The sequence below is a fragment of the Actinoplanes couchii genome (genome assembly GCF_016862075.1).
Taxonomy (GTDB): Bacteria; Actinomycetota; Actinomycetes; order Mycobacteriales; family Micromonosporaceae; genus Actinoplanes; species Actinoplanes couchii.
Genome location: NZ_BOMG01000097.1, coordinates 55,771 through 107,955, shown reverse-complemented (window position 1 = coordinate 107,955; position 52,185 = coordinate 55,771). Strand labels below are relative to the sequence as shown.

At 70.5% G+C, this 52,185-nt stretch carries 66 protein-coding genes, 2 pseudogenes and 1 riboswitch (2 of these 69 cut by a window edge); of the genes and pseudogenes, 37 read left to right on the top strand and 31 right to left on the bottom strand.

The window, feature by feature from the left end:
* The 5 genes from Aco03nite_RS39320 to Aco03nite_RS39300 all read right to left on the bottom strand — a co-directional run.
* Positions 1-64: the 5' end (the start) of a hypothetical protein gene (locus tag Aco03nite_RS39320; protein WP_203805673.1), read on the bottom strand. Its footprint begins 911 nt before the window's first position; only the first 64 of its 975 coding nucleotides appear in the window; it begins with the start codon at positions 62-64; its stop codon lies off the left edge, out of view.
* 70 nt (positions 65-134) lie between these two features.
* Complete coding sequence (locus tag Aco03nite_RS39315; RefSeq protein ID WP_203805671.1) at positions 135-536, bottom strand: hypothetical protein; 402 nt, start codon at positions 534-536, stop codon at positions 135-137.
* Positions 537-550: 14 nt separating this feature from the next.
* A complete protein-coding gene (locus Aco03nite_RS39310; protein ID WP_203805669.1) occupies positions 551-733 on the bottom strand; it encodes a hypothetical protein in 183 nt (60 codons plus the stop codon).
* Positions 734-801: 68 nt separating this feature from the next.
* Positions 802-1,386, bottom strand: coding sequence for a TetR/AcrR family transcriptional regulator (locus tag Aco03nite_RS39305; protein WP_203805667.1), 585 nt, complete (start codon positions 1,384-1,386; stop codon positions 802-804).
* A gap of 212 nt (positions 1,387-1,598) precedes the next feature.
* Complete coding sequence (locus Aco03nite_RS39300) at positions 1,599-3,083, bottom strand: MFS transporter (protein WP_203805665.1); 1,485 nt, start codon at positions 3,081-3,083, stop codon at positions 1,599-1,601.
* A 235-nt stretch (positions 3,084-3,318) separates the two neighbouring features.
* Between Aco03nite_RS39300 and nhaA the strand changes: the two genes are divergently transcribed.
* Positions 3,319-4,446, top strand: coding sequence for a Na+/H+ antiporter NhaA (nhaA, locus tag Aco03nite_RS39295; protein WP_203805663.1), 1,128 nt, complete (start codon positions 3,319-3,321; stop codon positions 4,444-4,446).
* Here nhaA and Aco03nite_RS39290 read toward each other — a convergent pair.
* On the bottom strand, positions 4,394-5,224 hold the full coding sequence (locus tag Aco03nite_RS39290; RefSeq protein WP_239145807.1) for an RDD family protein: 831 nt from the start codon (positions 5,222-5,224) through the stop codon (positions 4,394-4,396). The two genes, nhaA and Aco03nite_RS39290, sit on opposite strands and share 53 nt — an antisense overlap.
* A gap of 18 nt (positions 5,225-5,242) precedes the next feature.
* Here Aco03nite_RS39290 and Aco03nite_RS39285 point away from each other — a divergent pair, with 18 nt between their 5' ends.
* Positions 5,243-6,193 carry a stage II sporulation protein M gene (locus Aco03nite_RS39285; RefSeq protein WP_203805661.1) on the top strand — a complete coding sequence of 317 codons (951 nt, stop codon included), beginning with the start codon at positions 5,243-5,245 and terminating at the stop codon, positions 6,191-6,193.
* Positions 6,194-6,355: 162 nt separating this feature from the next.
* A complete protein-coding gene (locus Aco03nite_RS39280; protein ID WP_203805659.1) occupies positions 6,356-6,859 on the top strand; it encodes a hypothetical protein in 504 nt (167 codons plus the stop codon).
* On the opposite strand, the gene Aco03nite_RS39275 is transcribed toward Aco03nite_RS39280, so the two are convergent.
* From Aco03nite_RS39275 to Aco03nite_RS39255, 5 genes are read right to left on the bottom strand one after another with little or no spacing between them, the layout of a single operon-like run.
* Positions 6,837-8,153 carry a DUF58 domain-containing protein gene (locus Aco03nite_RS39275; RefSeq protein ID WP_203805657.1) on the bottom strand — a complete coding sequence of 439 codons (1,317 nt, stop codon included), beginning with the start codon at positions 8,151-8,153 and terminating at the stop codon, positions 6,837-6,839. The genes Aco03nite_RS39280 and Aco03nite_RS39275 overlap by 23 nt on opposite strands.
* Positions 8,153-9,106 carry an AAA family ATPase gene (locus Aco03nite_RS39270; protein ID WP_203805656.1) on the bottom strand — a complete coding sequence of 318 codons (954 nt, stop codon included), beginning with the start codon at positions 9,104-9,106 and terminating at the stop codon, positions 8,153-8,155. Before Aco03nite_RS39270 ends, Aco03nite_RS39275 begins: the two co-directional genes overlap by 1 nt.
* Positions 9,103-10,377: a DUF4350 domain-containing protein gene (locus Aco03nite_RS39265; RefSeq protein ID WP_203805654.1), complete on the bottom strand. Its 1,275-nt coding sequence runs from the start codon at positions 10,375-10,377 to the stop codon at positions 9,103-9,105. The genes Aco03nite_RS39270 and Aco03nite_RS39265 overlap by 4 nt, the downstream gene beginning before the upstream one ends.
* Positions 10,374-10,937 carry a DUF4129 domain-containing protein gene (locus Aco03nite_RS39260; protein WP_203805652.1) on the bottom strand — a complete coding sequence of 188 codons (564 nt, stop codon included), beginning with the start codon at positions 10,935-10,937 and terminating at the stop codon, positions 10,374-10,376. The genes Aco03nite_RS39265 and Aco03nite_RS39260 overlap by 4 nt, the downstream gene beginning before the upstream one ends.
* Complete coding sequence (locus Aco03nite_RS39255) at positions 10,934-11,785, bottom strand: hypothetical protein (RefSeq protein ID WP_203805650.1); 852 nt, start codon at positions 11,783-11,785, stop codon at positions 10,934-10,936. The genes Aco03nite_RS39260 and Aco03nite_RS39255 overlap by 4 nt, the downstream gene beginning before the upstream one ends.
* Positions 11,786-11,827: 42 nt before the next feature.
* On the opposite strand from Aco03nite_RS39255, the gene Aco03nite_RS39250 reads away from it, so the two are divergent.
* Both Aco03nite_RS39250 and Aco03nite_RS39245 read left to right on the top strand, forming a co-directional pair.
* Entirely contained in the window at positions 11,828-12,700 is an 873-nt protein-coding gene (locus Aco03nite_RS39250; RefSeq protein ID WP_203805648.1) for a TIGR03560 family F420-dependent LLM class oxidoreductase, read from the top strand.
* Positions 12,701-12,790: 90 nt separating this feature from the next.
* Entirely contained in the window at positions 12,791-13,456 is a 666-nt protein-coding gene (locus tag Aco03nite_RS39245; protein ID WP_203805646.1) for a hypothetical protein, read from the top strand.
* Here the strand turns inward: Aco03nite_RS39245 and Aco03nite_RS39240 are convergent.
* Positions 13,424-13,723 (bottom strand): barstar family protein, encoded by a 300-nt coding sequence (locus Aco03nite_RS39240; protein WP_203805644.1) that lies wholly within the window; start codon positions 13,721-13,723, stop codon positions 13,424-13,426. The two genes, Aco03nite_RS39245 and Aco03nite_RS39240, sit on opposite strands and share 33 nt — an antisense overlap.
* Before the next feature lie 197 nt (positions 13,724-13,920).
* Between Aco03nite_RS39240 and Aco03nite_RS39235 the strand changes: the two genes are divergently transcribed.
* The 3 genes and pseudogenes from Aco03nite_RS39235 to Aco03nite_RS54585 all read left to right on the top strand — a co-directional run.
* A complete protein-coding gene (locus Aco03nite_RS39235) occupies positions 13,921-14,118 on the top strand; it encodes a hypothetical protein (protein ID WP_203805856.1) in 198 nt (65 codons plus the stop codon).
* Between the two features lie 126 nt (positions 14,119-14,244).
* Positions 14,245-15,972 carry a hypothetical protein gene (locus Aco03nite_RS39230; RefSeq protein WP_203805642.1) on the top strand — a complete coding sequence of 576 codons (1,728 nt, stop codon included), beginning with the start codon at positions 14,245-14,247 and terminating at the stop codon, positions 15,970-15,972.
* 6 nt (positions 15,973-15,978) lie between these two features.
* Positions 15,979-16,387: pseudogene (locus Aco03nite_RS54585) on the top strand (hypothetical protein); the annotation flags it as partial.
* 44 nt (positions 16,388-16,431) lie between these two features.
* On the opposite strand, the gene Aco03nite_RS39220 reads toward Aco03nite_RS54585, so the two are convergent.
* The gene (locus tag Aco03nite_RS39220) at positions 16,432-16,575 is read right to left on the bottom strand and encodes a hypothetical protein (protein ID WP_203805640.1); all 144 of its coding nucleotides are present in this window, start codon (positions 16,573-16,575) and stop codon (positions 16,432-16,434) included.
* A 135-nt stretch (positions 16,576-16,710) separates the two neighbouring features.
* Here Aco03nite_RS39220 and Aco03nite_RS39215 point away from each other — a divergent pair, with 135 nt between their 5' ends.
* Complete coding sequence (locus Aco03nite_RS39215) at positions 16,711-18,120, top strand: hypothetical protein (protein ID WP_203805638.1); 1,410 nt, start codon at positions 16,711-16,713, stop codon at positions 18,118-18,120.
* Between the two features lie 48 nt (positions 18,121-18,168).
* Entirely contained in the window at positions 18,169-18,588 is a 420-nt protein-coding gene (locus tag Aco03nite_RS39210) for a DUF3592 domain-containing protein (RefSeq protein ID WP_203805637.1), read from the top strand.
* 87 nt (positions 18,589-18,675) lie between these two features.
* On the opposite strand, the gene Aco03nite_RS39205 is transcribed toward Aco03nite_RS39210, so the two are convergent.
* A complete protein-coding gene (locus Aco03nite_RS39205) occupies positions 18,676-20,817 on the bottom strand; it encodes an ATP-binding protein (RefSeq protein ID WP_203805635.1) in 2,142 nt (713 codons plus the stop codon).
* A gap of 288 nt (positions 20,818-21,105) precedes the next feature.
* On the opposite strand from Aco03nite_RS39205, the gene Aco03nite_RS39200 reads away from it, so the two are divergent.
* The 7 genes from Aco03nite_RS39200 to Aco03nite_RS39170 all read left to right on the top strand — a co-directional run bounded on the left by Aco03nite_RS39200 (position 21,106) and on the right by Aco03nite_RS39170 (position 25,876).
* Positions 21,106-21,474 carry a GntR family transcriptional regulator gene (locus tag Aco03nite_RS39200; protein ID WP_203805632.1) on the top strand — a complete coding sequence of 123 codons (369 nt, stop codon included), beginning with the start codon at positions 21,106-21,108 and terminating at the stop codon, positions 21,472-21,474.
* A complete protein-coding gene (locus Aco03nite_RS39195; protein WP_203805630.1) occupies positions 21,471-22,337 on the top strand; it encodes an ATP-binding cassette domain-containing protein in 867 nt (288 codons plus the stop codon). The genes Aco03nite_RS39200 and Aco03nite_RS39195 overlap by 4 nt, the downstream gene beginning before the upstream one ends.
* Positions 22,334-23,026 carry a hypothetical protein gene (locus Aco03nite_RS39190; RefSeq protein WP_203805628.1) on the top strand — a complete coding sequence of 231 codons (693 nt, stop codon included), beginning with the start codon at positions 22,334-22,336 and terminating at the stop codon, positions 23,024-23,026. The genes Aco03nite_RS39195 and Aco03nite_RS39190 overlap by 4 nt, the downstream gene beginning before the upstream one ends.
* The gene (locus Aco03nite_RS39185) at positions 23,023-23,844 is read left to right on the top strand and encodes a sugar nucleotide-binding protein (RefSeq protein ID WP_203805626.1); all 822 of its coding nucleotides are present in this window, start codon (positions 23,023-23,025) and stop codon (positions 23,842-23,844) included. The genes Aco03nite_RS39190 and Aco03nite_RS39185 overlap by 4 nt, the downstream gene beginning before the upstream one ends.
* 16 nt (positions 23,845-23,860) lie before the next feature.
* Positions 23,861-24,214, top strand: coding sequence for a DUF6204 family protein (locus Aco03nite_RS39180; RefSeq protein WP_203805624.1), 354 nt, complete (start codon positions 23,861-23,863; stop codon positions 24,212-24,214).
* Between the two features lie 52 nt (positions 24,215-24,266).
* Positions 24,267-24,926, top strand: coding sequence for a Clp protease N-terminal domain-containing protein (locus Aco03nite_RS39175; RefSeq protein ID WP_203805622.1), 660 nt, complete (start codon positions 24,267-24,269; stop codon positions 24,924-24,926).
* 119 nt (positions 24,927-25,045) lie between these two features.
* The gene (locus Aco03nite_RS39170) at positions 25,046-25,876 is read left to right on the top strand and encodes a sigma-70 family RNA polymerase sigma factor (protein ID WP_203805620.1); all 831 of its coding nucleotides are present in this window, start codon (positions 25,046-25,048) and stop codon (positions 25,874-25,876) included.
* Here Aco03nite_RS39170 and Aco03nite_RS39165 read toward each other — a convergent pair.
* Positions 25,858-26,379: a GNAT family N-acetyltransferase gene (locus Aco03nite_RS39165; protein ID WP_203805618.1), complete on the bottom strand. Its 522-nt coding sequence runs from the start codon at positions 26,377-26,379 to the stop codon at positions 25,858-25,860. The two genes, Aco03nite_RS39170 and Aco03nite_RS39165, sit on opposite strands and share 19 nt — an antisense overlap.
* A gap of 79 nt (positions 26,380-26,458) precedes the next feature.
* Here Aco03nite_RS39165 and Aco03nite_RS39160 point away from each other — a divergent pair, with 79 nt between their 5' ends.
* Together Aco03nite_RS39160 and Aco03nite_RS39155 are read left to right on the top strand one after the other, a co-directional pair.
* On the top strand, positions 26,459-26,908 hold the full coding sequence (locus Aco03nite_RS39160; protein WP_203805616.1) for a MarR family winged helix-turn-helix transcriptional regulator: 450 nt from the start codon (positions 26,459-26,461) through the stop codon (positions 26,906-26,908).
* A complete protein-coding gene (locus Aco03nite_RS39155) occupies positions 26,905-27,327 on the top strand; it encodes an organic hydroperoxide resistance protein (RefSeq protein WP_203805614.1) in 423 nt (140 codons plus the stop codon). Before Aco03nite_RS39160 ends, Aco03nite_RS39155 begins: the two co-directional genes overlap by 4 nt.
* Before the next feature lie 54 nt (positions 27,328-27,381).
* On the opposite strand, the gene Aco03nite_RS39150 is transcribed toward Aco03nite_RS39155, so the two are convergent.
* Together Aco03nite_RS39150 and Aco03nite_RS39145 are read right to left on the bottom strand one after the other, a co-directional pair.
* Positions 27,382-28,041 (bottom strand): class I SAM-dependent methyltransferase, encoded by a 660-nt coding sequence (locus Aco03nite_RS39150; RefSeq protein WP_203805612.1) that lies wholly within the window; start codon positions 28,039-28,041, stop codon positions 27,382-27,384.
* A gap of 146 nt (positions 28,042-28,187) precedes the next feature.
* Positions 28,188-28,826 carry a class I SAM-dependent methyltransferase gene (locus tag Aco03nite_RS39145; protein ID WP_203805610.1) on the bottom strand — a complete coding sequence of 213 codons (639 nt, stop codon included), beginning with the start codon at positions 28,824-28,826 and terminating at the stop codon, positions 28,188-28,190.
* Between the two features lie 63 nt (positions 28,827-28,889).
* On the opposite strand from Aco03nite_RS39145, the gene Aco03nite_RS39140 reads away from it, so the two are divergent.
* Together Aco03nite_RS39140 and Aco03nite_RS39135 are read left to right on the top strand one after the other, a co-directional pair.
* The gene (locus Aco03nite_RS39140) at positions 28,890-29,468 is read left to right on the top strand and encodes a hypothetical protein (protein WP_203805608.1); all 579 of its coding nucleotides are present in this window, start codon (positions 28,890-28,892) and stop codon (positions 29,466-29,468) included.
* 139 nt (positions 29,469-29,607) lie between these two features.
* The gene (locus Aco03nite_RS39135) at positions 29,608-29,898 is read left to right on the top strand and encodes a hypothetical protein (protein ID WP_203805606.1); all 291 of its coding nucleotides are present in this window, start codon (positions 29,608-29,610) and stop codon (positions 29,896-29,898) included.
* A gap of 23 nt (positions 29,899-29,921) precedes the next feature.
* On the opposite strand, the gene Aco03nite_RS39130 is transcribed toward Aco03nite_RS39135, so the two are convergent.
* Complete coding sequence (locus tag Aco03nite_RS39130) at positions 29,922-30,521, bottom strand: TetR/AcrR family transcriptional regulator (protein WP_203805604.1); 600 nt, start codon at positions 30,519-30,521, stop codon at positions 29,922-29,924.
* An 82-nt stretch (positions 30,522-30,603) separates the two neighbouring features.
* On the opposite strand from Aco03nite_RS39130, the gene Aco03nite_RS39125 reads away from it, so the two are divergent.
* The gene (locus Aco03nite_RS39125) at positions 30,604-31,575 is read left to right on the top strand and encodes an NmrA family NAD(P)-binding protein (protein WP_203805602.1); all 972 of its coding nucleotides are present in this window, start codon (positions 30,604-30,606) and stop codon (positions 31,573-31,575) included.
* Between the two features lie 207 nt (positions 31,576-31,782).
* Here Aco03nite_RS39125 and Aco03nite_RS54850 read toward each other — a convergent pair whose 3' ends face one another.
* On the bottom strand, positions 31,783-32,004 hold the full coding sequence (locus Aco03nite_RS54850) for a glyoxalase superfamily protein (protein ID WP_373872668.1): 222 nt from the start codon (positions 32,002-32,004) through the stop codon (positions 31,783-31,785).
* A gap of 16 nt (positions 32,005-32,020) precedes the next feature.
* Positions 32,021-32,641 carry a DUF998 domain-containing protein gene (locus Aco03nite_RS39120; RefSeq protein WP_203805600.1) on the bottom strand — a complete coding sequence of 207 codons (621 nt, stop codon included), beginning with the start codon at positions 32,639-32,641 and terminating at the stop codon, positions 32,021-32,023.
* A 96-nt stretch (positions 32,642-32,737) separates the two neighbouring features.
* Between Aco03nite_RS39120 and Aco03nite_RS53555 the strand changes: the two genes are divergently transcribed.
* On the top strand, positions 32,738-33,424 hold the full coding sequence (locus tag Aco03nite_RS53555) for a hypothetical protein (RefSeq protein WP_239145805.1): 687 nt from the start codon (positions 32,738-32,740) through the stop codon (positions 33,422-33,424).
* On the opposite strand, the gene Aco03nite_RS39110 is transcribed toward Aco03nite_RS53555, so the two are convergent.
* The gene (locus tag Aco03nite_RS39110) at positions 33,408-33,986 is read right to left on the bottom strand and encodes a GrpB family protein (RefSeq protein WP_203805598.1); all 579 of its coding nucleotides are present in this window, start codon (positions 33,984-33,986) and stop codon (positions 33,408-33,410) included. The two genes, Aco03nite_RS53555 and Aco03nite_RS39110, sit on opposite strands and share 17 nt — an antisense overlap.
* Positions 33,987-34,041: 55 nt before the next feature.
* The gene (locus tag Aco03nite_RS39105; RefSeq protein ID WP_203805836.1) at positions 34,042-34,848 is read right to left on the bottom strand and encodes an SAM-dependent methyltransferase; all 807 of its coding nucleotides are present in this window, start codon (positions 34,846-34,848) and stop codon (positions 34,042-34,044) included.
* Between the two features lie 107 nt (positions 34,849-34,955).
* Between Aco03nite_RS39105 and Aco03nite_RS39100 the strand changes: the two genes are divergently transcribed.
* The 5 genes from Aco03nite_RS39100 (at position 34,956) to Aco03nite_RS39080 (ending at position 40,527) form a co-directional block, all read left to right on the top strand.
* A complete protein-coding gene (locus tag Aco03nite_RS39100; RefSeq protein ID WP_203805596.1) occupies positions 34,956-35,912 on the top strand; it encodes a WD40 repeat domain-containing protein in 957 nt (318 codons plus the stop codon).
* A 1,427-nt stretch (positions 35,913-37,339) separates the two neighbouring features.
* Positions 37,340-38,287 carry a tyrosine-type recombinase/integrase gene (locus Aco03nite_RS39095; RefSeq protein WP_203805594.1) on the top strand — a complete coding sequence of 316 codons (948 nt, stop codon included), beginning with the start codon at positions 37,340-37,342 and terminating at the stop codon, positions 38,285-38,287.
* Positions 38,288-38,312: 25 nt separating this feature from the next.
* Positions 38,313-38,459 carry a hypothetical protein gene (locus Aco03nite_RS39090; protein WP_203805592.1) on the top strand — a complete coding sequence of 49 codons (147 nt, stop codon included), beginning with the start codon at positions 38,313-38,315 and terminating at the stop codon, positions 38,457-38,459.
* Positions 38,460-38,618: 159 nt separating this feature from the next.
* Positions 38,619-39,575: a hypothetical protein gene (locus Aco03nite_RS39085; protein ID WP_203805589.1), complete on the top strand. Its 957-nt coding sequence runs from the start codon at positions 38,619-38,621 to the stop codon at positions 39,573-39,575.
* A gap of 169 nt (positions 39,576-39,744) precedes the next feature.
* A complete protein-coding gene (locus Aco03nite_RS39080; RefSeq protein WP_203805587.1) occupies positions 39,745-40,527 on the top strand; it encodes a GNAT family N-acetyltransferase in 783 nt (260 codons plus the stop codon).
* On the opposite strand, the gene Aco03nite_RS39075 is transcribed toward Aco03nite_RS39080, so the two are convergent.
* Complete coding sequence (locus Aco03nite_RS39075; RefSeq protein ID WP_203805585.1) at positions 40,513-40,830, bottom strand: hypothetical protein; 318 nt, start codon at positions 40,828-40,830, stop codon at positions 40,513-40,515. The genes Aco03nite_RS39080 and Aco03nite_RS39075 overlap by 15 nt on opposite strands.
* A gap of 41 nt (positions 40,831-40,871) precedes the next feature.
* On the opposite strand from Aco03nite_RS39075, the gene Aco03nite_RS39070 reads away from it, so the two are divergent.
* The 4 genes from Aco03nite_RS39070 to Aco03nite_RS39055 all read left to right on the top strand — a co-directional run bounded on the left by Aco03nite_RS39070 (position 40,872) and on the right by Aco03nite_RS39055 (position 43,584).
* Positions 40,872-41,351: a hypothetical protein gene (locus Aco03nite_RS39070; RefSeq protein ID WP_203805583.1), complete on the top strand. Its 480-nt coding sequence runs from the start codon at positions 40,872-40,874 to the stop codon at positions 41,349-41,351.
* The gene (locus Aco03nite_RS39065) at positions 41,351-42,094 is read left to right on the top strand and encodes a metallophosphoesterase family protein (RefSeq protein ID WP_203805581.1); all 744 of its coding nucleotides are present in this window, start codon (positions 41,351-41,353) and stop codon (positions 42,092-42,094) included. The genes Aco03nite_RS39070 and Aco03nite_RS39065 overlap by 1 nt, the downstream gene beginning before the upstream one ends.
* A gap of 14 nt (positions 42,095-42,108) precedes the next feature.
* Complete coding sequence (locus Aco03nite_RS39060; protein WP_239145804.1) at positions 42,109-42,783, top strand: VOC family protein; 675 nt, start codon at positions 42,109-42,111, stop codon at positions 42,781-42,783.
* Positions 42,784-42,870: 87 nt separating this feature from the next.
* A complete protein-coding gene (locus Aco03nite_RS39055; protein ID WP_203805832.1) occupies positions 42,871-43,584 on the top strand; it encodes a hypothetical protein in 714 nt (237 codons plus the stop codon).
* Positions 43,585-43,629: 45 nt separating this feature from the next.
* On the opposite strand, the gene Aco03nite_RS39050 is transcribed toward Aco03nite_RS39055, so the two are convergent.
* The gene (locus Aco03nite_RS39050; RefSeq protein WP_203805579.1) at positions 43,630-43,944 is read right to left on the bottom strand and encodes a DMT family transporter; all 315 of its coding nucleotides are present in this window, start codon (positions 43,942-43,944) and stop codon (positions 43,630-43,632) included.
* Positions 43,945-43,959: 15 nt separating this feature from the next.
* A riboswitch (guanidine-III (ykkC-III) riboswitch) is annotated at positions 43,960-44,029 on the bottom strand.
* Positions 44,030-44,080: 51 nt separating this feature from the next.
* Here Aco03nite_RS39050 and Aco03nite_RS39045 point away from each other — a divergent pair.
* Complete coding sequence (locus tag Aco03nite_RS39045) at positions 44,081-44,827, top strand: DinB family protein (RefSeq protein WP_239145803.1); 747 nt, start codon at positions 44,081-44,083, stop codon at positions 44,825-44,827.
* On the opposite strand, the gene Aco03nite_RS39040 is transcribed toward Aco03nite_RS39045, so the two are convergent.
* A complete protein-coding gene (locus Aco03nite_RS39040; RefSeq protein WP_203805577.1) occupies positions 44,814-45,323 on the bottom strand; it encodes a hypothetical protein in 510 nt (169 codons plus the stop codon). The two genes, Aco03nite_RS39045 and Aco03nite_RS39040, sit on opposite strands and share 14 nt — an antisense overlap.
* 140 nt (positions 45,324-45,463) lie before the next feature.
* Between Aco03nite_RS39040 and Aco03nite_RS39035 the strand changes: the two genes are divergently transcribed.
* Positions 45,464-46,213 carry a lysophospholipid acyltransferase family protein gene (locus Aco03nite_RS39035; protein ID WP_203805575.1) on the top strand — a complete coding sequence of 250 codons (750 nt, stop codon included), beginning with the start codon at positions 45,464-45,466 and terminating at the stop codon, positions 46,211-46,213.
* Here the strand turns inward: Aco03nite_RS39035 and Aco03nite_RS39030 are convergent.
* Together Aco03nite_RS39030 and Aco03nite_RS39025 are read right to left on the bottom strand one after the other, a co-directional pair.
* Positions 46,098-47,009 (bottom strand): bifunctional helix-turn-helix transcriptional regulator/GNAT family N-acetyltransferase, encoded by a 912-nt coding sequence (locus tag Aco03nite_RS39030; RefSeq protein ID WP_203805573.1) that lies wholly within the window; start codon positions 47,007-47,009, stop codon positions 46,098-46,100. The genes Aco03nite_RS39035 and Aco03nite_RS39030 overlap by 116 nt on opposite strands.
* Positions 46,978-47,709, bottom strand: a complete 732-nt coding sequence (locus tag Aco03nite_RS39025) for an EamA family transporter (RefSeq protein ID WP_344317687.1) — start codon at positions 47,707-47,709, stop codon at positions 46,978-46,980. Before Aco03nite_RS39025 ends, Aco03nite_RS39030 begins: the two co-directional genes overlap by 32 nt.
* On the opposite strand from Aco03nite_RS39025, the pseudogene Aco03nite_RS54845 reads away from it, so the two are divergent.
* Positions 47,678-47,779, top strand: a pseudogene (locus Aco03nite_RS54845) (hypothetical protein); the annotation flags it as partial. The gene Aco03nite_RS39025 and the pseudogene Aco03nite_RS54845 sit on opposite strands and share 32 nt — an antisense overlap.
* A gap of 21 nt (positions 47,780-47,800) precedes the next feature.
* On the top strand, positions 47,801-48,127 hold the full coding sequence (locus Aco03nite_RS39020; RefSeq protein ID WP_239145801.1) for an Lrp/AsnC family transcriptional regulator: 327 nt from the start codon (positions 47,801-47,803) through the stop codon (positions 48,125-48,127).
* On the opposite strand, the gene Aco03nite_RS39015 is transcribed toward Aco03nite_RS39020, so the two are convergent.
* The 4 genes from Aco03nite_RS39015 to Aco03nite_RS39000 form a co-directional block, all read right to left on the bottom strand.
* On the bottom strand, positions 48,121-48,498 hold the full coding sequence (locus Aco03nite_RS39015) for a GntR family transcriptional regulator (protein ID WP_203805570.1): 378 nt from the start codon (positions 48,496-48,498) through the stop codon (positions 48,121-48,123). The two genes, Aco03nite_RS39020 and Aco03nite_RS39015, sit on opposite strands and share 7 nt — an antisense overlap.
* Positions 48,498-49,877 carry an MFS transporter gene (locus Aco03nite_RS39010; protein WP_203805568.1) on the bottom strand — a complete coding sequence of 460 codons (1,380 nt, stop codon included), beginning with the start codon at positions 49,875-49,877 and terminating at the stop codon, positions 48,498-48,500. Before Aco03nite_RS39010 ends, Aco03nite_RS39015 begins: the two co-directional genes overlap by 1 nt.
* Before the next feature lie 112 nt (positions 49,878-49,989).
* Complete coding sequence (locus tag Aco03nite_RS39005) at positions 49,990-50,748, bottom strand: ABC transporter permease subunit (RefSeq protein WP_203805566.1); 759 nt, start codon at positions 50,746-50,748, stop codon at positions 49,990-49,992.
* Positions 50,745-51,674, bottom strand: coding sequence for an ABC transporter ATP-binding protein (locus Aco03nite_RS39000; RefSeq protein WP_203805564.1), 930 nt, complete (start codon positions 51,672-51,674; stop codon positions 50,745-50,747). The genes Aco03nite_RS39005 and Aco03nite_RS39000 overlap by 4 nt, the downstream gene beginning before the upstream one ends.
* Before the next feature lie 155 nt (positions 51,675-51,829).
* Between Aco03nite_RS39000 and Aco03nite_RS38995 the strand changes: the two genes are divergently transcribed.
* Positions 51,830-52,185: the 5' portion of a sensor histidine kinase gene (locus Aco03nite_RS38995; RefSeq protein WP_203805562.1), read on the top strand. The gene runs 805 nt beyond the window's last position; only the first 356 of its 1,161 coding nucleotides appear in the window; it begins with the start codon at positions 51,830-51,832; its stop codon lies off the right edge, out of view.

Below are 52,185 nucleotides of genomic sequence, written 5' to 3'. Positions count from 1 at the left end.
ACTCGGGGAGCGACGGTGTCCACGCGGGCGGTTGTGCTGTGGGCTCGGGGAACGAGTGTCGCATCCGCCGATGGTAACTGCCGTGTGTTCCGGGACCATGCTCGCTTACTCGCGGCCTCAGAACACCTTGTCGATCAGTTGACGGAGATGACCGAGACGTCATGGCCGCCGTAGGCCTCGGGCACCTTGGTCACGATGGAACCGTTCATCATGATGGCCTCGTGGAGAACCTGCGCGGTCATCAAAGGGTTGATCAGGGATTCGTAGACGGGGTGATAGATGGTTCTCGGTGCGGCGATCATCCCGATCTCCAGGGCGTTGTGATCGGTCACCGGAATGGTGTGAACTCCCGGCAACGCCAGAATCGGGGCCCAATGGGAGGCTGGTGCTCCCATGACGGCCTGCGCGCCCGACATCGCATTGGCGGGTAGGGCCCCCACCAGGTAGCCGTCATGGATCTGGTCCAGCAACTCCATCAGTAGCCGGTTGCCGGCGAAGATCTCGACCACGGCGGACGTGTCGAAGATCCGGACCACGGTGGTGCGATTCCTCATGCGGCGTGACGGCGCTCGCGGCGGGCGATGATGGCTCGCACTTCGTCGTCGGCGCGGTCCAGTTTCTCCTGGAACGCTCGTTGTTCCTCCGCCGTCAACGGCTTCGGCTCGGGGAAACCGAGCAATGCGGCCAATTGCTGACTGGGACGGAGCTTCGGTTTGATTGATTCTTCGGTCACGGGACAAGGGTAGGAAGTCTGCACCGGCCGGGAAAGCGGCGACTCATTCTTTCGGGTGATGGCGTGGGTCAGGACCAGGGGATTGATTCCCATAGTTCAGGCTGGCGGGTGATCTGGATCAGGCGGCGTTCCAGGGTGCGGAATTCCGGGCCCCTTATCGACGCGCCCCACAGCGGTGCGCTGGACACCCCGTCGGCGGCCGCGGTCACCAGGGTCATCACGTCCACCGGGAGGCCGTCGGCGTACAACTCGGCGTTCAGCTGGTCGGTGTCGGCGGCCACCAGCTCGGCCACCTCGGGGATCGTGGTCAGCAGGGCCAGCAGGGCGATCGACTGGCGGGCGGCCACCTCGTCGTCCAGGGGTGCGAGCAGGGCCCGGACATAGGCTCGGGTCAGCCGGCCCGGGTCGTTGTCGGTGGGGTCGAGGCGGTTCTCGATGTCGGTGCGGAACGCTTCCAGAAGGGTGCGGACCAGTTCCCGGATCAGGTCGTCCTTGCTGGCGAAATGGTAGAGCAGTCCGCCTTTGGACACTCCGGCGTGCCGGGCTATGTCGTCGAGGCTGGCGTTGACGCCGCGCGCGCGGATGACGTCACCGGCCGCGTCCAGGACCGCCCGCCGGGTGTCCGCGGGTGATCGCCCGGCCGTCCTGCCCATCGACATCAACCCTTTCAAAGATCAACACCATTATCGTGTACGCCCACCCCGGGGAACGAGGCACCCGGCGCTGACGGAGAACGGCAAGGCCGAAGCGGAAAGAGAGGGAGGTGCAGGGGTCGCCACCCCGCGGAATGTGGAGACGGGCCGGGACCGGCGTGCAGGTCGTGGTGTGGAACGCTTCACGACCTGCACGCCGTGGTGGGTGCAGGTCAGTGGGCGGACGGAACGGTCTCCGGGGCGGGTTCCCTGGACGGGATCAGACGCCAGGCGACCAGGGCCGCCACGGCGGTGAAACCGGCCGCCACCAGGGATGTCGTCTGCATGGCGCCGACGAACGACTGGCGGGCCATGTCGGCCAGGGCCGGGTCCAGGACCTGCAGGGCCGAGCCCAGGGAGTCGGTGGCCGCCGCCCGGTCCGCTTCGGACAGGGACGCCGGCAGGTCCAGGCCGGAGCGGTACGTCGCGGTCAGCAGGGAGCCCAGCACCGCGATACCGAGGACCACGCCCAGCTCGTTGGCGGTCTCGGTCACCGCCGAGACCGAGCCGGCCTTGCGGGGTGGTGCCGCCGAGATCACCGCGTCGCCGGCCAGGGTCATCGCCAGGCCCACGCCGAGTCCGACGGGGATCAGGCACAGCGCCATCCACCCGTACGACGAAAGGTTTGCGGCGGGGGCGACCAGCGCCAGGCCCGCGGCCGCGATCGCGAGGGAGACGGCGATCGCGCGGCCCCGGCCCAGCCGGATGGCGACGCCGACCAGGGCCACCACGACGATGCTGGCGATGGTAGCGGGCAGTTCGGCGAGGCCGGCCTGCAGCGGGCTGAACCCACGGGCGAACTGCAGGTACTGGGAGAAGAAGAACAGCAGGCCGACCAGGGCGAAGATGGAGATCAGGTTGGCCAGGACGGCGCCGGAGAAGGCGGGGTTGCGGAACAGATCGACGTCGATCATCGGGTTGGCCAGGCGGCGCTGGCGGCGCACGAACAGGATCCCGGCGACGATGCCGACGGCCAGCATCGGGCTCAGCTCGCCGTGCACCAGGTGTTTGATCGCGTAGACGATCGGGGCGACGGTGAGCAGCGACAGGGCGGCGGACGGGAAGTCGAACGGGCCCGGGTTCGGGTCGCGGGACTCGGGCAGCAGGAAGATCCCGGCGATCACCACGGCGATCATGACGGGCACGTTGATCAGGAAGACCGAGCCCCACCAGAAGTGCTCGAGCAGGAAGCCGCCGATCATCGGGCCGGCCGCGGAGCCGGCGCCGAACGCGGCGGACCAGACAGCGATGGCGCGGGTGCGTTCGGCCGGGTCGGTGAAGATGTTGCGGATCAGCGACAGGGTGGACGGCAGCAGGGTGGCGCCGGCGACGCCGAGCAGCAGGCGGGCGGCGATCAGCTGGTCGGCGCTGGCGGCGAACGCGGCCAGCAGTGACACCAGGCCGAACGCGACCGACCCGATCAGCAGCACACGTTTGCGGCCGAACCGGTCGGCGAGGTTGCCGGCCAGGGCGAGCAGCCCGGCCAGGGCCAGGGAGTAGATGTCGCCTATCCAGAGGATCTGTTCGGCGGTGGGGCGCAGGCTCTCGGTCAGCGACGGCACCGCCAGAGCAAGGACGGTGCCGTCGATCGACAGCAGCAGGACCGCGGCGGACAGCACGCCCAGGGCGGCCCAGCGGCGGGAGGCGGTGATCGGCATGCTGGTTACTGTACCGACCAGACGGTACAGTTTGTCAGCCTCCGGAGACCGTTCTCACAGGTAGTAGACTCGACGGCGATGATCAGCAGCCCGCCCGTGCCGCCCGGAGTGATGCGTCACCCGGGCACCAACGGGTGGCTGTCGTCCTGGGGCACCAACGCGCACGGCGAGATCGCCGGCTGCCCGCCCGGGCGCGCACGGACACCGTCCGTTCCGCTTCTACCCCGGGATCATCATGTCTTCTTCCACTCTTCTGCGCCGTGAGGACGTCAGCGGTGCGCTGCTCGTGGTCACCGCGTTCGTCGCCGTGCTCTGGGCCAACTCGCCGTGGGCCGGCGGTTATCAGGCACTGCGGGACTACGCGTGGGTCGCCGACGCCCTGCTCGCGGTGTTCTTCTTCGTCGTCGGCAACGAACTCAAACAGCAGTTCACCCACGGGGACCTGCGGCATCCCCGGCGGGCCGTGCTGCCGATCGTCGCGGCGTGCACCGGCGCCGTCGTACCGGCAATCGTCTTCGCACTGATCACTGCCGGCCACGGGCCGGCCGTGACCGGGTGGGGCATCCCGATGGCCACCGACATCGCCTTCGCCGTGGCGGTGCTCGCCGTGGTGGGCCGCGGCCTACCGGCCGCGCTGCGGACCTTCCTGCTGACCCTGGCGATCGTCGACGACCTGATCGCGATCGTGGTGATCGCCGTGTTCTACGCCGCCGGCCTGTCCTGGGCGCCCCTGCTCGGCGCGATCGCCGGACTGATCGTCTTCGGTCTGCTGCAGCGCCGCCGCCGCACCTTGCCGCTGCTGATCCCGCTCGCCGTGCTGATCTGGTACCTGGTGCACGCCGCCGGGATCCACGCCACCGTCGCCGGGGCCGCGATGGGCCTGCTGATGCGCACCCGGCCGCTGCCCGGCGAGACCGGCGACCCCAGCCACCGCGCCGAACACCTGCTGCGGCCGTGGACCACCGCCGTGGTGCTGCCGGTCTTCGCGCTGACCTCGGCCGGTGTCGCCTTCGACGGGATGGCCGGGCTGGTCACCGAACCCGCCGCGATCGGTGTCTTCCTCGGCCTGGTCGCCGGCAAGACGATCGGGATCACCGGCGGGGCGTGGCTGACCACCCGGCTGACCCGCGCCGAGCTGCATCCCGACCTGGGCTGGCCGGACATCACCGGGATGGCGACGCTGGCCGGGATCGGTTTCACCGTGTCGCTGCTGATCGCCGCACTGTCCTACCCGGACCAGCCGGGCCTGCTGGAACACGCCAAGGGCGCGATCCTGATCGCGTCGGTGACCGCCGCGGTGCTCGGCGGGATCATCTTGAGGTGGCGGGGATCTCGCCGAAACCGGGCAGCACCCGCTGGGTGACGGTCCGGGTCGCGGCCAGCTGGGCGGCCGACCGGCGCCGGCGTTCGGCCAGCACCGCGACCAGGAACAGCCACGGCGGGGTGCCCGGCGGCGGCTCCGGCGACACCTTCGCCGCGACCTCGGAGAACAAACCCTGACCGAGCATCGTGCGGTACGGCTCGACCAGCTGATGCGACCGGGCGGCGAACTGGCGCACCGCCTCGGCCAGCTCGTCGTCGATCGCCGACAGATCCGCGGTGGACGCCCAGTCGGCCAGCCCGACCGGCATGCCGGGCACCAGGTTCCACGGCACCGGGCGGCGCTCGTGCACCACCAGGGTGCCGGCCGCCAGGTCACCGAGCCGCCGGCCACGCCGCGACGCCAGCATGGTGGTCAGGCTGCCGGCCCAGGTCAGCAACGGCATCAGCAGGCCGGGCCACTCCACGGCCAGGCCGATCAGGGCGCGGGTGAACGCGTGCCGGGCCCGGATCGGGCCGCCGTCCTCCCGGATCACCCGCAGACCCATCACCGCTTTGCCGAGGCTACGGCCGTTGGTGAGGGTCTCCATCACCGTCGGGTAGCCGACCACCACGATCGCGATCACGATCAGCCGGACGGTCTCCGGCAGGATCAGGGTGCTGTACTCGAACGGCAGCAGCTGCAGGATCACGAAGTACAGCAGGTACAGGAAACCGCCGACCATGACCTGGATGGCGATGTCGACCATCAGGGCCAGCGCGCGGGATCCGAGGCGGGCCGGGCGCACGTCGATCTCGACGGCTTCAGCGGTAGTGAGCACCCGCCTAGGATGCCAGGCGTGGATCTGGATGCGTACGTGGCCGAGCACGGCGGCGAATGGCGACGCCTGGAAGTGCTGGTGTCGCGGCGGCGACTGAACGCGGCCGAGGCCGATGAACTGGTGCTGCTCTATCAGCGGGCCGCCACCCACCTGTCGATCGTGCGCAGCCGCACCCCGGACGCGGTGGTCCTGGCGGATCTGTCGCGCCTGGTGCTGGCCGGGCGGGCGGCGATCACCCGCGGCAACCGGATGTCGTGGCGGCCGGTCGCGGACTTCTTCGCGGTACGCCTGCCGGCCGCCCTGTACCTGACCCGCGGCTGGTGGCTGACCGTGATGGCGATCATGGTGGTCGCCGCCTGGGGCCTGATCGCCTACGCGCTGGACCACCCGGACATGCTGACCAACTATTACGGCGGCCGCCCGGAGGAGGCGTCCCTGATCGACGACTTCGTCAACTACTACAGCGAATACCGCGCCGGTACGTTCTTCGGCCGGGTGTGGGTGAACAACGCGATGCTGGCCGCCCAGTGCCTGGCGTCCGGTGTCCTGATCCTGCCGGTGTTCTACCTGCTCGGGCAGAACCTGCTCGCGATCGGGATGGTCGGTGCGGCGATGTTCGACGCGGGCGCCGGCGACATCTACCTGACCTACATCGCCCCGCACGGCTTCCTGGAGCTGACGTCGATCTTCATCGGTGGTGGGGTGGGCCTGCGGATCGGCTGGTCGTGGATCGCGCCGGGCCCGCTGATGACCCGCCGCGAATCGCTGGTGCACTGGGCCCGGCACGGCATGGTGGTCGCGGTCGGCCTGGTCTTCGTGCTCCTGGTGGCCGGCATCCTGGAGGCCTGGGTGACCCCGTCACCGCTGCCCCCGATGATCCGGGTCGGCATCGGCGCCGGCCTGTGGCTGCTGTTCCTGTTCTACGCCCTGTTCTGGGGCGCCCAGGCAGCCCGCAAACCCACAACCTGATTTCGGTACGCCTACCCGAGCACCCGTGGCCACACCGCCGGCCAGGCGACCCGCCCGGACCGACCCGCGACCACCGGGCGTGTGCGCCCCTCCCGGTCACGGCCCGTATGCGCTTGAGTCTGATTCCTATCGTGAGAAGGAGCCCACGATGTAGGGGGAGACATGATCGGGGACATTGCTGACTCGGTCAGCGCGGTTGCGGTGGTCGTATCCCTCCTTCTGCTGGCCCGGCAGACCGCCAAACTGCGGGAACAGACGGAGATCACCAACCTGATGGGCCGCTACGAGGCGCTCAACTCGGCGAGCGAGCGCTACGACCAGGCTCTCATGCTGCTCGTCCAGTACCCGGAGCTGAGGCCGTACGTGCTGGACGGCCACCCCCTCGACGACGACGACCCGAATCGGGATCGGGCACTGCTGGTGGCCGACCTCATGGCCGGGGCGATCGACCATGCGAACCGGGTGTCCCAGCGGTTTCCGGATCCGCGGCACGACCAGGGCTGGCAGCGCATGGCGGTGGCGGCCTCGCGTCGTCCCGTCTTTCAGGCGGTGCTGTCCAGGAACCCGCACGAGTTCCCCGACCTGATGGCAGCCCTGGCCGACGCCGGCCGGCCGCTGGACGACGGCCCGGGTCAGGAGTCCCTCAGAGCCGGCCCGAGGCCTTGAGCAGCAGGTAGACGTCGGCGACCTGGCCGGCGAACGTGTCGGCGTCGGCGTCCACCACGGTCGCCCCGGCGTGCGCGAGGACGTCGCGCACCCGGTCGCGTTCGGCCAGCACCCGGTGCGCGGCCGCGGCCACGTGCACGTCCCCGGCGCCCGGGTCGGCCGGCAGGTGCGCGCGGCGGCTGACGTCCGGGTCACGGACCCCGGCGACGATCACCTTGTGCCGGGCGGTCAGCCGGGGCAGCAGCGGCAGCAGCCCGGCGATCATCGGCGCGGTGTCCAGAGCCGTGAAGATCACCAGCAGGGCGCGTTTGCGGTCCCGGCGCAGCATCTCCCGGCCGAGCAGGGCGAAGTCGGTCTCGGCCAGCACCGGTTCCAGGCTGGCCATCGCGTCGATCAGCCGGTTCGGTTTGCCGCGTTGCCCGCCGCCCTCGACCCGGACCCGGATCGCGCTGTCCAGGGCGATCAGGTCCACCCGGTCGTCGGCGCGCGCCGCCAGGACGCTCAGCAGCAGGGCGGCGTCGATCGAGGCGTCCAGCCGGGGCGCGTCCCCGATCAGCACCGACGAGGTACGCCCGGTGTCCAGGACGCAGAACACCCGGCGGTCACGTTCCGGGCGCCAGGTGCGCACCACCACGTCGTTGGCACGGGCGGTGGCCCGCCAGTCGATCGAGCGGACGTCGTCGCCGATCACGTACTCGCGCAGGTTGTCGAACTCGGTGCCGTGCCCACGCCCGCGGGTGACGATCGAGCCGTCGACGATCCGCAGCCGGGCCAGTTTCTCCGGCAGGATCCGCCGGGACGGGAACCGCGGCAGCACCCGCAGGTTCCACGGCGGGGTGTGTGCGGTGTTCCACCGGTGCGAGCGCTGCCGGTAGGCCAGCCCGAGCGGGCCCGCCGACCGCAACGTGACCCGCACGGCGGGCCGGTCCCCGTGCCGGGTCGGGGTGAGCGTGGTGGTCACCGACTGTTCGATACCGGCCCGCAGCGCGAGCGTGTGGAACAGCGGGCCGGCGCCGGCCGACGGCACCCACGCGTCGCGCAGGTTCAGCCGTACCGTACGCGAACCGGTGTTGGCGACCGTGAGGATCACCCGCGCCGAGCCGCCCAGCCAGACCGTGCGGTCGCCGTCGCGGCGCAGCCGCAACCCGGTCAGCGGCCCGGCCATCGCCGCGTCCAGCAGCGCGAGCAGCACCGCCGTCCCGGTGACGGCGGCGACGACCAGCCACGGGTGTGGCAGGAACACCGGCAGCGGCAACCCGAACGCCAGCAGCAACGCGAAACGGTGGGTGACCATCAGCGCGGTGCCGGCACCGTGGCCAGGACCGACGCGAGGATGCCCTCGACGGTGGCGCCGTCGAGTTCGGCGTCGGCGCGCAGCCGCACCCGGTGCCGCAGCGTCGGCACGGTCCACGCCTTGACGTCGTCGGGCAGCACGTACTCCCGGCCGCTGAGCCAGGCGGTCGCCTTCGCCACCGCGAGCAACGCGGTCGCACCCCGCGGGGAGGCGCCCAGCTCCAGGGCGGGCGCGACCCGGGTGGCCCGGCACAGGTCGACGATGTACGCCAGGACCGCATCGGCGACGTCGACGTGCTGGACGGCCTGGCGCCCGGCGATCAGGTCGGCGGGCCCGGCGACCGGGGTGACCCCGGCGGCCTTCAGGTCCCGCGGGTCGAAGCCCTGGTGGTGGGCGCGCAGGATCCCGAGTTCCTCGTCGCGCTGCGGCAGCGGCACCGACAGTTTCAGCAGGAACCGGTCGAGCTGCGCTTCCGGCAGCGGGTAGGTGCCCTCGTACTCGATCGGGTTCTGGGTGGCGGCGACCAGGAACGGCACCGGCAGCTGCCGGGCGGTGCCGTCCACGGTGACCTGCCGTTCCTCCATCGCCTCCAGCAACGCCGCCTGGGTCTTCGGCGGGGTCCGGTTGATCTCGTCGGCGAGCAGCAGGTTGGTGAAGACCGGCCCGGCCCGGAAGTTGAACGCGCCAGTGTGCGCGTCGTAGATCAGCGACCCGGTGACGTCACCGGGCATCAGGTCGGGGGTGAACTGGACCCGTTTGGTGTCCATGTCCAGGGCGGTGGACAGGGCCCGGATCAGCAGGGTCTTGGCCACGCCGGGGACGCCTTCGAGCAGCACGTGCCCGCCGCACAGCAGCGCGACCAGCACCCCGCCGACCACCGCGTCCTGACCGACGACGGCTTTGCCGACCTCGGCACGGATCCGGCCCAGTGCCTCGCGGGCTTCGGTGTTCACGACTGCTCTCCTTTGTCGGTACGGGGTGTGACGACGGTGTCGACCAGGGCTTGCAGCAGGGCCGCGGACTCGACCATGTCGGCGTTGCCGCGGGGCGGTTCGCCGTCCAGGATGTCGCGGACGTACCGGACCGGGAGCCCGGCCTGCGCGGCGATGTCCTCGACGCTCGCGTCCGGCGGCAGGCCCAGGTGCCGGGTGAGGGTACGCCGGGCGGCGGCGACCAGGATGTCCAGGGACTCGTCCCGGGCCCGGCCGCGCTGGTAGAGACGGGCGTGCCCGAGCATGGTCTCACCGGCCGGCACCCGCGACGGCAGCGGTTCGGCGACCGGGGTGCCGAGCCGCCGGGCGGCCGCGGCGGCCAGCGCGAGCAGGATCAGCGCGAGCAGCGCCAGGGTCGCCCACAGGGCGGGCGGGAACGACTTGGTCAGCGGATCCTGCTGCGGCCCGCCGGCCGACCCGGTGCCCTCGCCGGTGCCGGGTGACGCCTCGCCCTCACCGCCGGGGCCGTCGCCGCCGGTCCCGGTCCGCTCGACGGTGGCCGTCGGCTCGGCGGTCGGCGGGGGCGGCGGCGACCAGGTCGGCGACGACGACGGCACCGGCCGGTCCCGTTCGTGGACGTCCAGCCACACCACCCGGGACCGCTGCGACAGCAGCCCGACGGCCAGGGCGGCGTTGCCGTGCTCGGCGATCCGGTCGTCCCGGAACGGATCCGGCGAACCGACGACGGTCAGCGAGTACGTGTCGTCGATGATCATCGAGACCATCGCCCCCGAGTAGCAGACGATCGCCCGGCTCTGGGGCTCGTACTCGGTCCGCAGCACCGCGGCCGGCCCCGCGGTCTCGGCGACCGGTTCCGCACAGCCGGGTTCGGCGACCCGGGTGGTCCACCGGCTGCCGGCGGTCTGCACCGGCCAGTTGGTGCGCCGCAGCGTGCTGTTGGACGGGTTGACCGCCACCACCCGGGTGCCCGGCGGCAGCCCGTGCACCCGGGACAGGTCGGCCAGGTCGGGTGCGGGCAGGAACAGGGTGACCGGCTGGCCGACGGTGGCCTTGCCGAGCGCCTGTTCGGTGGTGGTGGCCCGGTCGACCCGGATCCCGGCGGCCCGCAGCCGTTCGGCCAGGGTGCCGCCGCTGATCTGCTCGGTGCGCTCCGGGGTCAGGTATTCCGGGTCGTCGGTGTCCGGGGTCTGGATCGCGTGCACGATCAGGGTGCCGGTGATCAGGGCGGTCAGGACGGCGAACGGGATGGCCGCCCGTTTCCAGCGCTTCATCGGCCCTCATTCGCGTGCAGGGTGTCGCGGACCTCGGTGGTGAGTTCCCGCATCCGCTGGTCCTCGCCGGGCCCGGCGGGCTGACGGCCGTACCAGATGCCGGAGAACAGGCCGGTCGCCCCGGTCAGGGCGGGGCCGACACCGGGGCGCCCGGCGGTGGCGTCGTCGGTCAGCTCGGCGGCGGTGGTGCCGGGTTCCGGGTCGATGACACCGGCGCGGGTCAGGTCGGCGACGGTCTCGCGCAGGCGTTCCCGGATGGCCTCGGCGTAACGGCCCTGCCCGGCGAGCTGGTCGGCGAGACCCCGCGCGATCTCGACGGTGTTGTCGCCCGAGTCGGCTGTCCGGTTTTCGGCTTTCGTGACGCGCCGGGTCTTCGGAGCCTTCTTCTTCGTCCGCCGCCAGCGGGGGAGCTTGAACCGGGGCAGCCGCCGCGGGATCCACGCCGGATAGAAATACCAGCCCGCCGCGATCAACCCGGTCACCGCGAACAGGATCAGCAGCATCATCGGCGGCGAGATCTTCTCGAACAGGTCGCCGAGGAACTCCTCGTACCCTCTCACCGGGTCACCTCCAGCGCCCGCACCGGATCGACACCCCGGCTCCGCGACCGGTTGACCGCGATGTCCAGGCCTTCGGTTCGGATCCGCACCTCCAGCAACAACACCGCGTTCAGGCAGGCCAGCGCCGCGTAGGCGACCGTGTTGGCCAACGTCCACGCCACCGGCACCGCCCACACCAGCCACGCCGACCCGGACACGCTGGCGAACAGGTCGGCCACCGCGAGCCAGCCGCTGCCCAGCGCCAGCCGCACCACCAGCCATGTCAGATATCCCAGGATCAGCACCCCGACCCCGCGCATGCCACCCCGGGTGGCCCGGCCCATCGACCGGCCGACCGCGGTCAGCGGATTGGCCGGCCGGTCCACGGTCAGCACCGCGGTGGCCATCGCGGTCAGCCCGTACGCCAGCGGCCACAGCACCAGCCCGGCCATCGCCGTCGCCCCGCACACCGCACCGACCAGCACCGCGATCAGCACCGCCGGAACCGGCCGGACCCGTTTCCACAGCGCCAGGTGCCCGGTGTCGCGGCCGAGCAGCGCCGGCCCGGCCGCGGCGCCGGCATAGGCGGCCAGCAGCGCGATGACGAACCCCTCGATCGCGAAGCCCAGCCCGAACACCGGCCACCAGCCCGGATCGGTGATCCGCGGCGGCACGTAGTAGTAGGGCGGCTGCATCCCGGCCCAGGCCCGCAGCCCGGACAGCAGCACCTGCTCACCGGCGGCCAGCACCAGCGCGACCGGCAGCAGCGGCAGGGCACGCTGCCGCAGCAGCGCCACCGCCGCGTCCAAGGTCTCGCCCGCGGTCATCGCCCGCAGAGGAACGACCCCCGTCTCCCCGTTCGACCGCATGGCGGGGATCCTAGGTCACCGCCTTTGGCTAGGTTTACGCACATGCGACTCTCGATCTGGCCCGGCACCGCCCAGCCGTACTCCGACATCCTCGACGTGGCCCGGCACGCCGCCGCCACCGGCTGGGACGGGGTCTGGGCCGCCGACCACTTCATGCCCAACCAGCCGGACGGCTCGTCGTTCATGCTGGAGGCCGGCAGCCTGGTCGCGGCCCTGGGCGCGCTGGTTCCGCGGGTCAGCATCGGCACCCTGGTCTACGGCAACACCTACCGGCACCCGGCGGTCCTGGCGAACATGGCGGTCACCGCCGATCACATCAGCGGCGGCCGGTTCGTCCTCGGTGTCGGCGCGGGCTGGCAGGTCAACGAGCACCGGCAGTACGGCATCGACCTTCCCCCGGTCAAGCAGCTGCTCGACCGGTTCGAGGAGGCGCTGCAGGTGCTGCACGGGCTGCTGCGGACCCCGGCGACCACCTTCCAGGGCACGTACTACCAGCTCACCGACGCGGTCTGCGAACCGAAACCGGTCCAGGACCCGCTACCGATCATGATCGGGGCCAAGGGCGAGAAACGGATGCTGCGGATGGTCGCGAAGTACGCCGACCAGTGGAACACCTGGGGCCTGCCGGACGTGATCGCCCACAAGTCGAAGGTCCTCGACGACCACTGCGCCGCCGAAGGCCGCGACCCGCAACAGATCCGCCGCACCGCACAGGCCCTGATCAGCGTCGACACCCCACTGCCGGACGGGCTGCGGGCCCCGGCGTTCGGCGGCAGCCCCGCCGCGGTCGCCGCGACGATCGACGAATACCGCCAGGCGGGCCTGGACGAGCTGATCGTCCCGGACCTCCTGCTCGGCACCGGCCCGGAAAGACTAAAGTCAATGGACAAGATCCTTTCTCTGGTACGGGCATGAAAAGCTAGGTGGCCACACCGCGAGGCAGGCGGCCCGTCCCGGCCGACTCGCGGCCGCCGGGCCGGAAGCGGCCCGTTTAAGATCCCTCGCGTGGTGACCACCCCCGAGCCCGACCCGGAACTGCGGGAGTCGGCGCTGATCGAGTCGTACCTCACCGACCCGGCCAACGCCGGCATCCGCTCCCTGCGCCTGTGCCTGACCGATTTCCACCACTCGGCCCGCCGCGCCGCCGTGGCCCTGTCCCGGCGCCGCTGGGAGCATTTGACGACGCTGTGGTTCGGGTACGAGTTCGAATACCTGTACGAGGACGCGATCACGTCCACGGGCCGCCGCCTGAGCCCTCTCGACTACTTGGGCACCGGTTTCGTGGGCGACGCGAGCGACGCCATGTGGCGTGCCCTGCCGGCCTTGCAGACCGTGACCATCGAGGGCGGCCTGCTGTTCGACACCCTGTCCTCGAACACCGTGACCCACCTGCGGCTGCGTGGCCCGGTGGGTTCCGACGGCTCCCTGTTCCCCGCCGAGCACCTGCCCGCGCTGACGACGTTGGAGCTGCAGACCGCATGCGACGTGTTCGGCACCGCGATCCCGGTGGAGCAGTTGCAGGAGCTGACCCCGTCCGCCCTGCCGTCCCTGCAGATCCTGGACCTGTCGAACGCCGAATTCGACGACGACCCCCGCGAGACCCTGGCCACCATGCCACTGACAAAACAACTGAGCGAACTACGCCTCCGACCGATGGACGACCAGGCGTGACCGGCGGCCCGCGAAGCTACTCCTCAGGTCTCTGACCTCACGATCTCGTCGGGCGAAGAGGCCCGTCGCACCGTCGACGTGGATGACCACCGTGTCATGGCGGTCGATCAGGTCGGAGATTCCCCTGGCCCGGATCGTGTCTGTCCAGGCCTCGATGGTGCGCCCGAACCAGGACGGAAGCCCACAGGGCCCGGCCACCGCATCCCAGAAGTCGTCGATCGTCTGCATCCGGGCACCACGCAGGTCCACGACGAGTTCCGCAGTCACCAGACCCCCTGCCACCAACGTTGCTCCCCTCCCTGATGGTGCGGCAAGCCCGCCGGGCCGGTGGTCGCGATCGTGGTTCCCGACGTCGAAGGAGAGGGCCGCCGCGTTTCATCCGGTCAGCGGTTCGGCGAGTCGACCCGGTTGAATGTGGCGGTGAACGCTCTTGAGCTTGCTGGAAGTCTGCCGGACATCGCGACGTGCGGGAGCGCTGTCGTGCGCTGGCGGTGCTGGAGGTGATCCTGAGCCCGAAGCAGGAGGCCCGGTACTACGCGTTCACGTCGTCGTGGTCGGACGGCGAGGAACTGGCGTCGATGGACAACGGCTGCGGGGACGCCTGGTCGATCCTGTTCTCGGCGGCGGGGGTGCGAACTGCTCGTCGGATGACTACCCCGTAAGTGGTCTTGAGTCAGCAGGAGCCCTTCCCTGGATCCGTTGTGGGTCTGGGGCACTGCGCGTCCTAGTGTTCAGACACCTGTACGATCCTATGTGGATTGCTGGTTGGTCGTGGTGGGGGTGTCGGGGTGGGGCGCAGGTTGCGGACGGTTGCTGAGCCGTTCGTGGTGGCTGTGCCGTCGGGTGCCCGGATCCGGGCCGGTGTTCATGCGTCGGACGTCGATCATCGGGTTTTGTTCGCGGTGGGCGGGTTTCTGGGGTCTCATGCGTCGCGGGATCTGGCGTGGCGGTCGTGGCTGGGTGACGGTGACGACCGGCGGGCGGTGCGGAAGAAGACGCTGACGGCTGCGGGGATGTCGTCGCGCTGGGCCGGTGCGATCACCCGGGCGAGTAATGATCAGTGGGCGTTGTCGTTGCGGGGCATGCAGGCAGCGGCTGCGGGTTGGCGGCAGGCGATCGCGGTGCTGGAGAAACGTATCGCCGCCCCGGTCGGCGGGGTGGCCGGTGCCGGCCGGTCGCGGGTGCGTGGGTATGCAACCCAGGCAGAACGCTGGCAGAAACAGCGCCGTCTGCAACAGTTGCGGCTTCGTCTCGCCGACGCCGAGCAACGGCTGAGTGAGGGCCGTCTGTCGATCGTGCGAGGCGGCCGGCGGCTGCTGCACCTACGTCATCATCTCGACCGGGCCGGGTTAACGGTCGGGGATTGGCAGGCCCGGTGGGATGCTGCTCGCTTGTTCCTGACCGCGGACGGTGAGACGGGCAAGCGGTTCGGCAACGAGACGATCCGGTGGAACCCGGCAGACGGTGGTGTGGAGATCAACCTCCCGGCACCGCTGGCGCATCTGGCGAACGCGCCGGTCGGGCGTTACCGGTTGTCGGCGGCGGTCCGGTTCAACTACCGTGCCGGCGAGGTCACCGACCGGGTGGTCGAGCATCAGGCGGTGCGGTACGACATCAGCTTCGACCCGGCCCGCAGCCGTTGGTTTCTCGACGCTTCCTGGGGCACCGGCGGCACCGCGTGGAAACCACCCCCGCTCGACGTTCTACAGCAGTCTGCGACGCTGGCGGTCGACCTGAACCACGGTCACCTCGCCGCAGTGGTTCTCGACCCGTGCGGGAACCCGGTCGGCCCACCACGGACAGTGCCGGCCGACCTGGCCGGACAGCCCGCCGGGGTGCGTGACGGCCGACTGCGGGCGGTGGTCTCGACGCTGATCCGCATCGCCGAACAGGCCGGGTGCGCGTCGGTGACGATCGAGGACCTGAATTTCACCGACGCCCGCACGACCGGCCGGGAGACGATGGGCCGCGGCAACCGGGGCAAACGGTTCCGGCGTATCGTGGCCGGACTACCGACCGGCAGGTTCCGAGACCGCCTGGTCGGCATGTGCGCGAACCGGCGGCTTGCCGTGGTCGCCGTCGATCCGGCGTACACGTCACGGTGGGGCGGCCGGCACTGGCAGCCACACCTACCCGGCTCGGTCACCACGACGGTCGCCGACGGCGACCTCATCTCACACACTTCCGGTCCGGCGTCGCGGCATCACGGCGCGGCAGTCGTGATCGGCAGACGCGGCCTCGGCCACCAGGCCCGACGTCGGACAGGCACACCCACAACCGACCGGAGAACACGGATCGGCACCCGCACGACGGGTGAGCGGGTAACCGCCGTCCAGACCGGACCGAAGGCCAGCACCGCACACACCCCGCCACCACCCGTAGGCGGTGTACCACGCCGGCATACCCGTGCCGTAACACGCGATACACCACAACGGCCGGTACGGGGTCAGGGGCATGGCAACCGTTCACACGCCCCGCCAGACAACGACGCAAACACTTGCGCACAGTCATTCTGAACGGTGTTCCTGCGCGGGTTTGACCACGAGTCGCCGATGAGCCCGGCGGTCAACGACGAAGAGTTGTGGCCGGGTCTGGTCGACACGGTGCCGGAGGTCTTCGCCGCGGCGGTCGGTTACGAGGGCACGCTGGAAGCCACGGTCTGCCTGTGGCGGCAGACCGGCGACGACCGTTGGCATGCCGGCGACATCGACTTCCCCGCCCGCCCCGACCCCGACGGCGCCGCCCGGCGAGGCCTACCACCGTTTCGCCGAGGACTACTACCAGAAGCCCGTCGCCCTCGACGCCGTCCGCGAGGTTTTCGCCTCGGCCCCACTGACCCCGTCCCTGGTCCGCCGCCTGAATCCCGGCCGGTCGGCGACCAGCCTGCTCGCCGACCTGTCCGACATCGGCTATCCCACACACCTGGCGTAGCGACGGCCCCGGTCACTACGGAGATCAGTCCGATCGACCGCGGGTCAGGCTTCCGGGTTTCTGCGCCGGAGCAGGATGGTGGCGAGGGCGGCTGTGGCCAGGGCGAGTAGGGCCCAGGTGCTGGTCGCGGCGGCCTCGGGGACCGGGAGGCGGGTGCTGGTCTCGTGCGGGTGGGCCTGCTCAGTCATGATCTTGACGGTAGCGGGCGTGGTCCAGGGTGGGCCGGCGCCGGGTGGTTGGATCGTCGGGTGGCTATGTCTTTGCGGGGGCGGGTTCGGCGGGCTTTTCGGCTCGGGGTTGTTCTTGATCTGGGTAGGGCTGTCGTGGATGCGGCTCTGCTCGCCGGGCTGCTGCGGGACGGGGGCGGGCGTCTTGATCTGCGGGGTGGGCGGATCTGCGGGTCGCTGGATCTGACCGGGATGCGGGTGGCCATGCCGGTGCGGTTGCGGGACTGTGCTGTCGAAATGCCGCTTCTGCTCGATCACGCTGATCTGGTCTCGCTGGATCTGGGCGGGTGTGTTCTTGCCGGGGTTCGGGGTGGTGGGGTGCGGGTTGCCGGGGATCTGGTGATCCGTGACGCCGGTGTCGGTGGGGACGTGGATCTGCTGTCGGCCCGGGTCGGTGGGGTCGTCGAGCTGGATCGCAGCCGGGTGGACGGTGGGGTGTTCGTGCAGCGGTCGGAGATCGGGGGCGGGGTTCATCTGCGGGATGCGGTCGTGGCGCGGGGGCTGCGGATGGCGGGGGCCCGGATCGGGGTCAACGTGGATCTCAGCCGGGCCCGGGTCGGGATCATCGGAGACCCCCGGGCCATCAGAGATCCCCGGGCCATCGGAGACCCCGGGGCCGCCAGAGGATCCGGGGCCGCCGGGGGTTTCGGGGCGGCCATCACCGGTGGGGGTGTCACCGTCGGTGGGGCTGTCTTCGGGCACGATCTTGTTGCCGAAGGGGAGATCCACCTCGTGGGGGCCCAGGTCACCGGGGCGATCACGTTGCAGAACACCACGCTGTGCGGGCCGGACGACGGTTACGCGCTGCTGCTGATCGAAGCGCAGGCCCGGCTGCTCACGTTGCGGCCGGCGCCGGACTCGACCGGGACCGTCAGTCTGCGCGACGCCCGGGTGGGGCGGCTGGTCGACGATCCGGTGAACTGGCCGCGACGGTGCCGGATCGAGCTGGACGGGCTCACCTATGAGCGGTTGAGCCGCCGGTCGGAGGACACCGTGGGCTGGTCGGTGCGGCAGCGGCTGGCGTGGATGGGGCGGTTCGTGGTCGGGGTGGCGCCGGGGCCCTACGACCAGCTGGCGGCGGCTCTGGCCCGGGACGGGCGGGAGCAGGACGCCCGGCGGGTGCTGGTGGTGCGCGAGCGGCGCCGGTATAGGGCGGCGGGCTGGGCGGGCGCGGTGTGGGGTGCGGTGCAGGAGGCCGGGATCGGGTTCGGGTACCGGCCGGTGCGGGCGCTGCTGTGGCTGCTGCTGGTGGTGGCGGGCAGTACCGGCTGGTTCGCGTGGTCGGGGCCGCTGCGGGCGGTGAAGGCCGACGAGGCGCCGACCTGGGATCCGTTGCTGTACAGCGTCGACGTGCTGGTGCCGTTGCTGGATCTGGGGCACGACAAGGCGTTCGATCCGGTGGGTGCGGACAAGGCGGTGATGCTGGCGGTGATGGCGGCCGGCTGGATCCTGGCGACCACGGTGATCGCCGGCGCGGGCCGGGCGCTGGGCCGCGACGGCCGGTGACGATCATCGCGTTGTAGGGGTGTGACCTGCGCGGATACTCTCCTGCGCGTGCAACCGGGGGAAACGGATGATGTGCTGCGCTGGCTGGCCCTCGGGTTCTGTCTGGCGGCGGCGCTGGCGCTCTACGCGGCGGTGACCACGATCCGCCGGCAGTGGCGGCTGTCGCGGCACGGGGTGAAGACGCGCGGGGTGGTGGTGCGGCATCAGGCCCGCCGGTCGGGTTTCCATCCGGTGGTGGCGTTCGCTGACGAGCACGGGATCCGCCGGGAGGTGGCCTCACCGTTGGGTACCAGTGTGCGCTGGCCCCGGGTGGGCCGGGAGTTGCCGGTGCATCATCTGCCGGGGCGCCCGCAGACCGCGGAGCCGGACACGGGGGCGCACCGGTTCTGGTCGTTGTCGCTGGTCCTGCTGGTCGCGGTGATCTTCCCAATGGCGTCGGCGCTGCTGTGCCGGCTGGCGTTCTTCTGATCGATTTCTGACGGTGCCGGCCCGCCGACTCCCGGCGGTCGCGGGTCGGTCCGGGCGGGCCGCATCGCTCGCGGGGCCGCCACGGGACTATGGCAGGCGCGTACCGGAAAAAGGTTTTGCGGCGGCCCAGGCGGCGATGGCGGCGCGGTTCGACAGACCTAGTTTCGCGCCTATGTTGCGGATGTGGGTGTCGACGGTGCGGGCGCTGATCCGTAGCCGGAGTGCGATCTGTGGGCTGGTCAGGCCGTCGGCGACGAGGCGGGCGATCTCGTGTTCGCGGGTGGTGAGGCCGCCGCCGGTGGGGGTGGAGGCCCGGCGGGAGACCGGTTCGCCCAGGGCGATGCGGATGGCGTGCTGGTGGCCCTGGCGGCCGGCGGTGATCTCGGTGTGCAGGGCGGGTTCGCCGAGGACGGCGGTGATCAGTTCGCGGGCGCGGCGGTCGCTGTCGGCGAACGGGCGTAGTCCGGCCAGGTCGACGCCGAGGCGTTTGCGGCGGGCGGTGCCGGCGCCGAGCAGCCAGGCGGCGCGGCGGGCCTCGCCCTGGTCGGGGGTGCCGGCGAGGCGGGCGGCGATGATCCAGGCGGCGAGTTCGATGCTCCAGGTCTGTCCCCACCTGTCGTTCATCGATCGTTGGGCGCGCAGGCAGCGGTCGAGCAGGGCGGTGGCGCGGTCCAGGTCGCCGGCGCGCTGGGCGGCCAGGGCGGCGGTCCACAGTGCCCACGACACGGCCCAGGGTGCTCCGGAGCGTTCGGCTTCGGCGAGGTACTCGGTGGTGGCGGTGTGTGCGTCGACGTCGGTGAAGGCGCTGCCGATGGCCCACATCATGGTGGCCATGTGGCCGTCGCCGCCGCCGGCGGCGCGGGCGGCGTGCAGGGCGGGCAGTACGGCCGGGTCGGCGTCGAGCAGGACGGCGGCGGCGTCGGGGGCGAACGGGCTGTCGCGGGCGGCTTTCAGCAGTTCCCGGGTGGCGTCCGGGCGGCCCTGGGTGGCGGCGATCCAGGCGGCGGCGCCGGCGGTGACGGCCCGGTCGACGGGGTCGGGGTGGGCCAGGACGCGGTGCAGGCGGGTGGCGGCCAGGTCGAGGAAGCCGGCGAAGAACGGGGCGCGGGTGCGGACCAGGTCGCGGCACAGGGCGCGGGCGGCGGCGATGTCGCCGCGGTGCAGGCTGTGGTCGACGGCGGTGACGATGTCGGGGACCTCGTCGCGGACGCCGGCCATCACGTCGAGTTCGTCCGTGCCGTACCAGGTGTCGGCGGCGCGGGCGAGGTAGTCGCGGTAGTGGTCGCGGTGCCGGTCGCGGGCGGTGGTGGGGTCTTCGAGGCGGCGCAGCCCGTATTCGCGCAGGGTGTCCAGCATGGTGAATCGTGCCGGGTGGGTGTCGGTGGCGGCGATCAGCACGGATTTGTCGACCAGGCCGTCGATGGTGTCGGCGGCGTGGTCGTCGCCGGAGACGGCGCGGGCGGCGGCGGTGGTGAACGGTCCGGCGAAGACGCTGGTGGCCGCCCACAGGGCCTGTTCGGCGGGGGTGCACTGGTGGTAGCTGAGGTCGACGACGCGCTGCAGTGGGGTGAGCAGTCCGAAGCGGTCGCCGGTGCGTTCGATGAGTTCGGGCAGGCTCATGGTGCGGGCCCGCCCGGCGGCGAGTTTGACCGCCAGGGGCAGTCCGTCGAGGTGGCGGCAGAGTTTCTCGACGGCGGCGCGGTCGGTCAGGGCGGCGGGGGTGACGCCGCCGGCGGTGGCCAGGGCGGTGAACAGGCGGGCAGCGTCGGGGACGCTCAGCGGGGGCACGGCGACGGTGTGTTCGCCGTCGACGCCGAGGCGCTGGCGGGAGGTGGCCAGGATCCGTAGCCGGGGTGCGGCGCGCAGCAGGTCGGTGGCGGCGGCCGCGGCTTGCGCGACGACCTGGTCGCAGGTGTCCAGGATCAGGACGCGGGGGCGCCGGTCGAGGTGGGCGGCGATCACGTCGGGGCCGGTGGGGCCGTGGTGGTGGATGCCGAGGGCGATGGCGAGGTGTTCCCACAGCCGGGCCGGGTCGGTCAGGGTGCCGAGGTCGGCGAGGCGGACGTGGTCGAGGCCGGCGGCCACGCGCAGGGCGAGGCGGGTCTTGCCGGTGCCGCCGGGGCCGGTGAGGGTGATCAGCCGGGCCCGGCCGAGCAGTGCGGTGACGTCGGTGAGCAGGTCGTCGCGCCCGATGAAGGGGCTGAGGTCGAGCGGGAGCCTGTCGATCACCGGCGAACCCTACCGTCATCTACGGAGACGTGGCGGGGCAGCCCTACGTATTTGCCCGGATGCGCCAGTGGTGCCGGTCGATGCAGAATCTTGGCCGGTGCCGCTCGGCCGCCCCCCAGTAATGGCCGGGCGGTACCGGCGTCCACCTGGGCTTTTTGCACGGGGGTGAGCCCAGGTGGACGTCTTTCGTAGCGGTTTGTCACGACCGGGGTGTTCTCACGCCCCGGTCGTTTTTTGTGCCCACCCGTTCTATGGTTAGTTAGTCAACCGAAGAACCAGGGAGGCCGGGTGTTCGACGACCGGAGCCCGATCTACCGGCAGATCGCCGATCAGATCAAGGACGACGTGTTCCGTGGCCTGCTCGCCGCCGGAGCGCAGGTGATGTCCACCAACCAGTACGCCGCCTACTACCGCATCAACCCCGCCACCGCCGCGAAAGCGTTCCAGCAGCTCGTCGACGAGGGTGTGCTCTACAAGCGCCGCGGGGTCGGCATGTTCGTCCACGACGGCGCCCAGCAGCGGCTGCGGGAGCAGCGCCGGGAGCGGTTCTTCGCCCAGGTGCTCGAGCCGATGGCCGCCGAGGCCCGGGAGCTGGGCATTCCGGTCGCCGACGTGGTGGCCCGCATCCATCAACTGATCCCGGGAGACGACCGATGATCGCCACGAACGCGCTGCAGGTCCGCTACGGCGACACGATCGCCGTGCACGATCTGGATCTCGAGCTGGCCGCGGGCCGGATCTACGGTCTGCTGGGCCGTAACGGCGCCGGCAAGACCAGCCTGCTGTCCACCCTGGCCGGGTTCCGGAAACCGTCGGCGGGCACCGTCACCCTCGACGGCCGCCCGGTCTTCGAGACCCTCGAATCCACCTCCCGGATCTGCCTGATCGGCGACGACGGCGCGGTCGGGGACGGCACCGACCGGCTGCGTGACATCCTCGACATGGCCGCCACGCTGCGCCCCGGCTTCGACACCGGTTATGCCGCGCACCTGATGGACCGCTTCGCCCTGGACCGGAAGAAGACCCTGGGCGCGTTGTCGCGGGGGCAGCGGTCGGCGTTCGGGGTGGTCGCCGGGCTGGCGTCGCGGGCGGCGCTGACCATGTTCGACGAGGCGCATCTGGGGATGGACGCCCCGACCCGGCAGCTGTTCGCCGACGAGCTCCTGGCCGATTATGGGGCGCATCCGCGCACGTTCCTGCTGTCGACGCATCTGATCGAGGAGCAGAGCCCGCTGTTCGAGCAGGTCCTGATCCTGCACGAGGGCCGGCTGCTGTGGCGCGGCGACGTCGACGACCTGCGGTCGCGGGGCATCGCGGTGACCGGCCCGGCGAGCGTGGTCGACGACTTCGTGTACGGGCTGACGGTGCTCGCCGAACGGGCGCTGGGCCCGACCAAGCAGGTCACCCTCTACGGCGACCTCGACGACGAGCACCGGAAACTGGCCGCCCGCTACGGCCTGGAGCTGGGGCCGGTGGCCTTGCAGGACCTGTTCATCCACTTGACCGGAGGTGTGCCGTGACCCGTTTTCCCATCGCCCGTTACCTGTTGCTGAACCACACCCCGTTCCTGGCGATGTGCCTCGGTGGGCTGGCCCTGTTCGGTGCGGTCGCCCTGGGGGTGACGGCGGCGCTGACGACGGTCACGCTCAGCGTCGCCGACATCGGCGGGCAGATCCTGCACTGGCTGGCGTTCGGGTACGGGTTCAGCGCGGCCGGGGTGCTGTCCACGATGATCGTGCACGGCCGCACCCGGCGCGAGTTCATCACCCAGCACGCGGTGTTCCAGGTGATCACCGCGGGTCTGCTGGCCCTGCTGGTGACCGGGGTATACGCGGCCGAGGCCGGGGTGTACCGGCTGGCCGGCTGGGAGCGGCGCCTGCAGGAGCATCACGTGTTCGGCGCCGGCGACTATCCGATGATCTTCGTGGCGTACTGGAGCATGCTGGCGATCGCCCTGATGATCGGCGCGTTCGTCGGGGTGGCGTTCCTGCGCGGGGACGCCGCGATCTTGTGGGCGCTGCTGGCCGCGGTGGTCCTGGTCCTGGCCGCCGGTGGGGTGAACGGGTTCTTCAGTCTCGGGTTCAACCGCCTGGACCTGGAGTCGCTACCGCTGACAGCCGGGTTGAGCGTGCCGCTGTTCGTGGCCGGGTGGGCGGCGCTGTGGCTGGCCGCGCGGGACGTGGCGGTGCGTACTAAGGTGCCCGCGTGAATCGAACTCTGCTGGTCACCGGGGGTAGCGGGTCGCTGGGGCGCCGGGTGATGGCCCGGGCGTCGGGCTGGCGGGCGGTGGGCACCTACGTGTCCGCGCCGTCGGCGTCGGCGACCGTGCACCTGGACATCCGTGACCCCGCCTCGGTGCGGCGGGTGATCGCGGAGGTCCGCCCCGGCGCGATCGTGCACACCGCGGCCGGCCGGGATCGCGGCGACTGGGCGGCCACCGCCGACGGCGCCGCCCACGTGGCCCTGGCCGCTGCCGGGATCCGTCTGGTGCACGTCTCCAGCGACGCGATCTTCAGTGGCCGGCTGGGGGAGTACGACGAACAGGCGCTGCCCGATCCGGTGTATCCGTACGGTGCGGCGAAGGCTGCCGCCGAGACCGCCGTCCGGGCGATCGACCCGACGGCCGCGATCGTGCGCACGTCGCTGATCCTCGGTGACGGCAACGGGGCCCATGAAAACCTGACCCGGGACCTGATCGCCGGCCGGGTGAAAGGTGCGCTGTTCACCGACGAGATCCGTAAGCCGGTGCACGTCGACGACCTGGCCGACGCGCTCCTCGAACTGGCCGCCGGTGATCATGCCGGGGTGCTGAACGTGGCCGGCGCCGATCCGATCAGCCGCTACGACCTGGGTGTGCTGGTGGCCCGCCGCGACGGCCTGGACGCCACGGCGATTCCGGCGGCGTCCCTGAAAGAGCTGGGCCTGGCCCGGCCGGCGGATCTGCGGCTGCTGACGGCGAAGGCGGAGAAGCTGCTGTCGGTACGGCTGCGGGGCGCCACGGAATTCGTTCGCCCCGGGACCGTCTGACCCAGATACTGGCGCGATGAGCACGAGCCGCACGATCCGGGTCACCGTCCGCGGATCCTTCGACAAGCTGTCCGACGCCCAGAAGGCGGAGCTGATCGCCGCCGGTGACCGGCACGCCGACATCCTCGCCGTGGAGTATTCCGAGCAGGGCCATCTGACGTACGACCTGGCGGCCCGGCCGTTCTTCACCTTCCGTTTCGGGGAGACCGTGAGCGACGAGGCGCAGGTGCCGAAGGTGACCGCCCGGGCGGAGGCCAAGGCGGCGGCGTGGATGACCGAGCGGGGGTACGGGTTCAAGCGGATCACCTCGCAGACGGTCGACCTGTCGGAGGTTCCGCTCGGCAAACGCGGCCGCAAGCTCCAGGGCTGAACAGGTCAACCGTAGGTTGACGATCCAGGATCGTCAACCTACGGTTGACGCTATGACGACTACACCACGTCTCGACGATCTCATCCACGCCGTCTCCGCCGGCCGGCCCGACAGCCCTCTGGACGCGCTGTCCGACGCCGTCGCCCTCTCCGAGCGTCTCGGGGAACTCGCCGACCACCTGATCGGCCACTTCGTCGACCAGGCCCGCCGCTCCGGCGCGTCCTGGACCGAGATCGGCCGCAGCATGGGCGTCAGCAAACAGGCCGCCCAGAAACGTTCCGTCCCGGCCACCGACCCGTCGCGCGGGTTCGAGCGCTACTCCGCAGCGGCCCGCGCCGCCGTGGTCGCCTCGATGGCGCACGCCGCCCGGCTGCGGCACGCCGAGATCACCCCCGGCCACCTGGTCCTCGGCCTGCTCGACCAGGACGACAGCCTCGCCGTGCAGGCCGTCCTGGCCCAGAACCGCACCGTGGCGGAGCTGCGCGAGCAGGTCACCGCCCCGGCCGGGGACGCCGAGACCCGGCCGCTGATCCCGTTCGACGCCCGCTCCCGCAAGATCCTGGAACTCACCTTCCGCGAAGCGCTGCGCCTGGGCCACGACCTCGTCGGCACCGGTCACGTCCTGCTCGCCGCCCTGGAGGAGGGCGAATCCCTCGGCCTGGACAAATCGGGCGTCGAGCAGACCGTGACCGCCGGCCCGCAGGAGCAGTGACGCACTTGAGGAAAAAATCGCGGTGCAACCAACCAGCAACCGAGAGCACCCGTCCGTTGCACCCGTAGCCGCGAAAAGTTCCCCCTGGACGCCGGTCAGCCGACACAGGGGGAACCGCAATGATGGTCACCACCAGCCAGGAAGAGCTCATCCGCGACAACATGGCGCTGGTCGGTCACATGGTCCGCGAGACGCTGTTCAAAGTGCCCCCGCACGTGCACCGCGACGACCTGGCCTCGGCCGGGTACGCCGCCCTGGTGACCGCCGCCCAGGCCTTCGACCCCGGGCGCGGCATCCCGTTCGGCCGGTTCGCCGCCGTCCGGGTCCGCGGCGCCCTGCTCGACGAGCTGCGCGGCATGGACTGGGCGTCGCGCTCGGTGCGCGCCCGGGCCCGCCGCGCCGACGTGGCCCGCGAGGAACTCACCCGCCGGCTCGGCCGCACCCCCACCGCCGAGGAGCTGGCCGAACTGCTCGGCGTCGCGGTCGGTGAGCTGGCCACCATCGACGACGACGTCCAGCGCGCCGCGGTGCTGTCGCTGCAGGGCTTCACCGTCGGCAGCGCCGAGGACATGGTCACCGAGACCGCCCTGAACCCCGAGGAGATGCTCCTGCACCGCGAGCGCCTGGGCTACCTGCACGACGCGGTGACCGTGCTGCCCGAGCGCCTGCGGTTCGTGGTCGAGGCGTCGTTTTTGCGCGAGCGGCCGCTGTCGGAGGTCGCCGAGCAGCTCGGTGTCACCGAATCCCGGGTCTCCCAGCTGCGCACCGAGGCCCTGGCCCTGCTGCGCGACGGCCTGAACACCCACATGGAGCAGCGGTTGTCGCCGGTGGCCAAGGACGGGTGTGTGGCCCGGCGCCGCGCAGCCTACGCCGCGCAGATCGCCGAGAGTTCCACGATGGCGTCGCGCCTGGCCGCCACGGACGCCCAGGGTCAGCTGCTGGCCGCCTGATCGCCGGTACGCCGTACGTAGACGTCCTCCAGGCCGTCCTCGGGATCCCACTGCTCGCCGATCTTCTTGAATCCCAGCCGGGTGGCGACCTTACGGCTGCCGACGTTGTCCGGCCGGATGCTCGCGCGCACCGCGGTGACCCGTGGGTCGGCGTCGGCGCGGCGCAGCAGCTCGATCAGGATCGCGGTGGCGTACCCGCGCAGCCGGTGTTCCGGTGCGACCGTGTAGCCGACCTCGACCGTCCCGTCGGCGTCCGGCGGCCCGTGGAACCCGCCGTGGCCGACGATCACCCCTTCGGGTTCGGCTATCACCGCCCGGGCGATCCAGTCCGCGGCCTGCGGGTCACGGCGGATGTCGTCCAGGCGTACCCGCCACAGCCAGTTCTCGTCGACCAGGAACGAGCTGAGCGGACACCCGGCCGCGGCGCTCGCGGCGTCCAGATCGCCGTCGATGAGCGCGGCCAGGGCGGCGGGGGAGAGCTTGAGCAAGCGGATGGTCGCCATGGCCGCATGATCACACAACGTGGTGACCCACGGCACCAATCAGTTGTGCACAATTAAATTGCGGGCTACTGTTCTGGTCATGCGCGAGAGCACCGCACTGGACCAGATGATCTGCTTCCAGCTCTACGCGGCCAGCCGCGCCATGACCGCGCTCTACCGGCCGCACCTGGAACCCCACGGCCTCACCTACCCCCAATACCTCGTCCTGCGCGTGCTCTGGCACGACGGCCCCACCACGATCCGTGACCTCGGCCGCACCCTCAAACTCGACTCCGGCACCCTCAGCCCCCTGCTGAAACGCCTCGAGACCCAGGGCCACATCACCCGCGTCCGCGCCACCCACGACGAGCGCACCGTCTGGATCCACCCCACCGACACCGGCCACGCGCTGCAGACCGCCATCGGCGACCTCACCCAGGAACTCGTCTGCGCCACCGGCCTCACCGTCGACGAACTCACCCAGCTGCACACCCTCCTGCACCGCGCCCGCGGCACAGGAAACACCACCCCTCCGGAGGAACCCGTATGAGCACGCTCTACACCGCGTCCGCCACCGCCACCGGCGACGGCCGCAACGGTCACGTCCGCTCCAGCGACGGCGTCCTCGACTTCGACCTCGCCATGCCCAAGGAGCTCGGCGGCGCGGGCGGCGCCCTGACCAACCCCGAGCAGCTGTTCGCCGCCGGCTACGCCGCCTGCTTCCACAGCGCCCTCAAGCGCGTCGCCGGCCTGCAGAAGATCAAGCTGGAGGACACCGCCATCACCGTCGACGTCGGCATCGGCCCGCTGCCCTCCGGCAACGGCTTCGGCCTGTCGGTGACCATCGAGGCCGAGCTGCCCGGTCTGGACGAGGCGACCGCCAAGGCCGTCCTGGACGCCGCCCACCAGGTCTGCCCCTACTCCAACGCCACCCGCGGCAACATCGAGGTAACCCTCAACCTGGCGTGATCGCAGAAAAAGGCCGGGCCGTCGGCGGCCCGGCCTTTTTCATGCCCGCTCTCGCTACCCCGCCCGTTTCACCTCGGCCCAGAAGAACCGCCAGCCCACGGTTCCGACCTCCGCCGACCATCCGAGTTCCGCCAACCGCTGCCGCAACCGCCCCGGATCGTGCAGAACCTTGACCGCCCGGAACCGCTGAACCCCACCGACCTCACGATGCACCGCCGGCGCGGGCTGTCCCGGCGCCCGATGCTCCACCGCGTCCACCGCCGGCAGTTCGTCGATCACGAACACCCGCCCACCCGGCACCAGACAATCCGCGACAAGAGCCCAAAACCTTTCAAACCGCTGCTCCGGTACGTGGGACAGCCACGCCGAGAAGAACACGAAGTCGAACCGTGCCTCCGGCCGCCACCCGAACAGATCAGCCTCAACGAGGTGAGCATCGACCTTGCCCCGGCAGATGGCCAGAGCCTCCGGAGCGGCGTCGACAGCCGTCACCGACGACGCGAGCCTGACGAGTTCGACGGTCCACTGCCCGGTCCCGCAGGCCAGCTCCAAAGTCCGGCCCAGCGGCGCGAGCCCCTCCAGCCTGGCCACCAGCTCCGCCCGCGCCTCCGTATCGGCATGCGAATCCAGGGGATAGGTGGCGTCGTACTCCCCGGCCCGCGCCCGGTAGTAGGCGACCTGCTCGGCCAGCAGCCGGTCCAGCTCCCCGTCCACCTACGCCTCACCCCGGCGGCCGGATCCCGGGCACTGCTCCGGCGGCGTGAACGCCCGGATCGTCGCGTCATGCCGCGCCACCAGGCCGTCGACGGTCAGCGCCACCACCCGTCTGCACACCGGGCAGCGTCCCCGCCGGGCGGTCATCAGCGGTTGGCGAAGACGAACGCGCCCTCGACGTTCGGCTCCGGACGGTGCAACAGTTCCGCCTCCACCGTGAACCCGGCCTCCCGCAACCAGCCCGACACCCGCTGCGCCGGACGCCGGTGCACGTACACGTTCATCGGATGCCCGCCGTACCCCTCCGACTTCAGCTTGCTGCCGTCCCCGGCATGGAACCCGACCAGCAGCGCCCCACCCGGCCGCAGCACCCGCCGGAACTCGGCCAGTACCCCGGGCACCTCGTCGTCGGGTACGTGGATCAGCGAGAACCAGGCCAGCACCCCCGCCAGGGAACCGTCCGCCACGTCCAGGGCCGTCATCGACCCCTCGTCGAACCGGATGCCCGGATGCTCCCGCCGCGCCACCTCGACCATCCCCGGCGACAGGTCGATACCGAACACGTCGAGGCCCTGCTCCCGCAGATAACCACTGATCCGCCCCGGCCCACACCCCACATCCGCCACCGGCCCGGCCGGCCGCGCCCGCAGCACCTCGGCGAACAGCCCGAGAATGCCCCGCTGGAACGGCTCACCCGCCAGCGCGTCACGCAGCATGTCGGCATAACTGACCGCGACCGTGTCGTACGAGATCCGGGTGTCCTGCACCCAATCAGGAACGCGCATGCCGCGCACCCTAGCCCGCCCCGGCCACCCCCGGTTCCCCGCCCCGGCCCCTAGGATTCGACCGTGACCGATGCCGCACGCCGCCGGCCCCTGATCGCCGCCGCCACCGCCCTCGGCCTGGTCACCATCGCCTGGCTGGGCATGTACCTCTACACCCGCACCGACCAGGTCGTCGCCGTAGCCCCGGCAGCAGCGTCACCGTCTCCCGCGGCCCGCGCCTACGCCTGTCTCGAGACCCACGACGGCAGAACCGACATCGCAGCACGCGGCCCGAACGCCGAATGCGAGCGTCTGGGCGCCGAACACGCCCGCCGCAACATCCCTCGCGACGACCAGCAGCAGGCAGCCGTGTCCGCCCTGCCCCTGATCCGCAAGGCTTTCCACACCGGTACCAGCACCACCTGCCATCCCCGCACCGGCACCAGATGCGAGACGACGACCGCGCCACCGTTCCTCATCCGCGAGGCCATCCAGCAGGCAGGCTTCGCCGACACGGTGGTCCGCCCCGCCCAGCCCGGCGAACTGGCCCCCGAAGGCGAAACCGTCGCCGCGGTCTCGGTAGGCACCTGGTGCGTCCTGGTCACCCGCTCCCAGAGCTGGTTCCTCGGCACACTCCCCGACGGCACCTGCCTACAACCATGACCGTCAGGAGACCCGGCATGACGATCACCAACGCCCGGTTCGTGTGGCCGATCGGCAACGACATCGTCCTGATCCCGCGCACTCCGGCGATCACCGCCTGGATCGGGCGCCGGCCGAGCTACGCGCGCAGGACTACCCGGTGCTCGACTCCGACGTGGCCCCAGTTGTTGCTGTGCACCGCAATGGCAATGTGCTGGTGCTGGTCGGAGGACGACTGACTGGACGCCGTGTCGGCCGCTGGTGCACCGGGGGCGGGTTCCGGATCCAGGTGCGTGACGTCGAGACGGGTGATGTCACGGGCGGCGATCACGACCATGAGGACCTGCAGCGGATGCTGCTCACCATCCGCGGTGACGCGAACTCGCCCAGCTCGACACCGACGGCTACCGGCCGCTGCGGCCGGCCGAGGCCGGCCGCGGCAAGTAACTGACCGACGGCTCCGTGAGCGACGGGTCACGCGGCCTGGGCTGGGATCCAGTCAAGGATGCGGCGCAGCGCGGCGCGTAGGCTCTCCGGACTGCGGTCGATCCGGCCCATGATCAGGCCACCCTGGATCTGGCAGATCATCGTGGCCGCGAGGTCCTCATCCTGGTCGTTCGGCTGTCGCCGGTGCTGTATGGCGGCGACGCCGGTGGCGAGCGTCTGCCGCCACGTGGTGCTCTGTGCGATCAGCCAGGCGCTGAGATCCTCGTCGGTGGCTACCACCTGAGCGGCCAGGGCCGTGAGGGGACATGTCCACCGGCCCTGGGTGAAGTAGTAGACGCTGAGGCCGTCGCGCCATGCCTCCCACGACCGCCGGCTGGACAGGTCGTGCAGTGCCGGTTCCTGCGCGGCCGTCAGCTCGGCGATCTCGTGCTGGAAGACCGCCCGCAGCAGCCCACGCTTGCCCTGCGGGAAGTAGTGGAACAGCTGGGATCGGCTGGTCGAGGTGGCCGTGCCCACTGCGTCCAGGCTCAGCGTCTCCAGTCCGTGCGCTCGGACCTGTTCCGCGGCGGCATTGACGATGCGGGCCCGGGTGGCGCGGCCCTTGCTGGTCAGTCGCGACACGTCCATGTGGCGGATCTTACCAACAATGGACCGTGCGATCCAAAACGTTTAGATTCTGGACCGCGTAATCCATTTTCGAAGGGCACCCATGAACGAGAACGAGAAAACCCTGGTGATCGGTGGCACCGGCGCGATGGGCCGCGCGGTCGTCGAGCAACTCGTCCGGATCCCCGGGCGGTCGGTGGTGGTCCCGACCCGAGACGCGCAGAGCACCCGGGCGCGGCATCTGCAGACCTCAGGGGCGGTTGAGATCGTCGAGGGTGAACTCACCGACAGCGCGTGGCTGGACGGCCTGATGGGCACCGTCGACTCGGTGTTCTGCAACACCAACTTCTTCGCCGCCAACAGTCCGGTCGCCGAATACGAGCTGGGCCGCGCGATCCTCGACAGCGCACACCGGCAACGCGTCGGCCGGTTCATCTGGTCATCGCTGGACGACGCGCTGGCCCTGACCGCCGGCACCGTCGCCGTTCCGCACTACGACGGCAAAGCGGCCGTGGCCTCGTCCATCAACCTGCAGCGGGCCGAGGAGATGATGCGGCAGGTGGACGACGGATGGTTCACCGACCACGTCGCCATCCTCACCACCGCCCCTTACTACGAGAACCTGACCTCCGCCCTGGCACCCACCCCCGGAAGGCTCACAGACGGGCGCGAGGGCATCACGTTCGTCTTGCCGTTCGGCGACGGCCACTATCCGATGATCGCGCTCTCGGACATCGGGTGGTTCGCCGCGTACATGTTCACCAACTGGCAGTCCTGGGGCACCCGCGACCTCGCCGTCGTCGGTGACCGTCTCTCCGGCGCGGACATCGCCCGGACAGTCGAGCGGCACACCGGTATCCCCGCTGAGTACCGGAACCTTCCGCTGGAGGTCGTCGTCGCCTCCGTCCCGGAGGTGGGCCACGACCTCGCGGCGATGAGCGCCTTCCTGCAGACACGTGACATCACCACCCGAGACCGCGATCTCACCCGGCTGCGCGCCATCCACCCCGCACTGCTGACCTTCGATCAGTGGGCCGCCACCGCCGCCTGGCCGGCACCCGCCCGAACACGCTGACCTGCATTTCGTACGACCTGAGAGAGACCGACGACCGCAGCCGTCGCCTGGCGGAGCGGTTCGCCTTCACTCTCGAGGGTGTGCTGCGCGGGGCCGTCCGTTTCCCGGACGGCCCCCGTGACGTAGCGGTGTACGCCGAGCTCCGGAGCCCGGTTCTCTCAGCCCACCGAACCGGGGCTGACCAGCTCCAGTCATCGGCGTCGAGTGCTACCGACGCGTAAACGGTTCCCGTCCGGGTCCGTCAAGTGGGAGCGTGCCGGGCCGGGCATCTCCGTGATGCTCCGACAGGAAGATCTGCATCGGCCCGCGCGAGATGCAGAGAAATACGGGGAAACCGGGCTCGAAGCGATGGTGGCCATGCCGGCCACATTGTTCCCCGAGGCGGCCGCAACCCGAGCGTAGCCAGCATCTACCGCGCCATCGCCGCACACGAGAAGACCCAGGCCTATCCGGGATCAGCAGCGGGCGTGACAGCCACCAGCGTGCCCACCACGCACGTCCACACCAGCAGCGGGGCCAACGCCACCCGCTCCATGCCGCCGACACCCAGACCCAGACCCACCCCGGCCAGGTGCAGGACCGTCGCGACCAGACCCAGCACCCCCAACCCCAGAGCCGAACGCCGATAGCGCGCCCGCCGGGACAGGCCGGTCACGATCAGGCCCACGTTGCCGCCGATGAACAGCAGGACCGCGCCCTGCACGTGCGCGTTCTCGTTCACATCCGCCGGGAACAGCGCCGCCACCCCCAGGCCCGTACCGGCGAGCACCAGCAGGACGAACCCGCAACGGTTGCCGTCCCACGCGTACCGCGTCAGCAAAAATGCCCCGGCCAGCAACAACAGGGCCGTGACCAGCATCCCGGTGTTCATCGCCGCATGCCAGGGAGAGCAGACCGCACGCCCCGCCCACACCCCGCAACCCACATTGCCCAGATCACTGACGTTGTGGACCGCCCAGCTGAACCCCGGATCCCGCCACCTCCACCCGACGACCACGTTCACGACCAGAAACAGGGGAGCGGCCGCCGTCCAGCACCACGCCCCCACCCGAAACCGCAGATTCATGCCCCGAGTACACCGGCGACCACCCCGGCCGGGCACTACGCCTGGACCCCGGAAACCCGGTATACCCAGCCGTACCCCCCACCCAGAATGATCACCATGGAACGACACGGACTACAGCGCCTCCGGCCGGTCACCGAGGACACCGGCGCCGGCGACTGGATCATGAACGGCCTGGACGACAACGCCGGCCACCCCACCTACACCGTCACCGGGACGCTGCTACCCACCGGATTCGACGCCTACGCCCGCCTGCTCCACCCGGCCGAGGACCTCACCTGGGCCACCGTCGCCGCCACCAACGGCCGGCACGCCCACCCCCTGATGCAGTGGCCCGGCATCACCGGCCCGGACGACGAGGAACCCTCCGAGGGAACCCTGCCCGCCGTCCAGGCCGCCCGGCTGCTCGCCGTCCTGCAACGGCACACCACGTCCGCCGGCTGCCACTACGCCGCATGGGAAGGCTCCGGCGCCCTCGCCGTACCGGAAAAAGGAACCGCCCGCCTCGACATGCCGGGCCGGTCGATGCTGCTGCTGCACGGACCGCTGGCCGACGCGGCCACCGTCTCCACCGACTTCGCACCGTTCCAGAACAGCCCGAACCTGTGGTGGCCCGACGACCGCGCCTGGTGCGTCGCCACCGACATCGACCTGATGAGCACCTACATCGGCGCATCCGCCGCCTGCATCGCCGAGATCCTCGCCGCGCCCGGCCTGGAGACCTGGCCGGCCCGCCCGGACGACCCGATCACCTACGCCGGGGACACCCTCAACCCCACCCGGTAGCCGCCGCCCACTCCTCGGCCACGACCGCCACCAGATCAACCACCGGATCCTTCACCTCGGTGTACGCGTCCAGATCACCGTCGACCGCCACCGCCAGGACCGACTTGAACGCCGCATACGCCGGAACCGCCGCCGGATGCGCCCGGAACCAGTCCCGGAACAGCAACGCCAACCGCTCGTTCGGCGACCCGGCCAGCCGCAGGTGCAGATTCACCGGCTCCACACCGTCGCCACGCCGCAGCCAGAACCGTTTCACCCAGAGCGCGGGGGAGTCGCCACACCCCGCCGGCACATGATCATGCTGGTAAGGGAGCCGCTCGAACCCCAGCCCGGTGAGAGGCCCGTCAAAGGCAACATCAAGATCCAGCACGCTTGCCTGTACGTCGAACACCGGCTTCGCCGCCATCCCGGGCACCGCCGTACTCCCGATGTGCTCCACCCGGACCGCCAGCGAACCCAACCCCCCGGCCACCTCCCGGACGACCGCCTCCCCACGGCGAACCCAACCCACGTCGTACGCATCCACGAGCACCGACGCCACCCACTCTCCACGGATGACCATCACTGTGCCACCCACCGGGAACCTCGGGCGCCGGCACCCACGGCACCATCCAGGATCAGGGCTTACGGGCCAGACCCGCCCAATAGAACGCGTCACCCGGCTCCTTGTCCGGATGCCACGTCGACACCGGCACCACACCCGGCTCGACGAGGTCCCAGTCCGCGAAGAACCGCGCCACCTCCGACTGCACCCGCGGCACCAGCACCATGCCCGCCTGCGTCGCCGCACCCACGATCGCCGCCATCGCCGCCGGATCGAAATCCTGACCCGGATGCGTGATCGCCACATAGCTGCCCGACGGCAACGCGTCCAGCAACGCCCGCACCGCCGCCCACGGATCGTCCGCATCCCGCGCCAGCATCAGCACCGCGATCAGCAGCAACCCGACCGGCTCGTCCAGGTTCAGCACCCGCCGCAGATCCTCATCAGCCAGTATCTGATCCGGCTTCGTGAAATCCGCGTCGATGTACGCCGTCAACCCCGCAGGATCCCCGACCATCAACGCCCGCGCATGCGACAACACCAGCGGATCGTTGTCGACGTACACCACCCGGGTCTCCGGGGCGATCTTCTGCGCGATCTCGTGCACGTTCGGCCGCGTCGGAATCCCGGTGCCGATGTCCAGGAACTGCCGGATCCCCGCCGTCCCCGCCAGGTAGCGCACCACCCGGTGCATGAACGCCCGGTTCTCCCGCGCCATCGCCGGAATACTCGGAATGGCCTGCGCGAACCGGTCACCCAGCTCCCGGTCGGCGGCGAAATTGTCCTTCCCACCGATCCACCAGTCGTACATCCGGGCCGAATGAGGAATCTTCGGATCCAACCCGGGGGGAACCTGCGACTCTTCACTGACAGACGTCATCCATGACCCCGATCCGCGCGCATCGACCGACCTGACTGTCCGTCCTTTGTACACGATCCGCGTCGCCCGGATCACCCAGGATGACAGCACTCGCTATCCTCGCGCTGATGGCACGCACCACACGAACGATCATCGGCACCGCCGTCGCCTCCGCCCTGGTCTGCACCTCCGGAGCCGTCGCCGTCGCAGCCGTCACCGGTTTCACCGACACGGCACCGGAACGCGAACGCTCGTGCGACACCCCGGACACCACCGTCCCGGCGACCACCGGCACCACCACCGCCTGGGTACTGACCCCCGACGGACAGCAGGCCCTGAACCACGACACCATGACCCTGTACGACACCCAGACCGGAACGCCGGTACGCACACTCGGGGCCACCTCGACCACCACCCCGCGATTCACCCCCAGTGGGCAGCTGATGGTCACCACCACCGACCAGGCCATCGTCCTGACCGACCCGCGAACCGCAGCGACCGTACAAACCATCCCCGCCACCGCCACCGCCACCGCCCTCAGCCCCGACGGAACACTCCTGGCCACCAGCGACGGCACCGTCCACCTCTGGGACGTCCGCACCGGCCGGCAGATCCACGAACTCCCCACCCCCGCACGGACCCTCACCTTCAGCCCCGACGGCACCCGCCTCGCCACCGGCGGAGACAGCGACCAACTCCGCACCTGGCACACCACCGACTGGAGCCTCGACCAGGAGTTCTCCGTCTCCGGCGAAGGCATCGACACCCTCGCCTACAGCCCCGACGGCCTCCACCTGGCCACCATCGACGCCGACGGCCAGACCCGCGCCGTCGACCTCACCACCCAGGAGAGCACCCGCATCGAGTACTTCGACCGCGCCCGGGACGTCGCCTTCACCCCCGACAGCGCCCGCCTGATCATCACCATGGGGTGGTCGTCGGTAGTGCGCGCCGACCCGGCCACCGGGTACCCGGAGAGCGACGTCGAAGCCTGCGACCAGCCCGGAACCGCCCTGCCCGCCCCCGATGGCGAGAGCATCCTGGTCATCACCGGAACCGGTTTCGACACCTACCGGCTGCCCTGAACCCGGGGGAGCGGCGATGACCAGCCTGGCCGTCCACGCCCATCCGCACGACGAGGTGTCCGCCACGCTCCGCCTCGCCGAGCAGGGCATCGCGTGATCTTGCGGGGGAGAGGCGACCCATAATCGCGTCGTGCCGGGCTGCCGGAAGTCGACCGGAACGGGATAATCGGACATCTTAGCCATATTGCTTTACATCGTGCGGTTCGGGACGCTTCGGGGTTGCGGGGTGGCAGCCCCGGCCAGGCGCGGGGAGCGATGATCCCGCGACGGCACGTCGCCACGGCTCAGCGGCGCGCCCACGAACTCGGTCGGGCGGCTGGATCCGGTCAGGTTCACGCGCGGCTGGGACGACGAAGCCGTCTCGCACGATAATTGCGCGGCGGACGGCAGGAGCGACGGCAGGCGGCTCTGGACGCTTACACGCCCGGCCTCAGGACGGTTTCGCTGACGCACGAGTTCCGTCGGCGAGAACGTCTCGGTGACTCGTTTCTGCTGCGTCTGGCGTTGGATGCCGGAGTCTGGCACTCGGGCCGTTTTCAGCAGATCACCGCCTGGCCAGCACGATATTTTCCAGGTCGATAATATAGATTATGTCAACTAAGCTTTTTGAGGGCACCCGGAAGGCCCTCCCCAAGACGCTCTTGAACACGCATTCGCGGGCATGCGACACGACCGGCCGAGGAATTGCCGGCACTCGCCCGGCTCGCAACTCCGGCGCCGTCGCGCCCTTGCTCAGCAGGCGTGCACGACGACCGCCCGGGCGGCACAACAACGGCGACACCATGAGCAGGCCGGCGCACCGGAGCCGACTCGGACGGAAGATGATCACAAAGAAGGCCGCTGGCGAGAGTCGTGGCCAGCGGGTGGCCGGAACGCCGCCTGCTAAGCCCTTGAGGGCGCGCGGGCGGGTGATCACGGCGGGAGTTGCCTCGAGTGCACGGCTCGCGGGACGCGGCACGAGTGATCTGCTGCGGGTTGTCCGGCTGCTACTTCGACGCGGCGTGGAGCGGTCCACAAAGAGACGCCGCGGGATGACCGGCCGGACGACGTTGCCACACGGTCTTGGCTGCGGGTCGCCCCGCGTCCCGGCCTGACTGAAGGCTGGTTGCCGCTCGGTCGCTCCTCCGCTCGGCCGCGGTCCCGGCTTCAGCCTGAACGCCTGGTCCCCGATGTGCCGGAGCGGCGTCGAGCCCTGGAAACGGTTCCGATCGGGAGGCTGGGACGGGGGCTCCCCTCCCTGGGAGGCAGTGCGCGGCGCGACGAGCGGGACGGGGTGATGCGGCGGGTCACGGGGCTCTGGGTAGGCGTATCAAAGCGGGCGTTTGACGTTGATTTTTGCCGTGAATCGGTGCTTATAGCATCAAAGCGTTTGATGGATCATGGGTCGGACCAGCACAAACGGTGATAGTTGCTGCATAATATTCCTTATGCAGCAAGCGTTGATCAGCGAGTTGGTGGACGAGTTCCTGGCGGCTCGGGCCACTCGGAAACCGTCGGTGCACACTCTGGATGCGTACCGTCGTGATCTTCGGCTGGTGCTCGCTCAACTGGAACCGGCGCCGCTCACCGTGAGTGACCTCTCCCCTCGGGTCCTGCGGTCGGCGTTCGCGCGGTTCGCGGGTTCCCGCTCCCCCGCCAGCGTGTCCCGGGCCTGGTCGTCGTGGAATGCGTTCTTCACGTTTCTCGTCACCGAGCAGGTGATTCCCGGTAATCCGATGTCGGCGGTGGACAAGCCGCGGACGACGGCGCTGATCCCGAAGCCGTTGCGGGGTGAGGACACGCCTGAGGAGTTGTTACGGGCGGTGAGCCGTAAGGACGACACGCAGCGTGATCCGTGGCCGGAGCGGGACGTCGCGGTGCTGGCGCTGGCCCTGTGCGCGGGGTTACGGCTGTCGGAGATGCTGGCACTGCGGGTGGGGTCGATCAGTGGGCGGCCCGGGGAGCGCCGGGTGGAGGTGGCCGGGAAGGGTGGCCGGCCGCGGATGGTGCCGATCGAGAACGGTCTGGACGCGGCGGTGGTGCGGTATCTGGAGTCGCGGCGGTTCCGGTTCGGGCGGGTGGGGTCGACCGCTCCCCTGCTGGTGGATCGTCAGGGTGCGGCGTTGCGGCGCGGTGGTCTGCAGTACCTGGTGAGTTCGTGTTACCGGCGGGCCGGGATCGGTGACCGGGTGCCGCGGGGTGCGCAGTTGCATGCGTTGCGGCACACGTTCGCGACGCGGCTGGCGGAGGACGGGGCGAACGCGTCGGAGATCATGCGGTTGCTGGGGCATGCGTCCCTGGCGACGTCGCAGTCGTACATCGAGGTGACGGCGGAGCAGCAGCGTGCGGCGGTTCAGGCGAACCGGACGAATCGGGTTCTGAGCGAGTTGGGGTGACGGTGGGTCTGTCAGACTGCCGGGTATGACTGAGGAGACCTTCAGCAGGCGTACGTTGTTCGGCCGGGTGCTGCTGGTGGCCGGTGGGGCCGCGACGTTGCTGACTCTGACGGGTTGTCCGGGCGGCGACGGGGACGACGACGATGATGACGAGGACGAAGAAGACGACTGATTTTGTACGGGGTTGACGTAGCTTCTCGTTGCGGCCCCGCGAGGTCTGCGTCGGGTCCGGGCCGTCGCAGCGGCCGCCGGGCGGAGGCGATACTTCCGGACTTCGATCGCATACTTCGGTAGCTAGTGGGCGGGTGCTCGCCGCGGGCAGGGTTGTCGCATGTGGCGAGTGCTGGCGTTGTGGCTGTTGGCGACGTGGTGTGCGGAGTGCGTGTGGGGTGGGTTCACGCCGGCTGATTATCCGGTGGTGGTGTTGTTCCTGGGCCCGCTCTACGGTGGCGCCGCGGTGTTGATCCGTGAGGTGGCGCGCCGGTGTGGTGGTGGGTGGCCGTCGGTGGTGTTGCTGGCGGTGGCGTTCGGTCTGGTGCAGGCGGGTCTGGTCGATCAGTCGTTGTTCGATGCCGCGGCGTTGGAGGGCACGGAGTTCGCCGGGCAGGGTGTGGCGGCGCGGGCGACGTGGGTGCCGGGGTTGGGGTTCAGTGCCGGGCAGTTGGTGGAGTTCGTCGGTAATCATGTGATGTGGAGTGTCTGCGCGCCGATCGCGGTGGTGGAGGCGTGTTCGCGGGCCGGGGTGCGGCGGGCGTCGTGGTTGTCCGGTCGGTGGATCGTGGTGGTCGCGGTGTCGTATGTGGCGGGCAGTCTGCTGATCTGGTCGGATGCCGGTGGTGTCGTGTCCCCCGTGCAGTTCGGTGTTGTGGTGTTGTCCGCGGTGGTGCTGGTGGTGGCTGCGGTGTGGTGGCGTCCGGTGTCCTCTCCCCCGCTGTCGGGTCCTGGTCCGTGGGTGGTGGGTGGTGTGGTGCTGGCGGCGCATGTGGTCGGCTGGTTCTACGGTCCGGGTTGGCGGGGCTGGGGTCTGCGGGTGGTGACGCTGGCCGTGGTGGCGGCGTTGGTGGTGCGGTGGGCGCGGTCGGAGGCGCATGTGCTGGCGGCGTGGGGTGCGGGCTTGGTGTCCGCGGCGGCGGGCGCGTTCCTGGTCCCGCCGTATGAGCCGGCGCCCGTCTGGTTGACGCTGACCGCCGACGTGTTCGGCGCGGTGTTGGTGGTGTCGGTGCTGACGTGGGCGTTCCATCGGTTGACTTCGGATCGTCGTGAGCCGGCGCGGTTGCGGCCTGCCTGAGCTACCAGATCGGCGTCGAGCGGCCAGCCGCATTCCTGATCCGGTCGAGGTGGATGAGTCCGCCTGTGATCCCGGAATGGTGGTTCCGCTCGGGTCTGTGGTCGGCGGGGGCGGGTTGGGAGGATGTGAGCATGGTCGATGTTGTGGGGTTGCGGGATGTGACCGGGACATGCGGATGCCGTCGGGGGTGGCTGCGGGTGGGGTGCGGTATGAGCGGGACGGTGTGGTGGTGCGGGTGGTGGGGTCGCATGTGGGGCGGGTGCGGGCTCCCCGTGATGTCGGGGTTCGGGGTGGTGAGCTGGATGCGTTGATCGTTCGGCAGCGGGAGTTCTTCCGGGCTCGTGGTGAGGGTGTGGAGTGGAAGGTCCGTGATCATGATGTGCCGGGGGATCTGGCGGAGCGGCTGGTGGCGGCGGGGTTTGTGGCGGGTCCGCCGGCTGCGGTGCTGATCGGGTTCGCGGACGAAGTGGCCGAGATGGCCGGGGTGGCGTCAGCATCGGTGGTGCCGGACGGGGTGATCGTGCGGCGGGCGGCCGGGGTGGAGGATTTTCGGCGGATCGCGGAGCAGCAGACCGAAGTGTGGGGTTTCGACTGTTCGTGGGTGGCGGCTGATCTGGCGGGCCGGGTGGAGGCGGCTCCGGAGGAGATCACGATTCTGGTGGCGCAGGCGGGTGAACGGTTCGTGTGTACGGCGTGGTCGGTCTACGAGCGGGGCACGGAGTTCGTGGCGTTGCTGGGTGGTACGACGGTGCCGCAGTGGCAGGGCCGGGGTTTGTACCGGGCGCTGTTGGCGGAGCGTGCGCGGGAGGCGTCCGCACGGGGTTTCCGGTTGTTGCACGTGGACGCGTCGGCGGACAGTGCGCCGATCCTGCGGCGTGCCGGTTTCCACGAGATCGCGGCGTCGCGGCACTACCAGTGGTCGCCGAGTGGAGTGGGGTCAGGTGACCGGTAGTTCGATGCGGCGGCCGAGGCCGAATTCTTCGGCGTCGTCGTCGGTGATCATGGCGAATGCGCCCGGTGGTATTCCGTCGAGGGTGGCCAGGTGTGATGCCGCCGCGAGTACGGGTGCCAGGTGGGTTCCGGTGAGGAAGAAGAGGTAGACGTCGCCGTGCTGTTCGCCGTCGTCGTAGTCTTCGGCGCCGTCGGTGTCCTGTTCGAGGCCGGCCAGGAAGTCTTCGGCGGTGTCGATCCAGGGGTACGTGCCGTCCGGTGCCGCGAGCAGGGGGACGTGGACTTCGACGATCAGGGTGGGCATCACCCCATGATCCACGACGGGTGTCGTTAGGGTCGTCGGTCATGGGTTCTGATGGTGATGTCGTGCTCGCCGGTCTGCTGCGTGATGCGGTGACCGGCTCGTTCTCCGGGCTCGGTGAGTATCCGGAGGATGAGGTCGACGCGGGGGCGGTGGCCGTGGTCCGGCGGAGTCTGGACTGGTTGTCGCAGCGTCTCGATGGGGCGCCGCCGTTGTGGGTCGCAGTGGAGTTGTTCGCCGAATTGTCGTGGTGGTTGGGGACCTGCCCGGACGAGGAGGTGGAGCTGGATGTGGCGGTGCGGGTGCTGGAGGACGGTGTGGCGTTCACCAGCGGGTTGTCGGACGGTCAGCGCCGGCGTCTGGTGGAGGTTTTCGGTGAGGTGGCCGCGGCGGAACGGCATGAGGGGCGTCGGCGTGCGATCTCGCTGATCCCGTTCGAGATCGGTCTCGACGAGGGTGCGGAGCCCGGGTACGAGGCGCCGGGGTGGGTTCGGCCTGAGGATCGGGCGGGCAGGATGGGCTGATGCGAATGGGTGTCGTCTCTGATGTTCATGGGAATCTGCCGGCGTTGGAGGCTGTGCTGCAGGCTCTTGCCGGGGAGCGGGTGGATCTGACGGTCAATCTCGGGGATCTGTTGTCGGGGTATGTGCAGCCGGTGGAGACGGCGGACCGGTTGATGGGGCTCGGCTGGCCGACGGTGGCGGGTAATCATGAGCGGCAGGTGCTGACGTTCGGGCCGGAGCGGATCGGCATGTCGGACCGGGTCACCAAAGAGTTGCTGGGTGAGCGGCATCTGGACTGGTTGCGGTCGTTGCCGGCGACGTTGTCTCCGGTGCCGGGGGTCCTCGCGTTCCATGGGACGCCTACTGATGATCTGCAGTATCTGATGCATACGGTCGAGGAGTCGGGTGGGGCGCGGGCGGCGACCCTGGACGAGGTCCTGGACCGGCTCGGTGATGTGAGTGGCTTCGAGCTGTTGTTGTGTGGGCACACGCATCTGGCGGGGTCGTTGCGGTTGCCGGGCAACGTGTTGCTGGTGAATCCGGGGAGTGTGGGCTGGCCGGCGTATGACAGTGACGAGCCGTTCCCGCATGTGATGGAGGCCGGGACGCCGCATGCCCGGTACGCGGTGGTCGATGACGTGTCCGGTTCGTGGGAGGTGGAGTTCCGGCAGGTGGAGTACCCGTGGGAGGCGGCGGCTGCGTTCACCGAGGGGTTCGGGCGCGGTGATGTGGGTGCGGCTCTGCGGACGGGTCTGCTGCCGTGATCGGGGTGCGGTGGGTGACCGCGTTCCTGGACACGCCGTCGCGGGAGGCGGAGCCGTTCTGGGTGGCGGTGACCGCCTCGGTGTTGTCGGCGCGTCGTGGTGGTGGGACGTTCGCGACGCTGGTGCCCGCCGAGGGGGATGCGTGTGTGCGGGTGCAGGTGGTGGGTGACCCTCCGGCGCGGGCGCATCTGGATCTGCACGTGGACGACGTGGATGCGGTGGAGGTGGCGGGGGCGACGGTCGTACGTACCGAAGAGGGGTTGAGGGTGTTGTCCTCCCCCGCCGGGATCGTGTTCTGTCTGGTGCCGTGGGGCGGCGAGTCGGTGCGGCCGCGGCGGGCGAGTGTGGTGGATCAGGTGTGTCTGGACATTCCCGAACATTTGTACGACAGGGAGTGCCGTTTCTGGTCGGAGCTGACCGGGTGGGCGTTGCGGCCGTCGGATCTCGCGGAATTCTCCTATCTGGAGCGTCCGACCGGAATGGGCATCCGGCTGTTGCTGCAGCGGACCGGTTCAACGACCGCCGGAGTCCACCTGGATTTCGCGTGTACGGATGTGGATGCCGAGGTCAGGCGGCATGTGGCGTCGGGTGCGGAGGTGGTGCGGCGGGTGCCGGGTGACTGGACGACGTTGCGGGATCCGGTGGGGCGGGAGTACTGCGTGACCGGTCGTGATCCGTACTCGTCATGATCGTTTCGGTGTGGTGCACGGTTGTTGTCGGTGGCGGCTGGTAGAAAGAAGCCGCTCTCATACAGGCGTACGAAGATGGGATGGGTGATGACGGCGGCAGGCGTTCAAGCCGGTGGGCTGACCGCGGAGGAGTTGCAGCAGATCCGGGACGCGTTGGCGGCCGGGCGCAAGCCCCGTGTGCAGTTCACCGAGTCGGCGGGGCAGATCTCCGGGCAGATCGGTCAGGTGGTGGCGCTGGAGGATCCGGCGGTGTCCGACGAGTGGGTGGTGGTGAAGTTCGGGCGCGACGAGTTGCCCTTCTCCCCCAGTGATCTGGGGATCGCTCCGAAGGGTCCGCCGCCGAAGAAGGTGGTGGCGCCGGCTGCGGAGCCGGCGGCGCCGGTGTTGTCCGGGCCGCCGCTGCTGCCCGAGAAACCGGCGGCGTCGAAGGCCCCCGCCCCGCGTAAGAGTGAGGAAACCGCACCGGTGACAACTGAGGCTCCCCCGCCGGCTCCGCGTAAGGCGGCGGCCCGGCCGGCGAAAGCGAAGCCGGCGCCCGGCCTGACGGTGACGCTGGCCTACGCCGAGGGTGAGTGGACGGTCGCAGCGAACCAGGGCGCGAAAGCCCTGGCCAGGCCTTATGTGATTCGTCCGGCGGAGGCGCTGAAGATGGTGGCGCTGGTGGACGTGCCGGGGGTGCAGGAGGCGGTGGATCAGATCATGGCCGCTGAGCGGTCCGAGGCGGAGCAGCAGGCGCAGCGGTTGCGGGCCGAGCTGGCCGAGGTCGAGGCGCGGCTGGCGGAGTTAGGAGAAGTGGGCTGACCCGCCGGGATCCCGGGTGATCACGCCCGGGATCCCAGGGGTGGGTCAGTGGAAGTATTTGAGGCCGATGACGCCGCTGAGCACGAGCATCAGGCACAGGATGCGGGGCACGGTCGCGGGTTCGTCGAGGGCGACCATCCCGACGACGGCGGTGCCGACGGCGCCGATGCCGACCCAGACGGCGTAACCGGTGCCGACCGGGATGGTGCGCAGGGCGTAGCCGAGGCCGGCCATGCTGAGCACCAGGGCGACGCCGAAGACGGCGGTGGGTGCGGCTTTGCTGAAACCGGCGCTGCGGTCCAGGGCGATGGCCCAGACGGTTTCCAGCACTCCGGAGATGACGAGCACGATCCAGGCCATGACGATGCACCTCTGCAGGCGGTCGTCTTGTCAGGCCGGGTACGACACGCAACTCGTCCGGGGCGGCCGCGGAACGCGGTGCCGTTTCCGAGGGTAACCGCTCGACGGCGCACGGCAGGACGGGCAGGCTGTGGTGGTGGGCGACTTCACCTTCTCAGATCAGGACATGTCCGGGGCGAGCTTCCGGATGGTGTCGTTGCGTGGGGCCCGGATGAAGGGTGTCGACCTGCGCGGGCTGAAGGTCACCGATGCGTGGCTGGCCGACGTCGACATCGACGGTGAGCTGGACAGTGTGCGGATCAACGGGGTGGACGTGGTGCCGTTGATCGAGGCGGAGCTGGACCGGCGGTATCCGCAGCGGGCGTTGATGCGGCCCACCGACGCCGACGGGTTCCGGCGGGCGTGGGCGGTCCTGGAGGGCCTGTGGGAGCAGACGATCGACCGGGCCCGGGGGTTGGACGAGGCGCTGGTGCACGAGCGGGTCGGTGGTGAGTGGTCGTTCGTCGAGACGCTGCGGCATCTGAACTTCGCGACCGACGCGTGGGCGCGGCGGGCGGTGCAGGGTGAGGTGATCCCGTGGAACCGGTGGGATCTGCCGCACGACGAGATGCCGGACACCCCGGGTGTGCCGCGGGACCGGTCGGCGCGGCCGTCCCTGGACGCGATCCTGGAGGTGCGGGCCGGGCGGGTCGCCGGGGTGCGCGAGCTGCTCGCCGGGTTGAGCGACGAGCAGCTGGCGTCGATGACCACGCCGGTGGACGGGCCGGGTTATCCGGAGCCGCGGTCCTATCCGGTGATCCGCTGTCTGGGTGCGGTGGTCAGCGAGACGTGGCAGCACCGGTTGTACGCCGAACGGGATCTGGACGTGCTCACGGGCAGGTGACCTGGGGGTTGGTGGTGGCCAGTTCACCGGCCGGGTTGAGCTGGTAGAGCCAGACGTGCAGGTCGTAGTGCACCGGCATCGGCGGGTGCCCGTGCGGGACCTCGTGGCCGGTCATCGGCCCGTCGAAGCGGTTGCCGAACAGGGTGGGCCGGTCCGGGTCGGTCGTGAGGCTGCCGTCGGCGTCGGCTTTGAAGTACTCGATGCCGAGCAGGCGGCCTTTGCGGTCGTAGAGCAGGACCTCGGGCAGCACCGGGTCGATGGCCTGGTCGGCGGAGTAGCCGGGGTGGGCGTAGTGGTAGCCCATGCCGGGCACGCACATGTCGGTGCGCAGGTAGCCGGCGGCCAGGGCGGTGCGGACGTCGTGGTACCGGCTGGTGGCCTCGATCAGCACGGCGCGCTGGGCGCCGGTGAGGGCGGGCGCGGCGGGTGCGGCGGGTGCCGGGATGGGGGTGACGAAAGCGGCGACCGATGCCGCCAGCATCTTGGAGAAGATCATGCGTTCAGCGTGGGTTCAGTGGCCCGGTGTCAGGGTGGGTTCGGGGAAACGGTACCGCCAAGAGCGGAAACGGTACCGCCACGAGTGCCCGGTCGGCCGACGCAGAAGTCTGGTGGTGGCATGTCATTATTTCAGTCCTCATGAACAGTTCACCTGTCTGGCAGGCGCCGCGGTTGTGGCGTGCGCTGCTCGTCGTCGCGCGGATGCTGGTGTTTCCGCTGGCCCGTCTGGAAGTGTCCGGTGGGCTGCCGGAGAGGTTGCGCGGTGGCCCGGTCATTCTGGCGGCCAATCACATCAGCCCGTTCGATCCGGTGATCGTGGCGGCGGCCTGTCACAAGGTGGGGATCGTGCCGCGGTTCATGGCCACCGGCGGGGTGTTCCGGGCGCCGGTGGTGGGGTCGTTGATGCGGCATTGCGGGCACATCCGGGTCGACCGCAACACCACCCACGTGGCGGATGCGTTGCCGGCCGCGGCGAAGGCTCTGGAGCAGGGGTCGGTGGTGCTGGTGTACCCGGAGGGCCGGATCGGCCTGGATCCGTGGATGTGGCCGGAGCGGGGCAAGACCGGTGCGGCGCGGATGGCGCAGATGTCCGGGGCGCCGGTGCTGGCGCTCGCGCAGTGGGGCACGCACGCGGTGGTGCCGTACGCGGCGCCGAAAGGTCTGGCCAGAGCGCTGGTGAGGGCGGTGTTCACCCGGCCGGTGGTGCGGGTGCGGTTCGGTGACGCTCCGGTGGAGTTGCACGACGAGCGGCCGTTGCAGGCCACCCAGCTGATCATGGAGGCGGTCGACGCGGCGCTGACTCCACTGCGCCGCGACGAAATGCGGATGCCACGGGTGGTCGACGTGTCCCGTCCGGACGACTCGTCACGGGTGCGGCCCCGAGACTGACCAGGACCTTTTCAAAGGCCAACTGGTTGTACGGCACGTCGCTGTAGTTCCCGATGTCGGCGTAGCCGCTGGTGCGGTACAGGGCGAGTGCTTCGGTCAGCAGCGGGTGGGTGCCGAGCCGGATGATGGAGATGCCGTGGTTGGCGGCGTCGACCTCCAGGCGGCTGAGCAGTTTACGGCCGAGGCCGAGGCCGCGGGCTTCGGCGGCCACCCACAGGTGCCGGACCTCGGCGACGCCCGGGCCGAGGCGGATCCACATGCCGCAGCCGACCGGGTGGCCGTCCTCCAGGGCCAGTAGCTGGGTGCCGGTGACGTCTTCGGGCCGGGTCAGGGTGCCGGTGGTGAATCCTTCGGGGAACAGGGCGTCGAGTTCGCCGGCGTACCGCTGCAGGCAGGCACGGGCCGCGGGTGAGGCCGGTGGTACCGGTTCGACGGTGACGGCGGCGGCGCGCAGCACGCGGCGGATCTCGTCCTGGGCGGCGACCAGGCGGTCGCGTTGTCCGGCGGTGAGTTCGCCGAGCAGGGCGGCGATCCCGGCGGTGGCGCGCTGGTCCAGGATCGCGCATTCGCGGCGGCCGGCGTCGGTGAGTGCGGCGGTCCGGCCGTCGATGGTGATCAGGCCCCGGTCGTGGAGTTCCCCGAGCTGGCGGGTCACATGGTCGGTGTCCAGGCTGCCGTGGTCGGCGATCTCGGTCAGTAGCCGGGCCGGTCCCAGGTGGCGGTCGGTGAGCACGCCCAGGCGCTGGGTGTAGTAGCGGTTGAAGTCACGTACCCGCTCGATCTGCTCGACCTCCACGAGCCGATGCTAGATCCGCCGGGTGACCGACGTCAGACGCTTGCCCGCGTCCTGGCCGTACGGACGAGTGGAACCCGATCACCCCGCCGACGATGAGCGTCAGCGCCACGATGGTGCCGGCGGTGATCGGTTCGCCGAACAGCGGGACCGCGAGGAGGGTGGTCAGGACCGGGCTGAGTGCGCCGCAGACCGCGGGCAGGCTACTGCCGAGGCGGCGGACGGCGTAGGCGTAGCTCAACGTCGACAGGACGCCGGTGCCGACGCCTTGCAGGGCGGTGAACAGCAGGATGTCCGGTAGCGGGGCGGTGGTCAGCCGGGACGGCAGGATCCCGGTGGCGGTCAGGAGGGTAGCGACCCCGGCGACGATCGCGGCCAGCGCCAGTGTCTGGTTGATGCCGCGGCGGGTCCGGTGGATCAGGGCCACGAACAGTGGCACCGAGCCGGGCAGCAGCAGCCCGACCAGCGCCGCGGAGGACAGGCTGCCGCCCCAGGCGGCGAGCAGGAAGTGCGGCAGCCCGGCCAGGCACAGGCAGGCGACGACCCCGGGCCTTTCGCGGCGTACGGCCCGGACCGCCCGTGGCAGCCAGGGCGTCAGCAGCAGCACCGGGGTGACGAAACGCAGCACCGCGACGTCGACCGCGGTCAGGCCGGAGCCGCCGATCCCGCGGATGGTGAGCGCGAACGACGCCCACAGCAGCACCGCCAAACCCAGGGCTGCCAGTCCGGTGTTGCGTTGCCGGCTGTCCCCCTCCCCCTGTCTGCGCCGGGTCCGGCAGTTGCAGGAGTCCGGGGTGATCGAGCGGTACACCGCGGTGGTGTCGGCCGGCGCCGTCGGCCTGCCGATCACCGCGTTCGTCCGGCTGACCCTGCTGTCGCACACCTCGGCGATCGTCGACGAGATCGAGCAGCGGCTGCGCGCGATCCCCGAGGTGGTCGAGGCGTACCTGCTGGCCGGCGACGACGACTACCTGGTCAAGATAGTGATCGCCTCGTTCGAGGCCTACGAGGACCTGCTGCGCCGCGAGATCCGCGCCATCCCGTCCCTGGCGTCGATCAAGACGACGTTCGCCTTCGCCGTGACCAAGCCGCAGTCCCCACTACCGATGCCGCTTCACTGAGTGCGGCCCGGGAAGTGATCGTCCAGGGCTGCCTTGACCAGTGCGAGGGCCGCCTCCGGTGGGATGCCGAGCGCTCGGGTCCGTTCCACGTAGGCGACCGCGGCCCGCTGGGCCTGCCCGGAGGTGCCGGCCGCCTTCGCGGTGATCACCGTGCCGTGCCGGCCGCGGGTCTCGACCAGGCCGGCTGCTTCCAGTTCGCGGTAGGCGCGGGCCACCGTGTTCGCGGCCAGGCCCAGGTCGGTGGCCAGGGCCCGGACCGCGGGCAGCCGGGTGCCGGCCGCGAGTGCCCCGTCGGCGGCCAGCGCGGCGATCCGCAGCCGCACCTGCTCGTACGGTGCGACAGGCGAGTCCGGGTCGATCGTGATGTCCATCAGATCAGCTTGGGCGGGGTGTTGCCGGCCGCGACGATGGCGCGCCGCAACGGCACCAGGGCGAGCAGGATCCCACCGAGTAGGAAGAACACCACGAGGGAGACGATGCCCGCCCGGTAGCTGTTGGTGACCTGGAAGATCAGGCCGAAGAACAGCGGGCCGAGCCAGCTGGTGCCCTTGTCGCTGATCTCGTAGAAGCCGTAGTACTCGCCCTCCTTGCCTTCCGGGATCAGCTGGGAGAACAGGCTGCGCGACAGTGCCTGGCTGCCGCCCATGACGATGCCGATGCCGGCGCCGAGCAGCATGAACGGGATCGGTTCGCCTTCCGGCAGCCAGTACGCGGCGATCACCACGCCCAGCCACAGCGCGAGGGCGAGCAGGATGGTCTTGCGGGCGCCGATCCGGGTGGCCAGGGCGCCGAGGGCGAGCGCCCCACCGAACGCCAGGAACTGCACGATCAGGATCGTGATGATCAGGGTGGACTGGTCGAGGCCGAGTTCCTCACTGCCGAACTGGCTGGCCAGCGCGATCACGGTCTGGATGCCGTCGTTGTAGATCAGGTAGGCGCCGAGGAACGCCAGGGTCAGCGGGTACGCTCGCATGCCCTTGATGGTGCGGCCGAGCTGCCGGAACCCACTGGTGATGATGTTGCCGTCGGCGACGTGTCCGGCCGACGCGCCACCCGGGTGCTCGCGCAGCCACAGCAGCGGCACGATCGTGAACAGCGCCCACCACACACCGGCCGACACGATCGACCAGCGGGCCAGATCCAGGGTGCGCTGCGGGTTGCCGTCCTCGGACAGGGTCATCACGGCGATCAGGTTCAGCAGCAGCAGCACACCGCCGCCGAGGTAGCCGATGGCCCAGCCCCGGCTGGAGATCCGGTCCCGGTCGTCCGGCCCGGCCAGCTGCGGCAGGAACGAGTTGTACACCACGATCGCGGCACCGAACGCGATGTTCGCGATCATGAACAGGGCCCCGCCGAGCAGATAGCGGTCGCCGGTCACGAACGCCATCGCGACGGTCGCCGCGGCCCCGAGGAACGCCGCACCCGCCAGCAGCGGCTTCTTACGCGGCGCCCGGTCGGCGATCGCACCCATCACCGGCAGCACGAACACCGTCAGCAGCACCGACAACGACACCAGGTAGGCGTAGTAGGAGCCGGCCGCCACCGGGATGCCCAGCGGGTGGACGGTGCCCTCACACTTGTCGGCGTCGATCGCGCAGCCGGCGGCCTGTTCGGTGATGGTGGTCAGGAACGGGCCGAGGAACACCGTGATGACGGTGGTCGAGAAGGCCGAGTTGGCCCAGTCGTAGAAGTACCACCCGGTGCGTTCCCGCTTGCCCGCGAGAGGGGTGCTGTTGCCGGTGACGGCCATGTCAAGCGCTCCTGAGATGTGGTCGGTGCGCGGTCATGATGCCACCCTCGCGCTCCCGGCGGGAGTCGTGGATCACGGTGTTCGCCGCACGGTCACCCGCCGGGCCGGGTTCTCAGGCGTCGCGGCGGGTGAGCAGGACGGCCGCGACCGCGAGCAGCGCGGCGGTGGTGGCGGTGAAGGCCAGGAAACCGGGCCACGGCGCGAGCTGCCCGGCGAGCCGGTCGACCTGCAGCAGCTGGAAGCCGGCGTGGCTGGGCCACCAGCGGCTGACCGCGCGGCCCACGTCACCGAACTGGGCGACCACCCCCGGCAGGATCATCACCCCCAGGATCAGGGTGGTGACGGTGGCCGCGCTGTGCCGCAGGATCGTGCCGACGGCCAGGGCGAACACGGCCAGGACGGCCAGGTACAGGCCGCTGCCGGTGACCGCGCGCAGCACTGAAGGATCGGTCAGCCCCACCCCGCTGGCGGGGGCGCCGATCATCGGCCGGGCGACCAGGAAGGCCAGCAGCCCGGTGACCGTGCCGGTGACCAGGGCGACCGCTGCCACGACGAGGGCCTTGGCGGTCAGCAGCAGCCCGCGGGACGGGACGGCGGCCAGGCTGCTGCGGATCAGGCCGGTGCCGTACTCGGCGGTGACCGCCATCGCGCCCAGGACACAGATCGCCAGCTGCCCGAAGACGATCCCCTCCGTCGCGACACCGACCACGTCGGCGGCGGTGACATCACCCGGGGCGGTGTAGGTGAGCAGGGACCGGCCGGAGATCACCGCCACCCCGACGACGGTGAGTACGGTGGCCAGCAGGCTCCAGCCGGTGGAGCGTACCGACCAGAGTTTGCTCCATTCCGAGGCCAGGACGTGGCGCATCATCGGGTGGCTCCGTTCGGTGCGGCGCCGCGGTAGCTCACCGCGTCGCGGGTCAGGTCCATGAAGGCGGTCTCCAGCGAGGCCCGCTGCGGGGACAGTTCGTGCAGGCGCAGGCCGGCGTCGGCGGCCAGGTCCCCGATGCGGTCGCAGCCGAGGCCGGTCACCGCCAGGGCGCCGTCGCCGAGCGGGTCCACGCTCGCGCCGGCGGTACGCAGCAGGGCCACGAGTGCGGTGACGGCCGGGGTGCGTACCAGCACCCGGTCCTGGTCGCGGACCAGGTCGGTCATCGTGGTGTCGGCTACCAGGCGGCCCTGCCCGACGACGATCAGGTGGTCGGCGGTGTCCTGCATCTCGCTCATCAGGTGGCTGGAGACGAACACGGTGCGGCCCTCGGCGGCCAGCGACCGCAGCAACGACCGGATCCAGCGGATCCCCTCCGGGTCCAGGCCGTTGACCGGTTCGTCGAGCATCAGCACCGGCGGGTCACCGAGCAGCGCCGCGGCGATGCCCAGGCGCTGGCGCATCCCCAGGGAGAAGCCCTTGACCCGCCGCCGGGCCACATCGGTCAGCCCGACGGTGTCCAGGACCTCGCCGACCCGCTGCCGGCCGATGCCGTTGCTCAGGGCCAGAGCGAGCAGATGGTGGTACGCCGTGCGGCCGCCGTGCACGGCGGCGGCGTCCAGCAGCGCGCCGACCAGCCGCAGGGGCTGCCGGTGCGCGGTGAACGGCCGGCCGCCGACGGTCGCCGAGCCCGCGTCGGGCCGGTCCAGGCCGAGAACGGCCCGCATCGTGGTGGATTTCCCCGCGCCGTTCGGGCCGAGGAAGCCGGTCACTCTGCCGGGCCGCACCGTGAACGACAGGTCATCCACCGCGATGGTCGTCGCATATCTCTTGGTCAGCCCGCGGACCTCGATGGTGTTGGATTCCATGCCGCCCAGCCTGGCAGCGGCGCCCCGGTGCGGGCATCGGTCCGCGGAGCGGTCTTGGGCGTCGGTCGCGGGGATGACACTGTGGCCGGCATCGTTCCCGGGGATGACGCCCGCGGGCCGATGGCGGCTTCTTGCGGGGTGGCTACCGTGGGCGCATGCCGCCGGAATCCCGCCCCCGCCTGCGTCCCGTTCACTGGGTGGCCGTCGACGTGGCCGTCGCCGTGCTGCTGGCCGTGGTGGACCTGCACGCGGTGCGCGGCGGGGTTCTCGGGTGGCTGACGGTGCTGGCGATGACGGTGCCGCTGGCGGCCCGCCGGATCTGGCCGGTGCCGGTCTTCGCCGTGGTGATGGTGTTCTCCGCGCTGGCACCGCAGTTCGAGGTGAGCCGGGACGCGCATCTGGTCCGGGCGCTGGCCCTCTACCCGGTCCTGCTGGTGGCGCCCCGCTGGATCGCGGCCGCCGCCGCGTCGGTGGCGTTGACCACCACGGTGTTGGCGAGTCTGGCGATGGC

Excerpts from the sequence above, each read along its gene's own strand:
- Aco03nite_RS39305 (WP_203805667.1), bottom strand. The coding sequence starts at position 1,386 with ATGGGCAGGACGGCCGGGCGATCACCCGCGGACACCCGGCGGGCGGTC.
- Aco03nite_RS39300 (WP_203805665.1), bottom strand. The coding sequence starts at position 3,083 with ATGCCGATCACCGCCTCCCGCCGCTGGGCCGCCCTGGGCGTGCTGTCC.
- nhaA (WP_203805663.1), top strand. The coding sequence starts at position 3,319 with ATGTCTTCTTCCACTCTTCTGCGCCGTGAGGACGTCAGCGGTGCGCTG.
- Aco03nite_RS39280 (WP_203805659.1), top strand. The coding sequence starts at position 6,356 with ATGATCGGGGACATTGCTGACTCGGTCAGCGCGGTTGCGGTGGTCGTA.
- Aco03nite_RS39275 (WP_203805657.1), bottom strand. The coding sequence starts at position 8,153 with ATGGTCACCCACCGTTTCGCGTTGCTGCTGGCGTTCGGGTTGCCGCTG.
- Aco03nite_RS39265 (WP_203805654.1), bottom strand. The coding sequence starts at position 10,377 with ATGAAGCGCTGGAAACGGGCGGCCATCCCGTTCGCCGTCCTGACCGCC.
- Aco03nite_RS39255 (WP_203805650.1), bottom strand. The coding sequence starts at position 11,785 with ATGCGGTCGAACGGGGAGACGGGGGTCGTTCCTCTGCGGGCGATGACC.
- Aco03nite_RS39250 (WP_203805648.1), top strand. The coding sequence starts at position 11,828 with ATGCGACTCTCGATCTGGCCCGGCACCGCCCAGCCGTACTCCGACATC.
- Aco03nite_RS39220 (WP_203805640.1), bottom strand. The coding sequence starts at position 16,575 with ATGACTGAGCAGGCCCACCCGCACGAGACCAGCACCCGCCTCCCGGTC.
- Aco03nite_RS39195 (WP_203805630.1), top strand. The coding sequence starts at position 21,471 with ATGATCGCCACGAACGCGCTGCAGGTCCGCTACGGCGACACGATCGCC.
- Aco03nite_RS39180 (WP_203805624.1), top strand. The coding sequence starts at position 23,861 with ATGAGCACGAGCCGCACGATCCGGGTCACCGTCCGCGGATCCTTCGAC.
- Aco03nite_RS39175 (WP_203805622.1), top strand. The coding sequence starts at position 24,267 with ATGACGACTACACCACGTCTCGACGATCTCATCCACGCCGTCTCCGCC.
- Aco03nite_RS39170 (WP_203805620.1), top strand. The coding sequence starts at position 25,046 with ATGATGGTCACCACCAGCCAGGAAGAGCTCATCCGCGACAACATGGCG.
- Aco03nite_RS39165 (WP_203805618.1), bottom strand. The coding sequence starts at position 26,379 with ATGGCGACCATCCGCTTGCTCAAGCTCTCCCCCGCCGCCCTGGCCGCG.
- Aco03nite_RS39160 (WP_203805616.1), top strand. The coding sequence starts at position 26,459 with ATGCGCGAGAGCACCGCACTGGACCAGATGATCTGCTTCCAGCTCTAC.
- Aco03nite_RS39155 (WP_203805614.1), top strand. The coding sequence starts at position 26,905 with ATGAGCACGCTCTACACCGCGTCCGCCACCGCCACCGGCGACGGCCGC.
- Aco03nite_RS39145 (WP_203805610.1), bottom strand. The coding sequence starts at position 28,826 with ATGCGCGTTCCTGATTGGGTGCAGGACACCCGGATCTCGTACGACACG.
- Aco03nite_RS39130 (WP_203805604.1), bottom strand. The coding sequence starts at position 30,521 with ATGGACGTGTCGCGACTGACCAGCAAGGGCCGCGCCACCCGGGCCCGC.
- Aco03nite_RS39125 (WP_203805602.1), top strand. The coding sequence starts at position 30,604 with ATGAACGAGAACGAGAAAACCCTGGTGATCGGTGGCACCGGCGCGATG.
- Aco03nite_RS39120 (WP_203805600.1), bottom strand. The coding sequence starts at position 32,641 with ATGAATCTGCGGTTTCGGGTGGGGGCGTGGTGCTGGACGGCGGCCGCT.
- Aco03nite_RS53555 (WP_239145805.1), top strand. The coding sequence starts at position 32,738 with ATGGAACGACACGGACTACAGCGCCTCCGGCCGGTCACCGAGGACACC.
- Aco03nite_RS39110 (WP_203805598.1), bottom strand. The coding sequence starts at position 33,986 with ATGGTCATCCGTGGAGAGTGGGTGGCGTCGGTGCTCGTGGATGCGTAC.
- Aco03nite_RS39105 (WP_203805836.1), bottom strand. The coding sequence starts at position 34,848 with ATGACGTCTGTCAGTGAAGAGTCGCAGGTTCCCCCCGGGTTGGATCCG.
- Aco03nite_RS39100 (WP_203805596.1), top strand. The coding sequence starts at position 34,956 with ATGGCACGCACCACACGAACGATCATCGGCACCGCCGTCGCCTCCGCC.
- Aco03nite_RS39095 (WP_203805594.1), top strand. The coding sequence starts at position 37,340 with ATGCAGCAAGCGTTGATCAGCGAGTTGGTGGACGAGTTCCTGGCGGCT.
- Aco03nite_RS39090 (WP_203805592.1), top strand. The coding sequence starts at position 38,313 with ATGACTGAGGAGACCTTCAGCAGGCGTACGTTGTTCGGCCGGGTGCTG.
- Aco03nite_RS39085 (WP_203805589.1), top strand. The coding sequence starts at position 38,619 with ATGTGGCGAGTGCTGGCGTTGTGGCTGTTGGCGACGTGGTGTGCGGAG.
- Aco03nite_RS39080 (WP_203805587.1), top strand. The coding sequence starts at position 39,745 with ATGCGGATGCCGTCGGGGGTGGCTGCGGGTGGGGTGCGGTATGAGCGG.
- Aco03nite_RS39075 (WP_203805585.1), bottom strand. The coding sequence starts at position 40,830 with ATGCCCACCCTGATCGTCGAAGTCCACGTCCCCCTGCTCGCGGCACCG.
- Aco03nite_RS39070 (WP_203805583.1), top strand. The coding sequence starts at position 40,872 with ATGGGTTCTGATGGTGATGTCGTGCTCGCCGGTCTGCTGCGTGATGCG.
- Aco03nite_RS39065 (WP_203805581.1), top strand. The coding sequence starts at position 41,351 with ATGCGAATGGGTGTCGTCTCTGATGTTCATGGGAATCTGCCGGCGTTG.
- Aco03nite_RS39055 (WP_203805832.1), top strand. The coding sequence starts at position 42,871 with ATGACGGCGGCAGGCGTTCAAGCCGGTGGGCTGACCGCGGAGGAGTTG.
- Aco03nite_RS39050 (WP_203805579.1), bottom strand. The coding sequence starts at position 43,944 with ATGGCCTGGATCGTGCTCGTCATCTCCGGAGTGCTGGAAACCGTCTGG.
- Aco03nite_RS39040 (WP_203805577.1), bottom strand. The coding sequence starts at position 45,323 with ATGATCTTCTCCAAGATGCTGGCGGCATCGGTCGCCGCTTTCGTCACC.
- Aco03nite_RS39035 (WP_203805575.1), top strand. The coding sequence starts at position 45,464 with ATGAACAGTTCACCTGTCTGGCAGGCGCCGCGGTTGTGGCGTGCGCTG.
- Aco03nite_RS39015 (WP_203805570.1), bottom strand. The coding sequence starts at position 48,498 with ATGGACATCACGATCGACCCGGACTCGCCTGTCGCACCGTACGAGCAG.
- Aco03nite_RS39010 (WP_203805568.1), bottom strand. The coding sequence starts at position 49,877 with ATGGCCGTCACCGGCAACAGCACCCCTCTCGCGGGCAAGCGGGAACGC.
- Aco03nite_RS39005 (WP_203805566.1), bottom strand. The coding sequence starts at position 50,748 with ATGATGCGCCACGTCCTGGCCTCGGAATGGAGCAAACTCTGGTCGGTA.
- Aco03nite_RS39000 (WP_203805564.1), bottom strand. The coding sequence starts at position 51,674 with ATGGAATCCAACACCATCGAGGTCCGCGGGCTGACCAAGAGATATGCG.